The 53,597-nt window shown below is 57.4% G+C and carries 67 protein-coding genes and 2 pseudogenes (2 of these 69 only partly in view); 31 read left to right on the top strand and 38 right to left on the bottom strand.

Features of this window, described 5'->3' with window-relative positions; all coding sequences use genetic code 11:
- The 10 genes from MRBLMC3_RS00895 to MRBLMC3_RS00850 all read right to left on the bottom strand — a co-directional run.
- Positions 1–285: the beginning of an OmpA family protein gene (locus tag MRBLMC3_RS00895; RefSeq protein WP_363825177.1), read on the bottom strand. 798 nt of this gene lie to the left of the window's left edge; the window shows 285 of its 1,083 coding nt (coding positions 1–285); the start codon lies at positions 283–285; its stop codon lies off the left edge, out of view.
- Positions 286–475: 190 nt separating this feature from the next.
- Positions 476–979, bottom strand: a complete 504-nt coding sequence (locus MRBLMC3_RS00890) for a DUF2793 domain-containing protein (protein ID WP_363825174.1) — start codon at positions 977–979, stop codon at positions 476–478.
- A gap of 34 nt (positions 980–1,013) precedes the next feature.
- Positions 1,014–3,212, bottom strand: a complete 2,199-nt coding sequence (locus MRBLMC3_RS00885) for a phage tail protein (protein WP_363825171.1) — start codon at positions 3,210–3,212, stop codon at positions 1,014–1,016.
- Positions 3,213–3,224: 12 nt separating this feature from the next.
- Positions 3,225–3,584, bottom strand: coding sequence for a peptidoglycan endopeptidase (locus tag MRBLMC3_RS00880; RefSeq protein ID WP_363826572.1), 360 nt, complete (start codon positions 3,582–3,584; stop codon positions 3,225–3,227).
- Between the two features lie 8 nt (positions 3,585–3,592).
- Positions 3,593–4,411, bottom strand: a complete 819-nt coding sequence (locus MRBLMC3_RS00875) for a DUF2163 domain-containing protein (RefSeq protein ID WP_363825168.1) — start codon at positions 4,409–4,411, stop codon at positions 3,593–3,595.
- Positions 4,408–6,735, bottom strand: a complete 2,328-nt coding sequence (locus MRBLMC3_RS00870; protein WP_363825165.1) for a DUF2460 domain-containing protein — start codon at positions 6,733–6,735, stop codon at positions 4,408–4,410. The genes MRBLMC3_RS00875 and MRBLMC3_RS00870 overlap by 4 nt, the downstream gene beginning before the upstream one ends.
- Positions 6,732–7,295 (bottom strand): tail tape measure protein, encoded by a 564-nt coding sequence (locus MRBLMC3_RS00865; RefSeq protein WP_363825162.1) that lies wholly within the window; start codon positions 7,293–7,295, stop codon positions 6,732–6,734. The genes MRBLMC3_RS00870 and MRBLMC3_RS00865 overlap by 4 nt, the downstream gene beginning before the upstream one ends.
- Before the next feature lie 79 nt (positions 7,296–7,374).
- The gene (locus tag MRBLMC3_RS00860; RefSeq protein WP_363825159.1) at positions 7,375–7,629 is read right to left on the bottom strand and encodes a phage tail assembly chaperone; all 255 of its coding nucleotides are present in this window, start codon (positions 7,627–7,629) and stop codon (positions 7,375–7,377) included.
- Positions 7,626–7,937 (bottom strand): gene transfer agent family protein, encoded by a 312-nt coding sequence (locus tag MRBLMC3_RS00855; protein ID WP_363735283.1) that lies wholly within the window; start codon positions 7,935–7,937, stop codon positions 7,626–7,628. Before MRBLMC3_RS00855 ends, MRBLMC3_RS00860 begins: the two co-directional genes overlap by 4 nt.
- Entirely contained in the window at positions 7,934–8,341 is a 408-nt protein-coding gene (locus MRBLMC3_RS00850) for a phage tail tube protein (protein ID WP_133651687.1), read from the bottom strand. The genes MRBLMC3_RS00855 and MRBLMC3_RS00850 overlap by 4 nt, the downstream gene beginning before the upstream one ends.
- A 57-nt stretch (positions 8,342–8,398) precedes the next feature.
- Here MRBLMC3_RS00850 and MRBLMC3_RS00845 point away from each other — a divergent pair, with 57 nt between their 5' ends.
- A complete protein-coding gene (locus tag MRBLMC3_RS00845; protein WP_363735285.1) occupies positions 8,399–8,728 on the top strand; it encodes a hypothetical protein in 330 nt (109 codons plus the stop codon).
- A gap of 83 nt (positions 8,729–8,811) precedes the next feature.
- Here MRBLMC3_RS00845 and gp17 (MRBLMC3_RS00840) read toward each other — a convergent pair whose 3' ends face one another.
- From gp17 (MRBLMC3_RS00840) to MRBLMC3_RS00825, 4 genes and pseudogenes are all read right to left on the bottom strand, one after another.
- Positions 8,812–9,207, bottom strand: a complete 396-nt coding sequence (gp17, locus tag MRBLMC3_RS00840) for a tail completion protein gp17 (RefSeq protein ID WP_363825156.1) — start codon at positions 9,205–9,207, stop codon at positions 8,812–8,814.
- Positions 9,204–9,407, bottom strand: a complete 204-nt coding sequence (locus MRBLMC3_RS00835; RefSeq protein ID WP_363825154.1) for a hypothetical protein — start codon at positions 9,405–9,407, stop codon at positions 9,204–9,206. The genes gp17 (MRBLMC3_RS00840) and MRBLMC3_RS00835 overlap by 4 nt, the downstream gene beginning before the upstream one ends.
- A complete protein-coding gene (locus tag MRBLMC3_RS00830) occupies positions 9,404–9,889 on the bottom strand; it encodes a head-tail connector protein (protein ID WP_363825151.1) in 486 nt (161 codons plus the stop codon). The genes MRBLMC3_RS00835 and MRBLMC3_RS00830 overlap by 4 nt, the downstream gene beginning before the upstream one ends.
- 135 nt (positions 9,890–10,024) lie before the next feature.
- Positions 10,025–10,240 (bottom strand): annotated as a pseudogene (locus MRBLMC3_RS00825) (phage major capsid protein); the annotation flags it as partial.
- 58 nt (positions 10,241–10,298) lie between these two features.
- Here MRBLMC3_RS00825 and MRBLMC3_RS00820 point away from each other — a divergent pair.
- Positions 10,299–11,885, top strand: a complete 1,587-nt coding sequence (locus MRBLMC3_RS00820; protein WP_363825148.1) for a recombinase family protein — start codon at positions 10,299–10,301, stop codon at positions 11,883–11,885.
- A 276-nt stretch (positions 11,886–12,161) separates the two neighbouring features.
- Here MRBLMC3_RS00820 and MRBLMC3_RS00815 read toward each other — a convergent pair whose 3' ends face one another.
- A complete protein-coding gene (locus MRBLMC3_RS00815) occupies positions 12,162–12,362 on the bottom strand; it encodes a hypothetical protein (RefSeq protein WP_363825145.1) in 201 nt (66 codons plus the stop codon).
- A gap of 172 nt (positions 12,363–12,534) precedes the next feature.
- Here MRBLMC3_RS00815 and MRBLMC3_RS00810 point away from each other — a divergent pair, with 172 nt between their 5' ends.
- A complete protein-coding gene (locus MRBLMC3_RS00810; RefSeq protein WP_363825142.1) occupies positions 12,535–12,891 on the top strand; it encodes a DUF2958 domain-containing protein in 357 nt (118 codons plus the stop codon).
- An 87-nt stretch (positions 12,892–12,978) separates the two neighbouring features.
- Here MRBLMC3_RS00810 and MRBLMC3_RS00805 read toward each other — a convergent pair whose 3' ends face one another.
- The 4 genes from MRBLMC3_RS00805 to MRBLMC3_RS00790 all read right to left on the bottom strand — a co-directional run bounded on the left by MRBLMC3_RS00805 (position 12,979) and on the right by MRBLMC3_RS00790 (position 15,184).
- Complete coding sequence (locus MRBLMC3_RS00805; protein ID WP_363825139.1) at positions 12,979–13,605, bottom strand: hypothetical protein; 627 nt, start codon at positions 13,603–13,605, stop codon at positions 12,979–12,981.
- 31 nt (positions 13,606–13,636) lie between these two features.
- The gene (locus MRBLMC3_RS00800) at positions 13,637–14,059 is read right to left on the bottom strand and encodes a hypothetical protein (RefSeq protein ID WP_363825136.1); all 423 of its coding nucleotides are present in this window, start codon (positions 14,057–14,059) and stop codon (positions 13,637–13,639) included.
- A 123-nt stretch (positions 14,060–14,182) separates the two neighbouring features.
- Entirely contained in the window at positions 14,183–14,344 is a 162-nt protein-coding gene (locus MRBLMC3_RS00795) for a hypothetical protein (RefSeq protein ID WP_363825133.1), read from the bottom strand.
- 9 nt (positions 14,345–14,353) lie between these two features.
- On the bottom strand, positions 14,354–15,184 hold the full coding sequence (locus tag MRBLMC3_RS00790; RefSeq protein WP_363825130.1) for a hypothetical protein: 831 nt from the start codon (positions 15,182–15,184) through the stop codon (positions 14,354–14,356).
- A 71-nt stretch (positions 15,185–15,255) separates the two neighbouring features.
- Between MRBLMC3_RS00790 and MRBLMC3_RS00785 the strand changes: the two genes are divergently transcribed.
- Positions 15,256–15,549: an HNH endonuclease gene (locus MRBLMC3_RS00785; protein ID WP_363825127.1), complete on the top strand. Its 294-nt coding sequence runs from the start codon at positions 15,256–15,258 to the stop codon at positions 15,547–15,549.
- A 375-nt stretch (positions 15,550–15,924) separates the two neighbouring features.
- On the opposite strand, the gene MRBLMC3_RS00780 is transcribed toward MRBLMC3_RS00785, so the two are convergent.
- Positions 15,925–17,052: an FRG domain-containing protein gene (locus tag MRBLMC3_RS00780; RefSeq protein WP_363826570.1), complete on the bottom strand. Its 1,128-nt coding sequence runs from the start codon at positions 17,050–17,052 to the stop codon at positions 15,925–15,927.
- Between the two features lie 48 nt (positions 17,053–17,100).
- On the opposite strand from MRBLMC3_RS00780, the gene MRBLMC3_RS00775 reads away from it, so the two are divergent.
- From MRBLMC3_RS00775 to MRBLMC3_RS00670, 22 genes are all read left to right on the top strand, one after another.
- The gene (locus MRBLMC3_RS00775) at positions 17,101–17,508 is read left to right on the top strand and encodes a hypothetical protein (RefSeq protein WP_363825124.1); all 408 of its coding nucleotides are present in this window, start codon (positions 17,101–17,103) and stop codon (positions 17,506–17,508) included.
- Between the two features lie 3 nt (positions 17,509–17,511).
- Positions 17,512–19,182, top strand: coding sequence for a terminase large subunit (locus MRBLMC3_RS00770; RefSeq protein ID WP_363825121.1), 1,671 nt, complete (start codon positions 17,512–17,514; stop codon positions 19,180–19,182).
- 50 nt (positions 19,183–19,232) lie between these two features.
- Positions 19,233–20,495, top strand: a complete 1,263-nt coding sequence (locus tag MRBLMC3_RS00765; RefSeq protein WP_363825118.1) for a phage portal protein — start codon at positions 19,233–19,235, stop codon at positions 20,493–20,495.
- Positions 20,485–21,168: an HK97 family phage prohead protease gene (locus tag MRBLMC3_RS00760; RefSeq protein ID WP_363825115.1), complete on the top strand. Its 684-nt coding sequence runs from the start codon at positions 20,485–20,487 to the stop codon at positions 21,166–21,168. The genes MRBLMC3_RS00765 and MRBLMC3_RS00760 overlap by 11 nt, the downstream gene beginning before the upstream one ends.
- 103 nt (positions 21,169–21,271) lie before the next feature.
- The gene (locus tag MRBLMC3_RS00755; RefSeq protein WP_363825112.1) at positions 21,272–22,435 is read left to right on the top strand and encodes a phage major capsid protein; all 1,164 of its coding nucleotides are present in this window, start codon (positions 21,272–21,274) and stop codon (positions 22,433–22,435) included.
- A 77-nt stretch (positions 22,436–22,512) separates the two neighbouring features.
- Positions 22,513–23,049, top strand: coding sequence for a head-tail connector protein (locus tag MRBLMC3_RS00750; protein WP_363825110.1), 537 nt, complete (start codon positions 22,513–22,515; stop codon positions 23,047–23,049).
- Positions 23,046–23,366 (top strand): phage head closure protein, encoded by a 321-nt coding sequence (locus MRBLMC3_RS00745; RefSeq protein ID WP_363825108.1) that lies wholly within the window; start codon positions 23,046–23,048, stop codon positions 23,364–23,366. Before MRBLMC3_RS00750 ends, MRBLMC3_RS00745 begins: the two co-directional genes overlap by 4 nt.
- An 18-nt stretch (positions 23,367–23,384) precedes the next feature.
- The gene (locus MRBLMC3_RS00740) at positions 23,385–23,849 is read left to right on the top strand and encodes an HK97-gp10 family putative phage morphogenesis protein (protein WP_363825105.1); all 465 of its coding nucleotides are present in this window, start codon (positions 23,385–23,387) and stop codon (positions 23,847–23,849) included.
- A 2-nt stretch (positions 23,850–23,851) separates the two neighbouring features.
- Positions 23,852–24,217 (top strand): tail completion protein gp17, encoded by a 366-nt coding sequence (gene gp17 / locus MRBLMC3_RS00735; RefSeq protein ID WP_363825102.1) that lies wholly within the window; start codon positions 23,852–23,854, stop codon positions 24,215–24,217.
- Positions 24,218–24,302: 85 nt separating this feature from the next.
- Positions 24,303–24,719, top strand: a complete 417-nt coding sequence (locus MRBLMC3_RS00730; protein WP_363825099.1) for a phage tail tube protein — start codon at positions 24,303–24,305, stop codon at positions 24,717–24,719.
- Positions 24,719–25,117, top strand: coding sequence for a hypothetical protein (locus MRBLMC3_RS00725; protein WP_363825096.1), 399 nt, complete (start codon positions 24,719–24,721; stop codon positions 25,115–25,117). Before MRBLMC3_RS00730 ends, MRBLMC3_RS00725 begins: the two co-directional genes overlap by 1 nt.
- A complete protein-coding gene (locus MRBLMC3_RS00720) occupies positions 25,117–25,455 on the top strand; it encodes a phage tail assembly protein T (RefSeq protein WP_363825093.1) in 339 nt (112 codons plus the stop codon). Before MRBLMC3_RS00725 ends, MRBLMC3_RS00720 begins: the two co-directional genes overlap by 1 nt.
- Positions 25,456–25,553: 98 nt before the next feature.
- On the top strand, positions 25,554–27,854 hold the full coding sequence (locus MRBLMC3_RS00715) for a hypothetical protein (RefSeq protein ID WP_363825090.1): 2,301 nt from the start codon (positions 25,554–25,556) through the stop codon (positions 27,852–27,854).
- A gap of 51 nt (positions 27,855–27,905) precedes the next feature.
- The gene (locus tag MRBLMC3_RS00710; RefSeq protein ID WP_363825087.1) at positions 27,906–28,508 is read left to right on the top strand and encodes a hypothetical protein; all 603 of its coding nucleotides are present in this window, start codon (positions 27,906–27,908) and stop codon (positions 28,506–28,508) included.
- Positions 28,509–28,517: 9 nt separating this feature from the next.
- Positions 28,518–29,138 (top strand): hypothetical protein, encoded by a 621-nt coding sequence (locus MRBLMC3_RS00705; protein WP_363825084.1) that lies wholly within the window; start codon positions 28,518–28,520, stop codon positions 29,136–29,138.
- Positions 29,138–29,566: a DUF6950 family protein gene (locus tag MRBLMC3_RS00700; RefSeq protein WP_363825081.1), complete on the top strand. Its 429-nt coding sequence runs from the start codon at positions 29,138–29,140 to the stop codon at positions 29,564–29,566. Before MRBLMC3_RS00705 ends, MRBLMC3_RS00700 begins: the two co-directional genes overlap by 1 nt.
- 47 nt (positions 29,567–29,613) lie before the next feature.
- A complete protein-coding gene (locus MRBLMC3_RS00695; RefSeq protein ID WP_363825079.1) occupies positions 29,614–31,677 on the top strand; it encodes a hypothetical protein in 2,064 nt (687 codons plus the stop codon).
- A gap of 30 nt (positions 31,678–31,707) precedes the next feature.
- Entirely contained in the window at positions 31,708–33,348 is a 1,641-nt protein-coding gene (locus MRBLMC3_RS00690) for a hypothetical protein (RefSeq protein ID WP_363825076.1), read from the top strand.
- Between the two features lie 10 nt (positions 33,349–33,358).
- Positions 33,359–33,961: a hypothetical protein gene (locus MRBLMC3_RS00685; RefSeq protein WP_363825073.1), complete on the top strand. Its 603-nt coding sequence runs from the start codon at positions 33,359–33,361 to the stop codon at positions 33,959–33,961.
- Positions 33,958–36,816 carry a hypothetical protein gene (locus MRBLMC3_RS00680; protein WP_363825071.1) on the top strand — a complete coding sequence of 953 codons (2,859 nt, stop codon included), beginning with the start codon at positions 33,958–33,960 and terminating at the stop codon, positions 36,814–36,816. Before MRBLMC3_RS00685 ends, MRBLMC3_RS00680 begins: the two co-directional genes overlap by 4 nt.
- A 25-nt stretch (positions 36,817–36,841) precedes the next feature.
- On the top strand, positions 36,842–37,705 hold the full coding sequence (locus tag MRBLMC3_RS00675) for a hypothetical protein (RefSeq protein WP_363825068.1): 864 nt from the start codon (positions 36,842–36,844) through the stop codon (positions 37,703–37,705).
- Between the two features lie 231 nt (positions 37,706–37,936).
- Positions 37,937–38,110: a hypothetical protein gene (locus MRBLMC3_RS00670; RefSeq protein ID WP_363825065.1), complete on the top strand. Its 174-nt coding sequence runs from the start codon at positions 37,937–37,939 to the stop codon at positions 38,108–38,110.
- 15 nt (positions 38,111–38,125) lie between these two features.
- Here MRBLMC3_RS00670 and MRBLMC3_RS00665 read toward each other — a convergent pair whose 3' ends face one another.
- On the bottom strand, positions 38,126–39,628 hold the full coding sequence (locus tag MRBLMC3_RS00665; protein WP_363825062.1) for a hypothetical protein: 1,503 nt from the start codon (positions 39,626–39,628) through the stop codon (positions 38,126–38,128).
- A 16-nt stretch (positions 39,629–39,644) separates the two neighbouring features.
- Between MRBLMC3_RS00665 and MRBLMC3_RS00660 the strand changes: the two genes are divergently transcribed.
- A complete protein-coding gene (locus tag MRBLMC3_RS00660) occupies positions 39,645–39,857 on the top strand; it encodes a DUF5818 domain-containing protein (RefSeq protein WP_363825059.1) in 213 nt (70 codons plus the stop codon).
- Here MRBLMC3_RS00660 and MRBLMC3_RS00655 read toward each other — a convergent pair.
- The 10 genes from MRBLMC3_RS00655 to MRBLMC3_RS00610 all read right to left on the bottom strand — a co-directional run bounded on the left by MRBLMC3_RS00655 (position 39,854) and on the right by MRBLMC3_RS00610 (position 46,278).
- Entirely contained in the window at positions 39,854–40,117 is a 264-nt protein-coding gene (locus tag MRBLMC3_RS00655; protein WP_363825056.1) for a hypothetical protein, read from the bottom strand. The genes MRBLMC3_RS00660 and MRBLMC3_RS00655 overlap by 4 nt on opposite strands.
- A gap of 330 nt (positions 40,118–40,447) precedes the next feature.
- On the bottom strand, positions 40,448–40,687 hold the full coding sequence (locus MRBLMC3_RS00650) for a hypothetical protein (protein ID WP_363825053.1): 240 nt from the start codon (positions 40,685–40,687) through the stop codon (positions 40,448–40,450).
- The gene (locus MRBLMC3_RS00645) at positions 40,680–42,251 is read right to left on the bottom strand and encodes a VapE domain-containing protein (RefSeq protein WP_363825051.1); all 1,572 of its coding nucleotides are present in this window, start codon (positions 42,249–42,251) and stop codon (positions 40,680–40,682) included. Before MRBLMC3_RS00645 ends, MRBLMC3_RS00650 begins: the two co-directional genes overlap by 8 nt.
- 427 nt (positions 42,252–42,678) lie before the next feature.
- Entirely contained in the window at positions 42,679–43,173 is a 495-nt protein-coding gene (locus tag MRBLMC3_RS00640; RefSeq protein ID WP_363825048.1) for a hypothetical protein, read from the bottom strand.
- A gap of 89 nt (positions 43,174–43,262) precedes the next feature.
- Positions 43,263–44,015 carry a hypothetical protein gene (locus MRBLMC3_RS00635; RefSeq protein WP_363825045.1) on the bottom strand — a complete coding sequence of 251 codons (753 nt, stop codon included), beginning with the start codon at positions 44,013–44,015 and terminating at the stop codon, positions 43,263–43,265.
- 77 nt (positions 44,016–44,092) lie between these two features.
- Positions 44,093–44,347: a hypothetical protein gene (locus tag MRBLMC3_RS00630; protein WP_363825042.1), complete on the bottom strand. Its 255-nt coding sequence runs from the start codon at positions 44,345–44,347 to the stop codon at positions 44,093–44,095.
- A gap of 262 nt (positions 44,348–44,609) precedes the next feature.
- The gene (locus tag MRBLMC3_RS00625; RefSeq protein ID WP_363825039.1) at positions 44,610–44,951 is read right to left on the bottom strand and encodes a hypothetical protein; all 342 of its coding nucleotides are present in this window, start codon (positions 44,949–44,951) and stop codon (positions 44,610–44,612) included.
- Positions 44,951–45,385: a lysozyme gene (locus tag MRBLMC3_RS00620; RefSeq protein WP_363825036.1), complete on the bottom strand. Its 435-nt coding sequence runs from the start codon at positions 45,383–45,385 to the stop codon at positions 44,951–44,953. Before MRBLMC3_RS00620 ends, MRBLMC3_RS00625 begins: the two co-directional genes overlap by 1 nt.
- 112 nt (positions 45,386–45,497) lie before the next feature.
- Positions 45,498–46,085: an SOS response-associated peptidase family protein gene (locus MRBLMC3_RS00615; RefSeq protein ID WP_363825033.1), complete on the bottom strand. Its 588-nt coding sequence runs from the start codon at positions 46,083–46,085 to the stop codon at positions 45,498–45,500.
- A 7-nt stretch (positions 46,086–46,092) separates the two neighbouring features.
- Complete coding sequence (locus tag MRBLMC3_RS00610) at positions 46,093–46,278, bottom strand: hypothetical protein (protein WP_363825030.1); 186 nt, start codon at positions 46,276–46,278, stop codon at positions 46,093–46,095.
- A gap of 152 nt (positions 46,279–46,430) precedes the next feature.
- Between MRBLMC3_RS00610 and MRBLMC3_RS00605 the strand changes: the two genes are divergently transcribed.
- The 4 genes from MRBLMC3_RS00605 to MRBLMC3_RS00590 all read left to right on the top strand — a co-directional run bounded on the left by MRBLMC3_RS00605 (position 46,431) and on the right by MRBLMC3_RS00590 (position 48,645).
- Positions 46,431–46,769 (top strand): hypothetical protein, encoded by a 339-nt coding sequence (locus MRBLMC3_RS00605; protein ID WP_363825028.1) that lies wholly within the window; start codon positions 46,431–46,433, stop codon positions 46,767–46,769.
- 321 nt (positions 46,770–47,090) lie between these two features.
- The gene (locus MRBLMC3_RS00600; protein ID WP_363825025.1) at positions 47,091–47,915 is read left to right on the top strand and encodes a thermonuclease family protein; all 825 of its coding nucleotides are present in this window, start codon (positions 47,091–47,093) and stop codon (positions 47,913–47,915) included.
- A gap of 57 nt (positions 47,916–47,972) precedes the next feature.
- The gene (locus MRBLMC3_RS00595; RefSeq protein WP_363825022.1) at positions 47,973–48,230 is read left to right on the top strand and encodes a hypothetical protein; all 258 of its coding nucleotides are present in this window, start codon (positions 47,973–47,975) and stop codon (positions 48,228–48,230) included.
- 214 nt (positions 48,231–48,444) lie between these two features.
- On the top strand, positions 48,445–48,645 hold the full coding sequence (locus MRBLMC3_RS00590; protein ID WP_363825019.1) for a hypothetical protein: 201 nt from the start codon (positions 48,445–48,447) through the stop codon (positions 48,643–48,645).
- Positions 48,646–49,060: 415 nt separating this feature from the next.
- Here the strand turns inward: MRBLMC3_RS00590 and MRBLMC3_RS00585 are convergent.
- From MRBLMC3_RS00585 to MRBLMC3_RS00555, 7 genes and pseudogenes are all read right to left on the bottom strand, one after another.
- Positions 49,061–49,960, bottom strand: a pseudogene (locus MRBLMC3_RS00585) (phage major capsid protein); the annotation flags it as partial.
- Between the two features lie 125 nt (positions 49,961–50,085).
- Positions 50,086–50,595 (bottom strand): hypothetical protein, encoded by a 510-nt coding sequence (locus tag MRBLMC3_RS00580; protein ID WP_363825016.1) that lies wholly within the window; start codon positions 50,593–50,595, stop codon positions 50,086–50,088.
- Between the two features lie 51 nt (positions 50,596–50,646).
- Positions 50,647–51,039, bottom strand: a complete 393-nt coding sequence (locus tag MRBLMC3_RS00575; RefSeq protein ID WP_363825013.1) for an HK97 family phage prohead protease — start codon at positions 51,037–51,039, stop codon at positions 50,647–50,649.
- Entirely contained in the window at positions 51,032–51,352 is a 321-nt protein-coding gene (locus tag MRBLMC3_RS00570; RefSeq protein WP_363735292.1) for a DUF6127 family protein, read from the bottom strand. The genes MRBLMC3_RS00575 and MRBLMC3_RS00570 overlap by 8 nt, the downstream gene beginning before the upstream one ends.
- A gap of 23 nt (positions 51,353–51,375) precedes the next feature.
- Complete coding sequence (locus MRBLMC3_RS00565) at positions 51,376–52,506, bottom strand: phage portal protein (protein WP_363825010.1); 1,131 nt, start codon at positions 52,504–52,506, stop codon at positions 51,376–51,378.
- Positions 52,507–52,620: 114 nt separating this feature from the next.
- The gene (locus MRBLMC3_RS00560) at positions 52,621–52,959 is read right to left on the bottom strand and encodes a hypothetical protein (RefSeq protein WP_133651678.1); all 339 of its coding nucleotides are present in this window, start codon (positions 52,957–52,959) and stop codon (positions 52,621–52,623) included.
- 143 nt (positions 52,960–53,102) lie between these two features.
- Positions 53,103–53,597, bottom strand: the 3' portion of a protein-coding gene (locus tag MRBLMC3_RS00555; RefSeq protein WP_363825007.1) for a DNA-packaging protein. The gene runs 819 nt beyond the window's last position; 495 of the gene's 1,314 nt are visible here — the last part of the coding sequence; its start codon lies beyond the right edge, outside the window; it ends in the stop codon at positions 53,103–53,105.

Genomic DNA, 53,597 nt, shown 5'->3' with positions numbered 1-53,597 from the left:
CTTGTCGAGGTCGACCAGAGCGCGCTTGTACGCCGCTTCTGCTTCCAGACGGAAACCACCGAAGTCATAACCGATGTTGCCATCGACATCAAAACCCTTGTGGTAATCGACGCCGGCAACCGTGTTGCTGGCGGCACCACCATTACCGGGGGTGAAGGTAATGTCCTGATCTTCGACGAGGACAACACCGGCATCTGCACCAATATACCAGCTGTTGTCACGCGCCAGGGCCGGGGTGGCCAAGGCGCTTGTCGCAAGCACAGCCGCGAGGGCAAGCTTCCGCATCTGAATTCCCCTTTCAAAAGTGTCACGAAGGACTGCTTAAACCCTGTATCGGCTAGAAAGTTTCATGGCAAGTCCACAATTGGCAAAACTGTTGCAAATATAACGCAGTTAGCTCGCTTGACGACCCCTCAAATCTCATCTCGAACAGCAGTTGCGGCATCAGGCAGACACACTGAAAGTCGCCACCCGCTCACGTTGCGATCAGGCCATGTTCCCGCAACGCTCCCAATATTGCGATCAGCGCCGAGCGCGCCTCCGCATCGACCGTCGCGCCCCCTGTGGGACTGGCGATCGCCGCCCCGGCCGCGCCGACCACTTTTGTACCGCCAATATGGATCCCATCCGCCTGCACAGCGCTATCCCGCCAGTTCACGCCGTCATGCAGCATGACGTGCCCCCTATCCGCGACCCACAAGGACAGGCCAGCCCGCGGAGCGGCAAAACGCCAGCCCCCTTCGGTCCAGCCAGCCACGGCGCCGTCCTGGCCTTCCCAGGCGCCGACCGCGCCGACCGCCACGATCCAGCAGGCACCCGCCGTCGGCGCCACAGGCGGTTCGTCCAGGTCCGCGCTTTCCGCCGCCCCATGCAGCAGCATGTCGATCCGGGCCAAGGCCTCGTTGTGAAACAACTCCTTCTGCGCCTGCCCGGCAAAAAGTTGGGGCAAGGCCCAACGGCATGTCGAATCCATCGTCATGATATAATTGTCCTTTTCTTTCGGAAGGCCATGATCAGCCAGCCAGGACGATCCGCGCCGCCCTGCCCGGCGCATAGGTGCCGATCTGCCGGATCTCGCAGGCCAGCTCGCCGGGATGCGCCATATCCTCGGTCACCGCAGCGGCGTCATAGGCCCAGGGCGAGTGGTCGGTGATGATCCTGCGCACTTCCATCGCCCCTGCAAACAGCCGCAGTTCATAGCTTTCGCGATCCTCGCCCAGCGGGACGTCGGCGCCATTCGTCCAGCGCCATCCATTCCTGCTGCGCCTCGTCCAGCCGATGATCCAGCCTCCGGCCCCGTCGGCACGCGCCGTCACATGCACCGGAGAAGGCGGCATCACCGCCTCGCCTCTTATCGTCAACAGCGCCTCGGCCGGTTCGCTGTCGCCCACGCCGATCGCCGCCATGCGCAGGCTGCCGCCAATATCCGCCCCGGCGCCATGGGAGGCAAGGTCGACCAACCGGTCCTCCTCCAGCAACAGGAAAGCCTCACCCTCTTCATGCGATGCCATGGCCCATTCGGTGCCGAACAAGCCGCGCCGCAATCCTTCCAGCCGAAAGCTGGCCTCGCCGGTCTGCACCACATGGCTGAACTGGACCAGCTCCTGCCCGACCAGGCACAGATTGCGGCCCATCCCCAGCGCCACTTCGTCCGCTCCACTCAATTCCATGTCCCCCGACAACAGGGTCACCAAGAGAGCGTTGACCTGGTCGATCATCGTCGCGCTGCCCGCGGGCAAGCCATTGTCCGTCCACCCCATCACGGCACGACCCGCCGTCCGCCCGGCGGGCGAAGCCTCCCCGGTCGCACCCATCAGGAACAGCGCCGCGCCGCGCCAACCCTCTCCACCACTCGCCGCCGCCATGAGGAGGGGGGCCGTCGCCGCCCCTTCCCTGATCATGGGCAGGTCCGCCAGCATCAGCCTGGTCGGTCCATGTGGCCTGTCAGCCTGCCGCACCACCGCGCCCGACGATGCGCCCGCTGGAATTGCCGCCGCCGCGCCCGGCAAGCGTCGCAGCGCCAGACGCACTGCCATGCCTTCCCACTCCCGCTCCTCGATCTGCCAACGGCCCGCCACGCCCTCCACCGCAACGACGTCGCCCGGCGCATGGCACAGCGCGTCCCAGCCGCAGCGCAGCGTCATCGTCGATCGGCCGGCCCAGGCCGCTCCCAGCTTCCGCGCCGCCAGCAACCGCGCCTCCTCGCCGGACAGCACCATGGGCAGGTCCATTCCCTGCTCCAGCCGTCCCGGACCCGGCCTGCCGATGCGCTGGACGCCTGCCTGATAGTCGCGTGCCGGATCATGATAGCGGACCGACAGGGTCGCCGGCACGCTGTCGGCCGCGCCGCCCGAATGTTCGAAGCCGTCCAGCGCCCGTCCATTGACCGACCGGCACAGATCGTCGGACCCGATTGGCGCGGCGCCCTCGGCCGGTGCAGTCCGCAGGCGCAGTCCGGCCTCTTCTGCGAGCAGGGACAGGTCGAACGCCTCCACCAGCGGCGCCAGCGCGTCGCCCACGTCCGCGCCACTCGCCGCCATGCCGGCCACCGTACCCAGCCCCTCGCCCGTCAATATTCGCCCGCTCAGTTCGGCCGCCAGATCGGCAATTGCGACCGGACCCTCGTCCGCCTCCACCTCGAAGGTTAGGGAGGGGATGCGATTGCCATAATCCGCCAGCGCCAGATCCTCGAACACGGCATAGGCAATCCCCCGATGCCCCGGCGTCGCCGCCAATCCCTGCACCGCCGCGATCAGGGGGTCGACCGGCTGATCCTCTCCTCCCTCATGCAGCCGGAAAGCTCCCAGCTCCGTCTTGAAGTCCCCGGCCGCGCCGCGCAGCAGGTTGCCGTCCGCCCATATCCGTCGCACCGACCGGACCGACCGCGCCGACAGAGCCACGGCAAAGCTGGCCGAATAGCTGTAGTTCGTGACGCTGGGCCGCCCCTTGCCCCCGCCGCTCCTGTGCCGCGCCTCCTTGAGGTCGGTGGCCCAGATCACCGTTCCCGCCACCCGCAGCATTCCGAACAGCTTGGGCACCTGCGATCCATAGGTCGACGTCTGCACCTGGATCTCGTTCAGCCGCCGGCCCTCCACGCCCTTGGGCTTGAACAGCACGGCATGGTCGAACGCATTGCCGATCAGCCCGCCAATGGCACCGCCCAGCGGCCCGCCAATGGCCGTGCCAAGGGCGGTCAACACGATCGTCGCCATAGATAGATACTCCTATTCCGCCCGCCAGTAACCGATCACCGGCCAGGGTGAAGGCCCCGGCATCTCCACCACGCGCCCCACGCCCGCATGGGCATGGACATGCCCGCCCGGCACCACGATCATCAGATGCAGTTGCAGGGGCCCCGGCCGCACCAGCGCCAGATCGCCCTCGCGCGCCGCCTCGACCCGCCGCAATCCCGCCGCCCGCAACCATTCCGACGCCCGGCCCTCATCCCCCGATCGCAGCCCATATCCCTCCGGCGCCGCCCGCCGCAGGACCAGCGCCGCCAGCCCCACGCAATCCAGCCCGCGCTCGGGCGACCGCCCATGCAGCCGGAACGGCACGCCCACCAGCGCCCTGGCCTCCGCCACCGCGCCGCTCATGCGGCTCCCGGATAGCGGGTCAGCAAATCCGTCCCCGGCAGATAAGGCTCCCCGCGAAAATTCACCGCATTGCCGAACCGGCCGATGCACGTCGCAAGCTGCCGGTCGCACCCCTCGGTCAGCAAGGCCAGCGCCCCCGCCTCCACCGCAAATGGCGGCGGATCGGCCAGGCTCACATCGCCGGCGCCATTGTCGATCACCCCCTGCACTATCCCGCCATTGGCTCCGGTCAGCCAGCGCAACGTCCCGAAGGCATAGGCCCCCGGCTCCAGCCCGGCGACGCTCGCCACCGCATCCTCGACCGCGCCGACAATGACCACCCGCCGCCGCCCGGCCAGATCGACGCGACATTGCCTGTCTCCCAGCATTGCCCGGCAATCGGGCGATGTGGACGGCGCGACAGAGGCCTTCAGCGCCGCCATCGCGCCCACCAACTCCGCCGTAAAGGCCCCCGCCTTGCGCTTCACCGCGCCGATCTCGCCGCGCGCCAGCAGCAGCCAGACATCGCCCGGCTTCTCCCACTCGGTCAGCCGCAACTCCAGCCCGGCGCCGTCCCAGCGCCCGGCCGCCAGATCCGCCTCGCTGATCGCATCCGCGACCAGCGCGCCTTCGACATCGCTGTCCGCGCCATCGAAGCCAATCCCGCTCCGCACGGCGGACGGCGTCATCCCCGGCGCCGCCCGATAGAGCATATGCCCGATCTCCAGATCGCGATCATGGCTCGTCAATCCGATCGTCACCCCGTCCCGCCGCTCGATCCGCCAGCAAAAGGCCAATGTCGCCAGCGGTTTCTCCAAAGCCTCCGTTCCGCTCATTCCCTGATCTCCACCAACGGCACCGAAGGCGCCTCGCCCGCCGCGAAGGTCGCCCGATTGATGTCCAGCCGGTCCTCGGCAAAGCGCACCGGCACATCGAAGCGGAAACCGGCGGTCAGCACCGCACCCTCCGCAGGCGCAGCGTCAAAGGCGATCATTCCCAACCCGGCATGGCTCCAGCCGCCCACCATCTCGGCGCCATTCACCGCGACCCTGATGGTTCCCGCCACCGGCCGCGTGATCCGCCGCACCTGCGCCTCTTCGCCGGCGCCGTAGAAGCGCTGCAACGGGAACGCCGTCCGCACCCCGTCGCCCAGTCCAAGGCGCTGGTCCAACGGCCCCGGCGCTTCCCCCATGCCGCAACTGCGATCGTCATAGGGATCGGTGAAGCGGAACCCCCGCGCCGCCCCCCGCCGCGCCCGGAAGAAGGCGATCAGCGCCGCCATGTCCGCCTCCGACCGCACGCCCGGCCCGGCATCGAAGGACAATCGCGCATCGGCCCAGTCGCTGCTGCGCCGCTCATGCCCCGAAACGCTCTCCACGACCTGCGTCGAAAAGGCGGGCGCCACGCTCGCCTCCCGCCCGATCGCCAGAGGAAAAGACACATCATCAAAGGCTTGCATTTCTTTCTCCCCAGATAATCTGAAGCAGGTAAAGCCATCCCGCGCCGCCTGCGGCAGCGCCCAGATGAAGGTCGCCGCCGTCCCGCGCCGCACCGCCGCATCCGCCGCCGCCGCGATCTCGCGCCATTGCGCGACGTCCTCGCCGCGCAGCACGAAGCCTGAAAGATAATGCTGCGCCTCGACCGGATAGCCCAGCCGCTCCACCGCCAGTTCGACACCCCGCGCCGTCAGCCGCTCGCGCCCCTGCGTCACCCAGTCATAATCTTCCAGTTGCAACACATCGAAGGCGGGGGACGCCCAGCCCAAGGGCATGTTCGCCCGCTTGGCTTCCGGCGCCAGCGGATCGAGCACGGTCGGCAGATAGGCCAGCAGATGCGTCACCGCCCCCGGCGCCACTCCCTTCACCCAGGCGCAGAGCGCCGCCGTGGAGGCCGCCAGCACTTCGCCCGCCCGGTCAAGCAACGCCTTCTGCCCGCCGCTCAGCGCGCCCCGCACGTCCGGGATCGACACCAATGCCCCGCCAAAGGCCGTCCGCGCCGCATCGTCATACAGGCAGATGCGCCCATCCGCAGGCATCACCCACCACCAGGGCTCACCCACCTGAAAGCCGATCGGAATACCAGCCGCCAAGCCAATGGAAACAAAGGCCCCGGCTACCATCCGCAAATAGCTCATCGCGCCATCATGCGCCGGGGAGAGCAACGTCGAAGGCGGCGACCAGCCCGTCAGTGCGGGCGTGCCATCCTCCGCCCTCTGCTTCCAGTCATTCCAGCAATGCGCGTCGAACAGCTCATAGGAGAGCGACCAGATCATCCCCAGCCCGAATGCCTTCGCCTGCCGCGCGAAATCCGCATGCCAGGCCGCGCAGGGCGCATTCAGCACGCCCCCGGCCAGGCTGATATAAAGTCCGCCGCCCAGGGGTTCGAGCCGGAAATAATGGCTCATCCCGACATAATGGTTGATGTCCCCGCGATAACCCAATGCATGGATCGATGCGACGATCCGCTCCGGCGTCTGGTTGAAGCAGTCGTCATAGCCGGTCGCCATCGACAGCCCATGTTCGGGCAGCACCACGTCGCCCACGCGCAGCACCGATCCGGCGCCCTCGCAGCGCATGTCCGAAAGCTCGCACCATCCCTCGACCCCGGCCGCGAACGGCGTGCTCCCCGCATCATAGGTTGGCGCCGCGAGCGAGAGGAACATCCTGTCCACATCGCCCGCCCACACCTCTTCCCCCTCACTCGGCAGGAATCCGCTCCTGATCGCGGAAAAATCCAGCGTGACGACAGCATCTTCCGGCCCGCCGCTCGCATAGTTCCACAAGCGCACATACCAGGCCCGCGCATGGCCCGCCGCATCCCTCCCCTCGATCGTCAGCGTCGGCCCATGCGTCTGGTCCAGCCGCCGCAGCCCCCCACTGCGCCAGCGAAAGCACAACACGCAGTCGCGAAAATCCCGATCCGTGTCATAGGCGAGCAGAGCATGGCTCCACCTGTCCTCCGCTTCCCAGATCAGCCCGGCCAGATCGCCCGATCCGTAGAAGACCGCATCCACCCGCAGCGCATCGGGCGCGGTCGTCACCACGCTGGCCATCATCGGCCGGGGAAAATTGACGGTCCAGTGCGTCGGTGCAAAACGCTTCATGAACCGCGTTTCCTGCCCCCGCCGCGCATCCGCCAGCCAATAGCCCAAGGCATTCATCCGTTTATCGCTCCCCTCACCGCGCGCGCCACCTGCCGCGCGCTGCGCGCCAGCAATCGGGCGCTGTCGGCACCCTGCCCCTGAACCGCAATGGAAACCCGCACGTCCCGGACGCTTCCGCCGCCCTGCCCGCCATTTGGCCCGCCATTGGCAACGACCTGCCCGCTCATCGTCGGCACGAAGACCTCGGGTCCCCGCTCCCCCACGACATAGGCCCGCCCCGGCGCCACCGGCCCGCCGGTCGCCCGCCCCGGCAGACCCAGCGCCGACGCGGCCAGCCCGATCAGCCCGCCGTCGCCACCAATGCTGTTCACCCCGGCCCGCAGGGCGCCGGCGGCAATATCATCCAGCATGCGCAGCGCGACCGCCTTCAATTCCTGAAACCCGAACGCCCCGGTGCGCAGGGCCCGCAGCAAGCCCTGTTCGATCCGCCGTCCGGCTCGCTCCGCGCCCGTGGCCAAGGGCCCCTCCAGCGCCCCTCGCATGGCCTCCACATCCCGCGCAAAACCCTGCGTATCCGCCCGCACCCGCACGACCAGATTGTCGATTTCCTCGTCCATCCCACCCCCCAAATTCATCCTGAACCGCAATGCGCTCCTGCGCAGGCGGGAGCTCAGCCCGGCCGAGCTTCCCCTCGTTTCAAGCGGAAGGTCGGCTCCCCCTTTCCGGCGCTATGCTCCCGGCGCCCGACATGCCTTCGTCCGGCATCGCGGCCCGCAGCCTTTCCAGCTCCGCCCGGTCCATCCCGCCGCGCGCCTCCTCCTCATCTCCGCGCGCCGCGCGCAACACGCTCTCCAGCTCGGCCGGCGTCGCCCGCCAGAACTCGTCCGGCCGCCAGCCCAGCAACCACCCCGCGACACCTGCCAGTCGCGCCGCCATTTTGAAAAAGCTCATCGTCCCCCCAAAATCTGTGCCAATATTCCCCGCAGGACAGGCGTCAGCTTCGCCAGCCCGACCGCCACGATCGCCTCGCCCAGCGCATCGCGCGTCAGCCCCGCCGGCGGCTCCACCAGACAATGCCAGAACAGCCCCGCCATCTCGGCGAGCGACAGCTTCCCATCGGCGGCCCGCTCCACCAGCGCGAACAGCGGTCCCAATTCCTCCTCGGCCGCCACCAGGGCCGCGAAGCTGGGCCGCAGGACCAGGCGCTCCCCGCCCAGTTCCAGCGCGGCCTCGCCCCTTGCGCCATTGGGCGCGCTCACAGCGACACCACCGGCCCGGAACTCTCCAGGCCCAGCGCATAGTTGCGCTCCCCATTATAATCCCCGGCATAATCGAGCCGCGTCACCAGGAAGCGCCCGCGCATCTTCTCGCCGCTTTCGAAGCTCAGCTCATAATCCTCGATTGTCCCGGCCAGCGCATGGTTGCGCAGCCGCACCTCCGCCGCGGATCCTGTGAATATGCCCGCCGCCGACACGCTGACGGATCGCACGCCCGCGCCGGACAGCAGCTCGCGCCAGCCGCCCGATTCCTTGTGCGTGACATTCACCGCCTCGCCATTGACGGACAGTTGCGTGGTCCGCATCCCCGCCACGGTCGCATAGGCCGCAGGCGCGCCCCCATCCCCTATTTTCAACAGAAACGCGCTTCCTTTTTCCACGCCCATGGCGCATTCTCCTCTAAGATAAACCGTGCAAGATTCGGGATTTGGAGAGAGGCCCCTATGTTCGTCACTGCCCCCCTGATGCTGTTGCTGGCCGCCGCTCCGCAGGGCGGCGTCGATGTCGGCACCGGCCGCAAGGACTATTCCCAGTGCCTGTCGAAACAGATCCAGCCCGCCATCGACAAGAAGCTGTCGCTTGCCGATTTCCAGGCCACGCTGAAGAGCGAATGCGGCGCCAAGGAAACCGCCTTCCGCACCGCCATTGTCGCCGACGACAAATCCAGCGGCATGTCGGAAAAGGACGCCCAATCGGACGCCGACGACCAGATCAGCGAATATCGGGACAAGATCGTCGGAGAATATGAAGACTATTCGAAGCCGGGCGTCTAAGCCCGCGCTTCACCGTCGTCCCCGCGAAAGCGGGGACCCGTCGCCCGCCCGGTCCTCCCCCGCAACGCTGGCGGGCCTATCGGCTACAGCCGCACCACCCGCACCCGATAATCCACCAGGGCCTGCCACCCGTCCCGCCCGGCCGTCCGCCCCATGCGAGAGCGCAGCAGCCGCGCGGCGATGACCTGCCAGCCCTCCACCGGCCCCACTGCCCGCATCACCGCGTCGACCCGCCCCAGCAGGCCGCCCAGCCGCGACGGCGCCTCCCCCGCATCGAACAGGCTGACCGTCATCGTCAGTTCCCGTCCCTCCACATCCTTCGCGCCCCAATCCAGCGCGATGCAGTCCCCCACAACGCCATAGGGCGCGCTCGCCCGCGCCGGCGCGCCGTCGAACAGCCCGTTCAACCCCGCCATCAGCACTGCATCCCCGCGCAGGGCCGCCACCACGGCCGCACGCACCGCCACTTCCGCGCTCATCGCCGTCCCCCTCCCCAATGCCGGCCCGCTTCCCGCAGCGCCAGGTCGCCCATCCACCGATCCTTCAGCCCGCGCCCGGACAGGCGCACGGCCTCGCCCTCGACCCGCGCCTCGATCCCGGAGGCCGCGAGGGCGGCGGCAATCCCCTGACGCCGCGCCTCCAGCCGCACTTCGACCAGCGCCCTCAGCCCCGCCTTCATGCCAGCCGCATCCGTCGCCATGGCCGCCACAGCGCGCTCACCACGGCGGGCGGCGTCGCCACATCGCCGCCGCGCGCCGCGAAATGCTCCGCCGCCAGCCGGACGATCCCCTGGCGGATCGCTTCGGGCAGCGCCGCCTCATCGGCCGCCAGTCCCGCCCGATAGCGTATCGTGACCTTGCCCGGCCCATCGACCAGCCGCGCCCGCACCCATCCATCGCCCGACGCATCAATGTCGAAGGCATAGGCCTCCGGCGCCAAAGCCACGCCCGCCGCCTCCGCCCCCTCGATCGCCACCACCGGCCGCTCCAGCAGCCTCTGCCAACTCCCGTCGGCCGCGATCGTCTCCGCCGCCTCGCGCACCACCAGCCACTGCCCGATAAACTGCTCGCAAAGCCCGCAAGCCCCCGCCAGCAGCCGCTCCAGCACCTCATCCTCATCGTTCGACCCGATCCGCAACCAGGCCTTGAGATCCCCCAGCATCGCCCCTCCAAAGAAAAAGGGGACGCCCCGCAGGACGCCCCCAGTCTGCCCCTCTCCCCTGGCGGAAGAAGGACATGAAGCCTTACCCTCCTTCGACCGGCTCCGAACGGTCAGGCGAAGTCGGATGAGGGATGATCAGGACGCAGAAAACTTCATCAGCTTGATCGCTTCCGAATTGGCCACGGCGCCGCCGATCCGCTTCACCGCATAGAAATGCACGAACGGCTTGTTGCTGAACGGATCACGCAGGATGCTCGTCTCGCTGCGTTCGGAAATCACATAGCCCGCCTGGAAATTGCCGAACGCGATCGACAGCGAACCGGCCGCGATATCCGGCATGTCCTCCGCCTCCCTCAATGCCGAGATTGTAGAGAGCAATTTAACGGATGCAGCCTAACAGCAGGGGAACATGACAAAAAACGCCATAATATACGCTCGTTTTAGCTCGCTGGAGCAAAGCAAGGGTTACTCGCTCGAACGCCAGATGAAGAATGGCCGAGAATATGTCGAGCACAATGGCTGGCGCGTAGAAGCCGAAATTAAGGACGAGGGTAAAAGCGCGTTCAGCGGCAGCAACCGAGCCGAAGGGACCGCGCTGCATACCTTCGAAATTGAAGCCCGTTCCGGCCAGCACAGCGGCAAGGTCCTCTGTGTCGAAAACATAGACCGGCTATCCCGACAAGGCGCCAAGGCAGCAGCCCAGCTTGTGTGGGCGCTGAACGAGCAAGGCGTGGACGTAGCCACATGGCATGACGGCTTTATCTACAAAGCCGATGGCAGCGGCGACCTGATGGAACTGTTCAGCGTCATCATCAAGGCGCAGATGGCGTATGAGGAAAGCAAGAAGAAGAGCCAGCGCAGCCGGGATAACTGGAAAAAGAAATACAAGGAGATTCAGGAAGGCAAAGGCACCTTCGGCGGCAAGCCAGCGTGGATCGAAATTGAAGACGGCAAGCACGTTCTAAACGAGGAACGGGCGAAGGTCATCAACGACATATTCGACTGGTATATCGATGGGCTGGGTTACATGGCCATCGTCCAAAGATTGAACGACCGCAACGAGCCGGTCTGGCACACCAAGGAATATAAAAACCCGAAAGGTGGCTGGCAGTTCTCCTATGTCCATCGGCTCATCAACGGACGCACCGTTTTAGGCGAGTTCCAGAAAAACGGCACGGATACGATTTCCACAAACTTCTATCCGGCAGCGGTGACGCTTGAAAAATATAACCGCGCTCAATCGGTGATGATCGGCAAACCCAAGCTGGCCGGTCGGGACAGCAAGCGGAAGAACAACCTGCTATCAGGCTTGGTTCGCTGCGGCGCATGTGGGAAGGTCGCAGGCTACGAGAACAAGGGAAACTCCAAGCACCGCTATGTAACGAAAGGCGGCGAGGTTCGCTTTTATGGCGTCACCACCGGCAACCACGAATCACTGATATGCGACGCATACCGTCGCAAGCACGGATGCGATAACGCCCAAAGGCTATATTATCGCGTGGTCGAAAAGGCCGTCCTCGATACCGTCCTCTCCCTCACCATCGATGATGAGCAGGACAGCGCGGAGCAGCAGCAAGCTCGTGATCACGTCGCAACCATCGAGCGCGACATTGCAGCCAAGACCCTACAGATGAATAACCTTGTTGAGGCCCTTGCAGACGGTGGAGCCAAAGCCATTGTTAGCCGGGTTGCTGCATTGGAAAACGAGATTGAACACCTGCAATCGCAACTCAGGAACGCAAACGAGCATCTGCTGATCGTCTCGGCCTCACCTTCGGTGTTCGATGATGCTGAATTCATCAGAAACTTGCGGGACGAGCTAACCAGCGATGACCCCGACATTCGACTTTATGCCAGGACGAAAACCAACGCAGCACTCAAGCGGGTCATTGAGGAAGTGACCATCCTACCTGACGGCACGTTCTACGTTTATGCTGATATTGCTATTTGGCACTTCGACCGCGAAGGCAACTGCATAGGGGGGCAAGCGATTTAAGCACCTACAAACGCCAGACAGAAAGAGAGCGCCCCAACTACAAGTCGGGACGCTTTCGCGTTGTATGGGCTTCTCAGGGGATCAGCGGGGCAGTTCGTAAACCCTCTGTCCCTGTTCCAAACGGAAGTGCGAACGATGACGCTCTACGTAGAACCGAACCCCGCGAAATGTCAGCCCAAAGCAGTCTTCTTCATAGTCGGCTGAACAATCAACTTCTTCAATGAGGAAGTCTGCAAGCGCGCTAAGGTCGAGTGTCCGGACCATATCGCCTCTCCCTTACAGCGCAGCCATTACAGCTTCGGCGACGATCTGCTTTTCCGTGTCTCGCTCCATGACAACCAAGCTGTCATCAGCATCGTCGCCCTCGTAGAACATGCCCCAGCGATACCGACCAGATTTCATAGGGCGAACAATATACGTCGCCTTACCAGTTACCCGGTAAGCCCGAATGTCCAACTTCTCGATCTGCGTTGCCATGTTCTGCACTCCTTGCGTTGTGCCAGAACTAAAAGACATCGCCTGATCTAGAAGTCATCCAGTTTCTTGCCTACCGAACCAGAAAAAGGCCACAAAAAGGACCACTCTTTTCTTGCTCTTATATCCAGAAGGCTCTTGATGCTCTTGTGCCGCTAGAAAAGGAGAATGGCACATGGACTGGACAACGCATATCCGCCCCACTGATCTACAGCAGCTAATCATAAATTGGGAAGAACAGCAGCCGCTCAAGGGAACGCGCAACGAACAAGATTACAAGCCGGTCGTGAAGCTGTTTGCGCCAGCCGGTGCAATGACATGGCTTATCACGGAATGTAACGACGATGGGTTAGCGTTCGGGCTGGCCGATCTAGGCTTTGCAGCGCCGGAAATGGGCTATATCAGCCTGCCAGAGATATTCAGCGTCAGGATCGGCGGTCTGTATGTGGAACAGGACTTGTTCTTTCGGCCGGGAAAGACGCTAGGACAATATGCAGACGAAGCCAGACAAAAGGGTCGGATAGTCGCCTGATATAAATATGAGTGGAGGTTTGATCCCCTCCGCTCCTTAATTCGATCAATGGGAAGCCCTCCGCTTAAAGCAGAGGGCTTTTCCGTCTCACTTTTTCTTGGGCTTGGCCGAGCCAGCATAAGGCGCATTCGGCTTATCCCCGACCTCTGCGCGCAACGAGTGATCGGGATTTTTACCCTTGTTCCACAAGCTGCCGACAGACTTCCGCGCACCATTGTCGAGCGTGCTATAATAGGAACACTGCTCAACGGGGAACTTGTCTTTCGCCTTCCCCGACGATGGCTTAGCAGCATTACCGCTCTTTGCGGAACTGCTCAGCACAGCCTCAATTTCCTTGTCCAGCTTACCGGCTGCAACCTCGGCTTTAAGACTCTTGAGGAAGTCCTGAAAACGCTCAGCAGGGATAAAGTTTGTTTCCCGCTTGTTGATGCTTATGGCTTGGCCGTCCAGCGCTAGCGTGAAGCTGATAGCGTTGTTATTGCCGAGCTTCCATGCACGAATGGCAGGCGTCTTCCCTTCCCCATGTTGCTTAGCTGCTTTGTCGATAACGCCAATCGCCCGATTGCGACCCTTGGCCGGATCATAGACGGGCTTATTGAAATCCGCTTCCAAGCTGTTGTCGATAAGGTCGAGATAGTTCACTTGCGCCTCCTTCTTCATGCAGCCCACATGCCGCACATGGATTAACAGTTCAATAAAAAAGGTGACCGACAAGCGGCCCCCTTGGATTAGTAGGTTGTGCAGCTTACTTGGTCTTAGCTGCTTCTGGCTGAGCGGCCTTGTTGGCGGCGCGAGTAGTACGCAGCTTCTCCCTCCGAACATTCATGCCCTTATCGGCTTCTTCCAACTGCGTCCCAAAGCTGCCCTTCTCGACCTCAGCTTTGAAGTGGTCCATCGCTGCGCCAAACTGCTCAACCGGCACAACCACCTTCGTCTCATCACCGACGAGCTTGATGGGCTTGTTGTTCACCCGGAGCGTAAGGCATACTTCCTTCTGCCCCATCGTGAACCAACGCCGACCATCTTCCTTGGGGTTATCAAACAGCTTGATCTGCTTGGCGATGCCTTCGAGCAGTATGGTCTTCGCGCTGCGCTCGGTCTCGACCGCCGCCGCAAATTCGGTGGACTTGCTCGCTGGCTTAATCATCGAAGGGTTGAATGCAGTCATTTGTTTAACTCCGATCTAAGCAGTGCGGTATTGCTCTGCTGTCACGGACTAACGACATCGCCTGAACAAGAAGTCTTCCACTCTTTGGCGTTGACAATCAGAAAGAGTTAAGACGCCTCTATTTTAGAAAATGCCGTAAAGTGGGTGCTCCCGCATCTTAGCCCTCTGCCGTTCCACCTCGGCACGGTGTTCAGTACTATTCTTCTCAACGTATTCATCGGGGTCGTTCGCGCAGAACTGCTCCCAGTCTCTAATCGCCTTCTGAAAATCTACAACGTCGGTCATCTAACTCCATTATCCTACAAAAACTTTGAACGGCGCCACCCGAAGAAGGTATCGCGCTTCCCTGTGTATATCACACAACTTTGCATCATCGCTTAACACACCTCCAAAGTATGTCGCGATAGAAGCAATATGTGCGTCATTGACATCGTTGATCAGCTTGCTGATCTTAGTCTCCATTTGCTGCCCATGATGAACCCATCTTGTGTAGAGCAGCACGACACAAAGAGCGTAACGAAATACTAGAAAGTGGAATACTTCTGCGTTGACCCGTGGATAGTATGCAGGATCAATGCGAACAGACTTGAACATGCCTCGCGACATATCAAAAACTAAGTCAATCAACTTTCGTTGGGTGTCACTGCCATAGGGAACACGGAGGCGCAACTGCTCTAACTCACTCGACCTAAATCGACTGTTAATTTGCTTAAAGACTTCAGGTAGTAGCTTGGTCTCTTGTTCTAGCTCTTTCATACGAAGTTGAGCGTCGTGATGACCACTTTTTAGCGCCAGCTCGACAACCTCGCGATCCTCGTGATTTAGTATTTCAGCCACGAAGCGCGGAAATGCTCCGGTCTGCTTACCATCTATCATGCGCCGGACATCTGCCGTCGATCTGATTGGAAAATGGTACAGCTGAGGAAACTGCTTGATGACGATGACCTGCTTAGGGAACCTAGACAAATGAACCAAGGAGTTCGGAACCGTCACGTCCGGCCGCTTTTTGTGCATCTCCACAAGCACTGTATCGGTGAGACCGATGCGATTGGACCGTGAAGTAGAGAGATAAGCCAGCGCTCTATCATCGCGAAGGAAATTCGTATCAGCTATTTTGATGGGCATCGCAGTCCGGCCTAGACGTATAACTATATAGTAGCCGTCTATAAGGAGCGCTAAGCGAACGCCAGTCCATTATGCCCACCACGCCACGTAACTTCAGCCACGGTAGCAAGGGCTTTAAGCCCATAAGAGGCGATCAGTATGTCTATGACCACAACTGGCGTAAGCTGAGAGCCAGGCGGCTAACAGATGAACCGCTATGCCGCACCTGTCTCGAACACGGTAACATTACACCAGCAACGCAGGTGGACCACATCAAGCCAAGGGCGGATGGCGGCCAAGATGTATATGAGAATACGCAGAGCCTATGCGGCCCATGCCACTCAGCCAAGACAGCAGAAGAGAATAGAATGCGCTTTAGAATCTAATGCCGAGCAGTTCACTTTCATAAACCAAACCACTCTGATGCCAAAGCTGTTGAATGGACATGATGTTGAGAACGGCTTGCGGACCAAGCGCGACAATGAGAAACAAAGCAAGACAGATACGTTGGAACTTAGTCATTGTGAACCCCTTCCTTATGCACAACTAGGTCCACTACTTAGCGTCGTGCTGCACATCGCGTCTATCACTGACTGCGAAATCTGGTTGACAATGCGGAACAGTGTGGGTGCCAGTTTGCAACAAGGCCGAGGGTAGAATGGGTGCAGGCTCAAGGGGGCGTGTCTTTTTCTGCTGAGGGGCCTCTATAGCAACAACCCCCCAACACTCTTTCTGCCTGTGCAGATTAAACAGTTTGGTGATCAGACCTGCTCCGTGAACAGGCGATCCTTCATGTCACGACAAACGCCGTCCAGTCCCGGAAACACTGAGCCATATGTAATGCCCATAAGCTCTAGCTCCCGCATGATCTTAGGAGCCTCATCAGCAGCAAGATCGCAAATGGTCAGGTAGGTTCGATCATCCTCTTGTTCCTTGTGCCGGATGAAGGCTTCGATGTCCGCTATGTTCGATACCGTGGAAACCGACTGCTGTGGCACGGCTCTTGGATTTCCCGCTGGCATACTTTCCAAAACAATTAACTGTGGCGGCGCTACGTCAGCGAAGAATGCCAGCTTGCCGTATTTCTCGTTCCATGCGCTCGCATCAAAGATATAGATGCGCGGTGCGCGGGTATCGTTTGGCTTGATGTTGCAGAAGGCAAAGTAGGCAGCGACAAAGGGAGACAGCGTCCAATCAAGAAGCGGTGTCGGATAACCATGATGTTGTAAGATATTCCAGAACGCTGCATTGTGTTCCATGTTGCCCAATTGAAGAGGGAACGACAGGCGTTCTATGGTCACGCCGAACAACATTCTCACATCGTCAACGATCCAAGTGTTGAGGTCTTTGCGCCATGTACGATGAAATGTGGTCGCAAGCTTGTGAGGCTGTGATTGCCCACGAAAAATATAGTTCCTTGGCCGCTGGCTAACTGCCCACTGTCGAAATTGATCCCACGTTGTCAAATCAGGTCGTGCAACTAAGTCCGAAGTTGCTTTAATATCGGAATGAGTAAGGGTAAGGGTTTCCGGTTCATACTCATCGGACCACCACTTAACGATCAGATCCGCTCCCTCATTTACAAACTCGACGTTCAGCTTTGCAGGTATAGGTAGCTTATCAAACCGCCGTACAAGAACAGCTTCAATCCGATTACGATCCTCCTGAGACATGACGCCACCATCCGTAAACAAGTAGATGGTTTGCGTTTCAGTTACAAAAGGCGCAACCGCATTAAAGCTCAGCGGAAATCGGAAGCCTGGCAGTTGGTGTGACTGGTCGTAAAATAGATAGGCATTGCCGGATATACGATCCCCTCTCTTTTCCAACTCCACCCGCAGCGTGCCCTTATACTCGCCGTCGATATTGCCGATCCATTGCCCCTGCATCTGCACCCCGTCTCACCTGTAAGCGTTTGCTCTTCGCTAAATACCTGAATGCAGCGTGGACCCAAGAAGAAATCCATTGAAGAGAAAAAGGCAGTCGGTTCCTATCGTCCGTGCCGCGACGATCCTAACATCATCATCCCCGCAAATTCTGCACCGCCAGAGATGCCAGACTACCTCAGCGATGAGGCAAAGGCTGTCTGGTTTGAGGAACTGGATCGCGTCACGCAGAGCGGCACCAGCAATCTAGATAGCTCACTGTTCGCAGATTATTGCTGCCTCGCCGCGATTGTCCGCGCAACTTTCAAAGCTGGTGAAATGCCAAAGGGCAATCAGCTTGTCGAACTCAGGAAGCAGCGAGAACTTTTAGGCATCGGCGGCGCTCCATCGAGGGCGCAGCGCGGCAAGGTCGCCGAACCCGTTAACAAGAACGAGTTCGCCAAGCTATTCGGTGACTAACCGATGTGGCTCCAAGGCGAAGGTCCGTTCACAACCATAGCGGTTGACTATGCTGAGGGCGTAGTCGCTGGCAGTATCGTTGCCTGTGAGCAAATCCGGCAGTCCTGCCAACTTTTCCTAGACGACATTGACGGTGACGAATGGGAGTTCAAGCCGAAGGCTGTCGAGCGTGTCTGCAAATTCATCCAGCTACTGCCGCATAGCAAAGGCACATGGGCCAGCAAGCGCGAGACGATCAAGCTAGAGCCGTGGCAGGTATGGATACTCGCCGGGATATTCGGCTTTCTCGATCCTGAAACCGGGCTTCGCAAGGTCACAGAAGGCTTCCTGCTCATCCCACGTAAGAACGGCAAGTCAACTTTTGCTGCTGGCATCGGCCTTTATATGGCCTTCCTCGACGGAGAAGCGGGCGCGGAAGTCTGGATCGGCGCGAATAGCATGGATCAAGCAGACGCCTGTTTCCAGCCAGCTCGTCAAATGGCGTTGCGCTCCCCTGACCTCATCGAAGCAACCGGCATTGAGGTTCTTGCCAAGTCGATATTCAGCCCCGGTGATGGCTCCTTTGTCCGGTCGATGATCGGCAAGCCCGGCGACGGTTCCAACCCTCACTGCGCGATCTTGGACGAAGCCCATGAGAACGATAGCAGCGAACAATACGACACGATGAAGACCGGCATGGGCGCGCGAACGCAGCCCTTGCTTCTCACGATCACGACAGCTGGCTTCAACGTGGCCGGCCCATGTCGCCAGCTACAGGTCGATGCCGAAAACGTCCTGGCAGGCAATGTCAGAAAGCCAAACCTGTTCGCCGCGATCTTCACCATCGACAAGGACGACGACTGGACGGACTTTGAGGTTTGGAAAAAGGCCAATCCGAATTTCGGCGTAGCCCTAAGCGAACGGTACCTTCAGGACCAGTTTGCGGACGCGCTAAATCAGCCATCCAAGAAGGCCGCGCTGCTCACCAAGCATCTCAATGTCTGGGAAAACAGCACAAGCGGTTGGCTGGACATACGCGCATGGTCGGCATGCCGTTCTGACAAGTCGCTGGCCGATTTAACCGGCAAGCCTGCGTTCGTAGGTATCGACGTTTCCACACAGACTGACCTTTCCGCGCTCGTCCTGTGCGTCATGGACGGTAATTTGCCTCATTTCTTCCCCTTCTTCTTCCTGCCTGAGGGTGCAGTTCAGGGCAGCAAGAACGCAGATGCTTATCGTAGCTGGTCGAGCAGCGGCCATATCTTGCTGACACCCGGCAATGCGACCGACTTCTCTTCAATCAAAGAGCAGTTCGCAAAGCTAGTAGGGCAATTCCACATCAAGGGCGTGGCTTATGACCCATGGCAAGGGCATCAACTCGCACAAGAGATTCAAGACCAGTATCCAAACATCGACGTTCGTAAGTTCGCGCAGAACGTAGGTAACTACAATCCGGTCATGTTAGAGTTTGAGGCGTTAGTTGCGGATAACAAACTCCGTCATTCCGACAATCCCTGCATGAACTGGATGGCCGGGAACGTCAGCATTAAGGCGAACTCCGCAAATCACTTGTTCCCTAACAAGCCAGACAAGCAGCACCACTTGAAGATAGACGGCATTGTTGCTGCGTTGATGGCTTACGGCATGAAGATGAATGAAGCAGAACTGGTCGCACCAACTATCGACTGGGTCTAAAGTGCCGATGTCCTCCGACGGATAAATATCCAAAACGAGGACTATCAAACATGAACATTTTCAGTTCCTTCTTCGGCGGCGATACAGAAGCTAAAGCCGCTCGACCTTTCCAAGAGGTCATTCAAGAGATCGCAGCCGATCAAGATACAAGTGGCGACTTTAACGCATTGAATGAGGAGGCGCTAGACGCCACTGCTGTTCTGTGTGCCGTTCGCGTTATTGCACAGGGAATCGCGCAAGTCCCATTCAAGCTGTTACAGAAGCAGAAGAATGATCGCGGTTTAGAAGCTACTGCTCACCCGCTTTTCAAAGTGCTGCGTCATGAACCTAATGATTGGCAGACTTCATATGAACTAAGAGAACAGATTGCCTTTCATCTTATCTTGACTGGCAACGCCTTTGTGTTCCTCAACCGACACAATCGCACTGCCGAGATTCTAGAGCTATATGCCTATGAACCCGGTTGCGTAACAGTCACGCAGGATAGCGAATATAATCTCAGCTATCGCGTACAGACCGGCAAGCGCAAGACAATCGATTTCATCGACGTTCCCGCTGAGAATATGTGGCACATCAAAGGCCCGTCTTGGAATGGATGGATGGGCCTTAATGCAACCAAGTTAGCAAGGCAGGCAATCGGTCTGTCGCTAGCTGGCGAACAGTTCGGTGCGAACCTCTACAAGAACGGCGCTCGTCCCGGCGGCATCCTCAGCACAGACGCGAATCTAACAGCAGATCAGCGCGCAGAACTAAAGCGAGCGTGGAACGAGCAGCAATCGGGAACCAAGAACGCGCACAAGACAGCCGTACTTGGCGGCGGTATGAAGTTCCAGCCTATCGCTTCTACCGCAAATGAAGCCCAATGGACCGAAAGCCGCAAGTTCCAGATACAAGAAATCTGCCGTGCGTTCGGTGTTCAGCCCGTCATGTTAATGGCAGATGGCGCAACTTCCTACAATTCAGTTGAGCAGCTTCTTCTTGCTCACCTCACTCACACTCTCATGCCATGGTATGAACGAATTGAGCAATCGGCTTACAAAGCTCTGCTGTCCAAAGAGGACAAGGCAAAGGGCTTCTACATTAAGCTGGATAGCAAGGCCCTGCTTGAAAGCAGCAATGCTGATCGCCTCGCCTACTATAACGCAGGCCGCACTCAGGGCTGGCTCACCACCAACGAAATCCGCGCACTAGAGGATTTGCCACGCTCCGACGATCCAATGGCAGACCAACTAATGCCAGCAGCGAACCTCTTCGGCCAGACCGAAACTCCATTGCCAACAGAAAATAACAACGAGGCAACCGATGTTAATTGAGAAGAAGGCCATCACTGGCATTGAATGTAAGCTGGCTGTCGAAGTCAGCAGTGAGACCACAACTGCCATGGCCTTCACCGGCTACGGCTCGGTCTTCGACAATGTGGACTTTCACGGCGATATTGTTGAACCCGGCGCGTTCACGAACTCCCTAAACAAGCACAAAGGCGCGGGAACGTTCCCGCTCATGTGCCTCAACCACAATGTCTTTGACGCGCTGCCTATCGGTCGTTGGACTTCGATTGAAGAAGACGAATACGGCTTGAAGGTCACTGGCGAACTTTTGGACACAACCGCTGGGCGTGACACTTACACCGCGCTTAAAGCAGGAGCCATCAAGGGACTGTCCATCGGCTTCTATCCGGTCAAGTGGGCCATGGCTACCGGCGCAGATGATTACAGCCGCACCATATCGGAAGTTGACCTTCTCGAAATCAGCGTAGTCACCATTGCTGCAAACGAACTGGCACAGGTCAATGAGGTCAAGTCCTCACTTGCTGACATGAGCATCCGCGATCTTGAACGACTGCTGCGCGAACAAGGCTTGTCACGCAAGCAAGCTGAAACTGTCGCCAGCCAGTTTGAGAGTAAGAAGTATATAGCAGAGCAAAAGCGCAAGCAAGAGGACGACGCAGCTTTGCAGCTTCGCATTAAGAGGCTGTTGGCCAAGTAAGCCGACTAGCCAACTTTATAAATAGTGGGAGTGAGCCGCTACAGGGGCGATCCTGTCAATAGGTCACATAACAAAACATAAGACAGACAGGAGGACCATAATAATGGCCACTAATGAAGAACTAATGGGCGTTTGGGAGCAGTTCAAGTCCGCAAACGATGAGCGCCTAAAGGCTATTGAAGCTAACGTAACTGATCCAGTTGCAACCGACAAGCTGGACAAGCTCGAAGCTGAAATCCAGAAGCTTACTGGCGTCGTTGAAGAAGTTGCAGAAGAGCAGAAGTCGCTTGCAAAGAAGTCGGGCCGTCTCGGCACTTCGGCTGATACCGCAGAAGCAGAATACAAGAACGCGTTCGGCACTTGGTTCCGCTCCGGTCGCGGTGAAGAAGCTCTAGAAGCGAAGTCCGCTACTATCGGCGGCGACAGCGGCAACGATGGCGGCCACACCGTTCCGGTCGTTATCGACATGGCAATCCGCGAAAAGCTGATTGATTTCTCGCCACTGCGTCAGTTGGCCGAAGTTATCACCACCACCACCGGCAGCTACTCGGTTCTGCTTAGCGGTGCTGGCGCTGCTTCGGGTTGGGTCGCTGAGACCGCTGCTCGCCCTGAGACAACTTCGCCAAAGATCACCAAACTAGCCATCCCGCACGGCGAGATCTATGCCAATGTCGCGGCTTCCCAGCAGATGCTCGATGACAGCGCGATCAACATCGAGGCTTGGCTTGCTTCTAAGGTGGCCGACGCATTCGCAGTCGCAGAAGGCGCAGCTTTCATCACCGGCGATGGCACCGACAAGCCTAAGGGTCTGCTCGCAACCGGCAACGGTTACGGGACTGTAGTTAGTGGCGCAGCTTCAACCTTCACCAACCCAGACAAGCTTTTCGACCTCGTTTACGGTCTGAAGGCTGGTCATCGTCAGAACGCTAAGTTCCTGATGGCGTCGGCTACTGAGGCAGAAGTGCGCAAGCTGAAGGACACCACCGGCAACTATTTGTGGGCACCGGGTCTGAACGGCCAGCGTGGCACCCTGCTTGGCTACGACGTTTACAATGACGAAAATATGCCAGTCATCGCTGCTAACGCTTTCCCAATCGCCTTCGGTGATTTCAAGGCTGGTTACACAATCGCAGACCGCAAGAGCATCACTCTTGTCCGCGATCCATACACCAACAAGCCATATGTGATGTTCTACGTCACTGCGCGCGTTGGCGGTACTCCAACTAACACGGACGCTATCAAGCTGCTCAAGATCGCAGCTTCGTAAGCCAGCGATACAGAACAAGGAAGCCCGGTCAGCAATGGCCGGGCTTTCTTGTCTCATAAATATCGGGGAGGATGCCGATGAAAACAACAATAGAACGCGACCCTGATTATCTCGCCATTTCGGTTGAAGAGGCGAAGCAATGGTGCCGGATCGACAATGACGAGGACGACACTCTTGTTGAAGGATTGATTGCTGCCGCTCAGAGCGCAGCAGAAGCCTATACTGGCCGCACCATCGTTCCCGAAACCGCTGAATATGCGTTCGATGAGGGCAACAAACGTTATGTAATCCCCACCGCGCCCGTCATCGCTATTAGCGATGTCGAGCTGATGGACACAGAGGGCGTCAAAGAAGCCCTGCCGATCCCTGACAGCTATTGGGTGCTATTGCGGGACAGCGGGGCTGTGCTGACGCTCGCAGGGGGAATGCGGGGCTGTCGCACGCTCATCGTCACCTGTGAGGCGGGCTATACCGATCCAGCTGCTATCCCACAGCCCATTAGACAAGCGATCGCTGTCCATGTCGGCTCTGCCTATGCCGGTCGTGAAGGCCAGGACACCGCAGCAGTCACGTTCCAGAATCTACTCAATCCATATCGCGTCGGTGGCCTATGAAAGCAGGCGACCTAAAGCACCGCGTTACGATCCTCACGAGCAGCAGCACCACGAACGACATTGGCGAAGTGGTCGAAGGCACGCCGGTCACTGTCGCTACCGTTTGGGCAGCTAAGTGGCAACTTACCGTGAAGGACATCACTCGCGCCGCTGCTCAAGTAGCACAGGCAGAGGCTAAGTTCCTCATTCGCTACCGCGACGACATCACCACAAGCATGACAGTCCAGCACAAAGGCAAAACCTACGCCATCACTGGACTGGAGGAATATGAGGACGGCCAAGGCTTGTTCCTCATGGTCCGTAGCATGACTGCATAAGCCGAGAAAGAGAACATAATGGCTGACAAAGTAACATTTGAATTGAAGGGATGGGACGAACTCAAAAGAGGTTTGGAACAGCTAGGCCCGGAGCTTGCTACTAAAGCAGGTAAGTCAGCCGCTCGCGCTGGTGCGAAGACCCTTGCCGATGAATTGAAGATAGCTGCTCCGGTTGGTGACGAAGATACCTCGCGAAGCTACCGCACAAAGAGCGGTGAAAGCGTAACAGTCGATTACGGCCACTTGCGCGACAACATCAAAGTACGAATGGCCCGACCAAAGAATGCGCACAATGTCGTGGCTTTGGTGACATTTGGTGCAGCGTTCTGGGCGCGCTTTCTAGAATATGGAACGTCGAAGATGAAAGCAAGGCCATTTGCTAAGCCGACATTCGACAATGCCAGTGTTCTAATGCTGGAAAAGATCAAGACACAGCTTAGCACTGCGATGGAACGCCTCGCACGTAAGTACGGGAGGCGCTGAACATGGATAGCGCATTCTACTCAGCATTAAGCGGATTAACCGGATCAACGAAAGTCTATCCTGTTCTTGCTCCTGACACTGCTGTTGCACCCTACATTGTCTATCAGCGCACCAGCACCCAGCGAGGCGCAGCCATTGACGGACTAATCGGACTGGTCGCAGCTTCATATCGCATCGACATCTACACAACCACGTTGAAGGCAGCGCAAACACTAGCTGAAACGATTGTAACCGGACTGGCTCAGCATAGTGCAGTACCAATCAACTACATTGGTATCGACAATGAACATGATGCTTCGGACTTGTCTGGCGATCCGAAGTTGTTCCGTATGATTGTAGAAGTGACAGCCCGCTTCACTACTGCCTGAACAATCGAACAAGCCTCCCACCAATAAATAGTCGGAAGCAAGCCCTGAGTGGCGAGCTACCTACTATTTGGAGGCTATAATAACAATGTCAACTGCCATCGAAACTCAGGGCACCGTCCTTTCAATCAAAGTCGGCGCTACTTTCACTGCAATCGCACAGATTACCGACTTCTCCGCGTTCAGCGGTTCTGCATCGGTGATTGACACTACCAATCTCGACAGCGTTGCCAAAGAAAAGTTGATGGGCCTACAGGACTTCGGTCAGGTAACGATCAACTTCAACGTAATTCCAAGCGATGCCGGTCAGGTTGCTCTTGAAGCTGCTAAGGCTTCTCGCGCTCTCACCGAGTTTGAACTTGTTCTAAACGATACCGCAAGCACCACTTTCGAGTTCTCAGGCTTCGTTCTGAGCAAGTCGCTGAACGGTGGCGTTGAAACGGCTGTTACTGGCTCGGCTACTATCGAAATCTCTGGCAACGTAACTGTTGCAGCAGGTGCCTAATGGCTCAGTTGGCTTCTAAGTCGTTCTTGCTTTCGCAGAAGCCACGTTCCGTCGATCTGTTCATTCCTGAGTGGGATGCAACAGTTCGACTGGAAGCGTTCAATGTGGAACGTCGCGTAGCTTTCACCTCGCTTCTTCAAGAGAATGCGAAGGCAGTGGCAAACCACAAGGCTGATCCCGAAAAATATCCCGCTGTTCAGGAGTTAGATGAGGCAATGGTAGGCATTGTCTTCACTATCGTTGACGAGAATGGCGAGCTTATGTTCACCGTAGATGACATTCCTGAATTGAGGAAACTGCCATACACACAGATTCAGCACATCTATCTGCACGTTATGTCACTGTCCTATTCAGCAGGTGACATTGTGAAGGAGGTTGAGGCCGAAAAAAAAGGCTGATGGATAACCCGGAGCAGATTTTCATGTGTCGATTGGCAATGGCTCTGGGAAAGACACTTGGCGAGATTGCTGCAATGCCAGTCTCCGAGTTCGCTACATGGTGTGCATTCTACCAGTTAGAACCTTGGGGCTGTCATGTTGAAGATCAACGCTCGGCCTATATGTTGAGCTTGTTCTATCAAGCCAACAGCAAACCGGGAACGCCACTACCAACATTCTACCAGCGTTGGCCCGAAGAAGAGAAGGTAGAGAAGCAACCAGAAGGCAATCTGCATACCAAAATCAAGGGGTTCTTTGCAGCTTACACAGAGCGCCAGAACAGGAAGAAGCAAGTCTAATCATAAATACTCCGTAAGCCCCACGGAGTATTTTTATGGCACAATTCGGCAGTCTATACGCAAGCCTCTCACTTAACAGCGCATCATTCATAAGTGGAATGAAGCAAGCTGCTAATGAGACTAGCAAAACATCGAACATCATCAAGGGGTCGATGGATAAAGCCACCTTTGCAATAAAGGGATTGGCTGCTGCCGTTGGCGTGGACATGCTCGCGGGGCTTACACAAAGCGCGCTCGACTACACCGATGCAATTGCCGACATGGCAGATCGAACCGGCGCTTCACTGAGGTTCATTCAGGAGTTTGGTTACGCTGCACAGTTGCAGGGATCGGATGTTGATACTGCTCGCGCTGGTTTGGAAAAGTACGCGAAGACCGTTGGTGACGCTGCAAACGGCAATGAAGCTGCTCAGAAGAAGCTAAAGGAATATGGCGTCACTGCGCTCGATGTTGACACGGCAGTCAAGCAAGCTGCTGACGGCATCAAGAAGATGGATAATCCGACCAAGCAGATGGCCGCAACGATGGACCTGTTTGGTAAGAAGGCAGGAACATTGACCCAGACACTTGCTGCTGGTTCCGAAGGTCTGGAACTCCAAGCGAGGGCTGCTCGCGATCTAGGGATCGTACTTGAAGACGGCATTATCCGTAACGCGGGTCAGGCGAACGATCAGCTTGATACTATGAAGATGATCCTGAACGCGCAAATGGCTGCGAATATCTCCGCTAACGCAGGCGCGATCACTGGACTCGTATCGGCAATTTCCAATGTGACAAGCGCACTCGCCAAGTTTTGGGGGCAAAATCCCGAAGTTGCGATGGGGATTTTGGGTGCAATGGCCGGTGGGTTGGTTGCGGGACCATACGGTGCGGCGGCAGGTGCAGCAGGTGGTGCATACGTCGGTCATAACATGCGCCAGTCCATGGAAGATAGCAGCATGGACGTTCGCTATCGCCAGAAGAAAATGCACGAGGCGAAAGCAAAGTATTACAATGCGAAGAACGGTCCCATCGTAGATGGTGGTCCGCTTCTGACTGTCAGGCACGACACACAGGCTTTGCTCAAAGAGTGGCAGCGACAGGTCGGGCTTCTTAATCAAGCTGTAGCCGCATCCAAGGCGCGAAATGCCCCACGCGATGCTACTCTGCCAACTCCAAAGGATGCTGGATCAAAGCCCAGTGGTTCTAGCGGCCCAACGGCTGCTGAACTTGCTCAGAAGGAAGCTGAGCGGAAGTACGCATATGAAACAGACGTTATGCGCGCCAATGCTGACTTGGCTCGTGCATCGTACATTGATCGCGGCAACTACGCAGAAGGCTATGCCAATGAACTAGCTGCTATCGATCAGGAACTAGCTGAGCGCAAGCGCGACATTTTGAACGATATTAAGACGCAGCAGAACACCAACGGCAAATACACAGAGGAAGAGGCTAAGAACCTTGTCCAGATTCAAGAGAGGATCGCTCTCGCTGAGAAGGACCAAATCAACAATGAGAAAGCCGCTCGTATTGAAGAGGAAATGCTCAAGAGCAAGGAAGCTGAACTGTCCGATCAGTTGGACATGCTCGGCCTATCCGGTGAATTGGCGAAGACAGCCCGCGAACGTAGGGCTATCGAACTACGCAGGCTGGAACTTGAGAAGAAGCGCGAGAAGCTAGAACTTGAAGCCGTTTTGTCAGCCACGAGCAAGGCATCGCCGGAAGAACGCGCCACAGCGCAGCGCAGGCTTGACGGACTAGACTCCAAATATGGCGCGATGTCCGACAGCGCGATCAAAAACACGATGGGGCCGCTCGAAAGCTATCTCGACAGCCTACCTGATAGCGCAGCAGAAGTTCAGGAGTCCCTTGAGGCAATCGGTGCCGAGGGATTGCAGTCAATCAGCAGCGGCCTTGCCGACGCGATTGTGAACGCGAAAAGCTTTGGTGATGTGTTCGAGGCTGTAGCCAAGAAAATCCTCGCCAGCATCGCGGAAATCATCATCCAGCAAGCTTTCATACAGCCGCTGGGCGGCGTTCTGAGCGGCGCTCTATCCGGCATTGGCATCGGCGGCGGCTCCGCTGGCGGCGGCGACATCGTGATGGGCGGGGCCTACAACAACTACATGGGTGCTCACGCGAACGGTGGTCTTGTGTCCTCATCTGGTTGGAAGCTGGTCGGTGAGCGCGGGCCGGAAGTTGTAAAGCTGAGTGGGGGTAGCAAGGTCATCCCCAACAACGTGCTGTCAGGACTTAGCGGTGGCGGTGGTGGGCCAACTATCAATGTCACAGTCAACGGCAGCGATAACGACGCTCGCACGAAAGAGATGGTTATGGAAGGCATCTTACAGTCACTTCCAATGGTGGTAAAAAAGGCTAACAACTACACGATGGAACAACTCAGCCGACCAAGGCTGTGAGCAAGAACCTCTCGCCCAATAAATATCTAAAATGGGCGAGAGGCTACTATAATGACAACATATCCGATCAGCGGACCCCCAATCACTCCATCGACCGAAGATATTAAGCTGGTCAATAATCAGGGTGTCGCTCAGTCACCCTTTTCCGGTCACGCTTCTATTGTGAACAACTTCTCACAGTGGCAAGTTCAGCTATCATTCCCGAACCAGAAGCGCGGAAGCAGCATTGCCAAAGAGCATGTTGCTTGGGTCATGTCGTTAAACGGCACAATGGGTAGCTTTCTTTATCAGCCTCATGGCAGCGGCAAAGCGATCGTCGGCAAGTCGCTCTACAACGGCGCTTATGCCGAAAGCAACGTCATCGCGGTAAAGGGCTGGACTGGAAGCGAGGCAACCGGGCTAGAAGTTGGCGACTATTTCAGCATCAACAACTCGCTCCATCAAATTACGGTGGTTCCGACGAACGCAACCAGCGGTCGCGCAAACATTGAGTTTCAGCCACCGCTCAGGAAGGACTATGCAGCGGATGCGATTGTCGAATTCGCAAATCCCAAGACAGAACTCCGCTTAGCAAGTGGTGACGAGTTCAACGGCTACAGTCAGGACGCGGAGGTCATGCACCTACGATCCCTTAGCTGCGTCCAGAAGCTGTAAGGAGCAAACATGCGCGACGGAATTACTGGCGAATGGCTAGACGCACTAGAAGCGCAAGGCATCCGAACTGCCATCATGGGCTATCTCGATTTCAAATCTGATCCAACCCGCTTGTGGACAGGTTGGACGACGATCCAGCCCATGGGTAGCGGCGACATTTATCTCGACAATTATGTATTCGACCCGATTGCCGAGGGCGTCCCGATCCAGATTGGCGAGAATACATTTTCGTATCAGGGGTCCGATCAGCTTGAACTGGCGCTCGCAGTGCCCCAAACTGCCCCTGACGCGCTCATAGCGGCCTCACTGGATAGCAGCGAATATAAGGGCCGTAGAGCTATCCTCTGGCGCGCTCTAATGATTACACCGCCCAACGCTGTAGCACCCGCAACATGGGCGTTCAGGCGCATCCGCAGCGGGATTATGGACAAGCTATCGCTGTCCTATGACGGACAGCAGCGCCTTTTCACGCTCACCATCGAAAGCCACGCGGCCTCGATCACGAACGCAACCGCCAGCACATATCTCGATCAGCCGCTATTCGATCCCGACGATACCAGCCAAGCCTATGCCGTCAGCATCGCTAACGATCCCCGCGTACCTGGCCGCCTTGCTACGGGAGAGAAGTGATGTTCCAGCGCACGAAATACTGGCCAGACGCGCTTTCAACCTATCTCGACCGCGTGAGCGAATATCGCTTTGATTGGGGCGCGACCAAGCCTGATACCCACGACTGTGCCACCTTCATTTGCGGCGCGATCAAGGCTCAGACGGGCGTGGACATTACCGAGGACTTTGCAGGCAAATATACGAGCTGGAAGGAAGCCGGGAAATGGCTGATCCAGAACGGCTACAGGTCGTTCTATGACTGCGCCAACCAGCGTCTAGGCGAGAGCGTACATGCTTCTCAAGCAAGGCGCGGTGACATTGTAGGCCGGCAAGCCAATGGGCGATTCTATCTCGGCGTCTGCGTTGGAAAGTTCAGCTACTTCCTAGACGAAAATGGCCTAGTACCATGGCCGTCTGTGGACTGCGATGCTTGTTGGCGCATCGGCTAACTAGGAAACCCAAGCGGTAAATACCTTACAACAAGTAGGGTATTTCGATGGGAAAAATCATTAAGTTCGTAGCAGTTGTGGCGCTTGCCGTAGTTGCTATGGTTGCTTTCAGTTATCTAGCACCAGCACTGTTTAGCGCGTTTGGCGGAACTGGCGCGCTGGCAGCAGCAGGAACTAGCTTTACTGCGATAGCAGCTAAAGTAACGGCAGGGTTGATTGTTGGTCTGGGTATGTCGCTGGCGTCCAGACTGATTATGGGTAAGCCCAAGTCATTCGGCTCTGGCCTCAGCTTCAACATAACAACAGACCCTACCGCACCTCGCAAGATCGTCTTCGGACGGACAGCAGCAGGCACGGACGAACGTTTCCATGAAAAGGTGAAGCGCGACAGTTGGGACTATCTGTCGGAACTAATTGCCAGCAATCCAAAGAGCGGCTTCTGGGGCCAAGTGCCCAAAGTGACCGTCTTAAAGAAAGGCGATTATCTTCACAGGGTCATCGCTCTCGCAAGCCATCGCGTTCACAAAATTTCGAAGGTCTATCTAGAGGACGAACTGTCCTATCTCAATGGCAGCACCACCGGCAAATATGATGACAAGAGCGGCCTTGTAATCGGTGCAGTTGCAGAAGGTGATACTGAAAACGCTGAAAAGTTCGGAAGCGGCGATTATTGGAAGAACACCGCGACGTTTACCGGCTGCGCCTATCTCAAAATGATCTTCCGTCTCAGCACGGACAATTACCCAGACGGCCTGCCAACCCGCATTACCACAATCGTTGATGGTTGCCCGGTTTACGACCCTCGCCTCGATAGCACAGTCGGTGGCGTCGGCTCTCACCGCGCCGACAATCAGGATACATGGTCCTTTATCAGCGGCTCGGAGGATATTGGCCGCAATCCGGCCCTAGCTCTGCTCACTTACCTCATTGGCTGGCGGATCAATGGTCGCCTTGCTTGGGGCATGGGCGTTCCTGTGGATCGCATAGACCTCGGCAATTTCATGACCTACGCCAATATGTGCGAGGAACCCGTCACCACGAATGATGGAGCAACGACCAATCGGTATTTCTGCGATGTGCTGCTCTCGACAGCCGATACCCACGAAACCAACATCAACATCATCGCTGCGGCAATGGGTACAGCTAAGCTGGTCGATACTGCTGGCATGTATCAGCTTATCGGCGGCTATGATGACCTAGACGGCCCATCGATCACGTTCACGCCGGACGATTTGATTGGGCAATACTCGCACACCGCTGATAATACGTCGCTCAAAGACACATTCAACATCGCTCGTGGTCGTTTTCCTGATCCTGAAAACCTGTACCAGTTGAACGATTGGGGACAGATCGAGATTGCGCCGCTGGACGACAACATACCGCGTCCAGTTGTCCTCGATTTTGCGGCCATCACCCGATTTGAGCAAGCGCAGCGCATTGCTAAGCAGAATCTAGTAAGGAACAAATATACCGGCACATTCAGTGGTATCTTCGGTCCCAAAGCATTCGCAGTACAGGTCGGCTCGCTTGTCCGCATGGTCGTCCCTGAATTAGGCTGGGTCACGAACGGAAAGCTGTTCCGCGTCATCAGCCAAAGCGAGACTGTGGACCTCGCGTTCAACATGACGCTTCAAGAGGAAGCTGCACAAATCTACGCATGGGACGACGACGAGACGAAAGAGCTTCCCCCGTACGTCAAAGTTCCTGCTTATGATCCGTATGAGAGCATTGGCGTTGAAGGGTTGGTGGCTTCAACGCGAACCATCACCAACAGCAACGGCGCACAAGTAGGCCAGATTGATGTTAGCTGGATCGCTCCCGATGCTGGCGTTCAAGCTATCCAGATTGAGTTCCGTGAACAGAATGGCGACACTTGGCAAACTGCAACTGACAGGTTCAGTCATGAAGCGGAGATGTTCTCGTTCTCTGCAATCGCTGGCGGCGTGAACCACATCATTAGAGCGCGCTTCCTCATGTTCAGCGGCATGTGGGGTAGCTGGACAGAGACGCAAGTTGAAAGCCTCAGAGACAGTTACGCTTCAAGCGTTGTCGGCTACTTAACCAATGAGAACGTCTCCTTCCCATCCGACGCAACCGGCAACATCACATAAATATCGGGAGTTCCAATATCAGGTGACAGCATGACCTCCCTCGATACATTTAGCGGTCAGTTCAAAATCTACGACAATGCGGTTGATGTGACGACCGGCAATGGCGCAATCTATGAAGTAGCATTTCAAGAAGGCTGCACTGTCACCATTGATAGCACGACCGGCGCCTACGGGGTTACGGCTGTTGAAGATGACAACGCCAATGCGACGTTCCGCGCCTACTATAATGGCTATGACATCTACAAGACGTTCACCATCGCAAAGGCCCGCGAGACTGACGGGACGAGCAAGTATGTTGAACTAGCAACCAGCCACTTCTTCTACGCCTATGACGCCAATAATGCGCCATTGCCCCAGACCACCACCCTTACGCTGACAAAGTTTAATCTTTCTTCGACAACGCAGTGGCGTTTGAAAAGGGTTGATAACACGGTTGTCGCAGAAGGCACGGCATCGGCCCTGCTAACTGCGGGAAAAATCAGCAGTTCAGCCAATGCCAACAGCATCGCTATCGACGCCCCTCTCTTTGACGACCTTTGCAGATCGAACGGCGTCTCTGCACTTGTGGTGGAGGCCGTAGTTCCCAATGGCAGCGAGTTCAGCACCGATAGGGTTACGCTCTATCAGATGCTCCAGCGTTCGCGCATCGCATGGGATAGCGTAACCGACCCCAACGGAACGAAGCCGGAAGACAACGCCACTGTTGGCGCACCAGAGGGGACATTTGTTGGCGCTCGCCCTGTCAGCGAGGTTCTTGCCGATTTGGAGTTCAACGCGGACTCCATGCTTGAGCAGACATTCCGCGTCGATAACATGGAAACTGTCTATGATGCCCGCACCTTTGTTGAAGGACAAGCGGTCGGAACTTTTGTCCTGAACGAACGCACGCAGCGCGAGACGGATATTGCAGCCATCAATACAACGCTCAATCTCATTGGCGCAAAAAGTTCAGATGGAACGGCGTTCGTTCTGGATGCGGCAACAGTTCAAAGCCAACCCGGCAAGACCCTAGCATCGACGCTAGAAGAAATCGGCGCGGCCAACAGTGAGCATGAAGCATCAATTATCAACCTCAACGAGATTCTGCTGAGCAGCGACGGCGTAACCGCAAAGTCCGTTCTTCAAACCAATGTCGATGGTCACATTACCGGAACGGTAAACACCAATGATGGGACAGTCGGTGAGTTCGCGATTGTCGCTGACGTATTGAGATTGATCGATCCCAACGATGGAACGCCAATTCAGCCATTCATTTATGCCGATGGCGTAATCAAGATGACCAACGTGGAAGTCGATACACTAAAGGTAGGAACTGGCGGCACCGTCGGCGCTCCGTCATTCAGTTCTGCAACATCGGCGGTTGCCGGAACTGGCACAAGCAACTGGCACACCATTCTTTCGCAGTCGATCACGCTTGCTAGTGCCGGTTCGATCTTTGCTCAAACTAGCGTGGGCCAAGGCTTCCCTGATGGCGATAAGACGTGGAATTTACGCCTCCGCATCAATGGTCAGAACGTTTTTGCCATTGGTGGTGAGAAGACCGCTGACAGCGTTTCGATGAGCGGCGGCGCGTCACTTGCGGCAGGGACATATTCGGTTGAGGTCCAGTTTGCGGCTGAAACCAGCGTTACAGCCAATAGCCGAACGCTCTTCTCTCTGCCGATCTACTGATAAGTAGGGTATGTCCAGAACACTCGATCAGCTTGATACCGATCTAGCGGCGCTTGAAACGACCGTTGGCGCGGAGTTGTCGCCTAGCCGTGCCGAACTCACCAATCAAATGTCGGAACTGCTCGACAAATGGCAGGCGCGGGAAACCGAATTTCGTACATGGATGACCGGCACGATCAACGGCGGCCCCAATGGTGACGGCTATTACCCACTGTCCGATTCCACCGGCTACACCCAGCTCGCAGCCTGCCCAGCAAAGCTGAGGGATATTTCACAGGTCATTATCCAGCGCATCACCCCTGCGTCCTCAAGCCTGTTCGTGGACGCACTTGCGGGGCCGGTCGCGCATATCACGCTGAACACGGCCAGCCTGACCCTCACAGTGGGCGTTACCACCGTCGATACAGCCCATGAGCATCGACTGCGCCTGTATCTCACTCAGGACGGATCGGGCGGCCGGGACATTAGCTGGCCGTCGAATATCGTCTGGAACCAGCAGCGCGAGCCGATCCTTTCGGTGACGCCGGGTTACACCGATATTATCGACCTATCGAGCATCGACGGCGGGCTGACTTGGTTCGGCATCTTTGCCGGGGTGGCGTTCACCTCATGACCGGCACCTTCTCAAACGACATAATCAGCATGATTATCAGCCTCCACAATTTCGTGGAGCGATATACCGGCGATGCTGCCGTGGGCGAGGACGCCAATTACCTCGTCAACAATGCCGGGGTGGTCAACAACTCGCTGCACTATGAAAGCGGTCGCGGTAGCTATCTGCCATCAAATGCGGCTACCAGCGAAAGCCAAGTGCTGCTCGCGCTGGGTTATATCCGTGCCTATGAAGCAACGGGAATCCCCATGTTCAGAGAGCGCGCCGTCAAGTTCACGGACGCCTATCTCGAAAACTACTTTCCGGCATATTCGCTGCCAATCTCCGTGGGCGAATGGCGGCATCATTGGGTAATCAACGGGAAATACCCGTTCAAGGTGCTTGGGCCGGTCGAGACGCGGGACTATCAGCAGTCTGGTTCGTTCGATCTTGTTGTAGATTTTGATGATGGGATTGGCTTCATCCCGCATGGCTCCCCGAACTTTGGCGAGCAAACCGCTCGCGTCTATTTTGCATACGGCCCTGTCGCTACTGCCAAGCTGATCTGGAAAAATGTCTTCGCCGATGTACTGGCCGATACCGGCGAGAAATATGCGGTGGATTATTTCATCGACAGCCGCCTGATGAAGATGGATGCAAACGGTGTTGAACTCGGTATCCAAGCGGGCGAAACGGCAGGCAAAATCAAGTTGGTTGAGCCATTCACCGGACAACTCAAAGTTGTCTCTGCTGCTCGCACAGGTGCCGTCATTGCGCGCAACAATGGCTTCGATGCTTGGCCTATGTGGCGCAAGCTGGGCTATGGCGAGTGCGCGAGCGCAATGGACGTTGAACTCTGGCACATCGAATTATTCAAAGCGATGTATGACAATACCGGCAACACCGACTATCTGCGCGCCTTCAACTCCGCTGCCTACTCGCTCGACTCCGCAACGCGACTGGACCCAGACGCCTACTACTTCAAAAAGAATCCAACCACTTCCAAATCCTTCAAACATGGCATCTCCTATTGGTCGCTCAGTAACACCACTAGAACCGCATTCGTTGGAGTTGATCGGGGCTACAGCACGATCACTAAATATGCGGAAACTGGTTCTGACGTTGCGGAACTGGAAGTGGCGCAAACCGGCGTTATCAACCGCGTCACCCCGGAGACCGTTCTTAACTGCGAAATGCTGCTGAACAGCCCCAACACCTTCTGCGATCTGACCATCACTGTTAGCGCCGAACTAGGAGCAGAGCCGCAAACGTTTAGCCAAGTGCTGCTTGCGAACGACAGCCTGAGTTCAGTGCCAGCCCGCGCCTTCAAGTTGAAGACGTTTCGCAGCAAGAAGAAAAGCGATGGCACCAGCTATCTGACCGCCGATCAGGCCGAGATCATGCCCAATTCGGGCGCGGTGGCGACCAAAGAGATAGGCTATTTCAATGATCGCCTCGTCGGCTTCGCCGGTATTTCCCTGCCATCCCCGGAAGCATATTGTGTCGTAGGGTTCTGGACCGTCGCATCGGGATCGATCGGCCTCGACACCCTTACATATCGCCTCAAGTCCGGTCGCTGCGCTATCACTATTCAGGACGCCGATGGATGGATTTGGGGCAAGGAATTAGCCGCAGGGACAGGTAGCTGGAGCCAATATACGCTCAGCGCCGGGGATCTCACGCCATGGCCCTACCAGAACAATACAGGGACGCCACCGAGCGCGTTTCCCACAGGGGACAGCTTCAACAGCTTCAGCTTCGCGCCGGTCCCTGAAACCGGGCCGGCCTCCATCGACGTATATTGCTATGGCGACGAGCCGACGAACTTTGATCTTCCCGAAGCGATGCTGACGGAAGTGAAGCTGAAAATGAAAAGCCGAGCCGCGATCACCGCGAGGTTCGGGGATATGTACGTCTCGAACAGCTTGCCGATCAGCTACCGTTACAGCCCCGGCGTCGTACCATTCACGACCGACAAAAACGGCAAGGAAGGCACCAAATTCTGGCGCGGGACGCCTTACGTCGCTTACCAATATCCTTCTGTCTGGGCGATGCTAGGCAAGCTGGATCATGTTAGCCAGGTCATAGAATTCTATGTGGACAGCCAGGACGATTACGAGGCCAAAAGTGGCCTGCGGGGTCCCTTCTCGCAGGTCTATATCTGGCCCAAATGGGATAACGTCGCATATGGACAGGCCGAAGGCTTCTCAGCAACCGGCCCTGACCCGAACACATATTGGGGCGGCTTCCAAGCGCGCTCTTTCAACGGCGCTGCCAACCTCATGTTGCAACTCGCCAAGGACGGAAATGCGATCCCGACCGCGCTTTATGAGGTGGTCGATGATTACGCGGGGTTCCTTGTCGAATTTCTGCGCGACAATGCGAACCAACCCCCGACGCTATTTGCTCAGGATGGATCATCACTACCCCTTGGCACTTACGACGAGCCGCATATTGCGGCGCTCCATATCAATGCCCTATCCGCGCTGATCGAGGCTGGTCATTCAACAGCCGACATTATTGAGGCGCGCGAACGCAGCCTTGGCTACCTCTACGCGCTATTCCGCAAGAGCGGGGATATGTCGGGTAGCTTTTCCCCAAGCCCCTCCACACGACTGTTCTACGGGTTCTGGGTAGGCGAAATTCTCAGGGCGCTTTCCTCGTCAATCATACTGGAAGATCAGCAGTTGCGAGCGCCGTCATCTGTCATCGCAGAACCGGAACAGATGGTATTTGAAGAGGAAACCTTTGTCACCCTCGAAACCGGCGAGATTCTAGCTTTCGACAAGCCAGTTGTCATGCCGCCGATTGAGATGGAATTTGCCGGACAAGTTACGATCACAACAGAAGCAGGAGACATCTTGGTGTTCGATTAAATAAAAACAAAAGACAGGAGACGCCATGGCGACAAAGAAGATTTCCGAACTCAGTAGCGCACCAAGCGTTGACGGGACAGAGACGTTCCCGATCTTAAAGTCCGGTTTCAATTACAAGATGACAGTTGCCCAAGTGCTGGCCTTGATTAGCAATGCGACCACCACTGTTGCGGGCTTCCTGTCTGCCTCCGACAAATCCAAGCTAGATGCCATTGAGGCTGGCGCTACCGCAAATGCGAGTAACGCGGCGCTTCGTGACCGATCCACGCATACCGGAACACAGAACGTCAGCACGATCACCGGCCTGTCCGATGTTGCAACCAGCGGGGATTATGCCGACCTGACCGGCCAGCCAACGGCGGCTACTACATCGGCTGATGGTCTTATGTCAGCTTCGGACAAAACGAAGCTGAATGGCATTGCTACAGGCGCGACAGCGAACGCAACGAATGCTGATTTAAGGGACCGTACCACACATACTGGAACGCAAGCAGCCAGCACGATTACCGGCCTTGCTACAGTAGCGACCAGCGGCAGCTATAACGATCTCTCGAACAGACCCATTGACGCCAACTATTCGCGCTTGCCAACTGTCGCCTTCCAAGCCGCGACCGGCACGACCGCAGGCACCGCCGCATTGGTCACAAAGGCAGTATTCCATGTTGGTAGTTCCGACGCTTCCAATACTGGCATCATCTTGCCGGGAAGCATGACCCTCGGAACTGAGTTCATCATCTTCAATGGCACGGGAACTGGCCTCAATGTTTATCCGCCGACAGGTGGACAGATCAACTATGCCGGTGTGAATACGCCTTATGCTCTTGGTGCCTATACGCCATTGCGACTGGTCCTGATCGACGTATCAGGCGGCGTCTATCAACAAATCTAAACAAGGCGATCCTGAGTAAATAGTTGACAACAACTATATTACGGGGTCGCCCACCATGAAAGCCAAAACCAAAGCCTTGCTAAAGAAGACTCTACCTATCTTCCAGAAGAAAGCTACTTGGGCGATCCTGATCGCTATTCCAAGCGCATTTCTAGGCTTAGACCCACATGCGAGAGAGAGCACAGCGGAACTTCTGTCATTGGCCGCTACTATCGTGTCTGCGGTGGTCAAATGATCGACAATCCCGTCAAGTTCGCAATCGACATTGCCAATGCAGCGCTTTCTTTCGGCGCAGCCCTCACTCTGAACGAATGGGCTGCTATCCTAGCTATCTGTTGGTGGGTCTATCGGTTCGCAGATGACTTCTACGGTAAATGGAAGAAAGGCAGGCACAAGCAGGTCTAGGTGGAAGTGTGAAACTCACCGCTGCTTAATGTTAGCAAGAAAAGTCGATCGTTCTTCCGGGAATAGCGGCACAACCTTTTCAAGCGAGTTAGGGAATGCAGAACGCAGATGGCCTCCAAAAAGCCACCCAACTTTATCGCCAGTGGTCATATCCTTCATGACAGCATTAATGCCTACTTCATGCATGACCTGAATTGCCATTTCAAAATCATTGGCACAACAAACCACGTATCGATTAGTCTGAAGGATAGTTCGTTCGATACCCCTCCGGTCCAGTTCTTTACCTACCAGATCATCGAGAAGCCCTTGCACAGTGTGAGTAAACAGGTTCCAGTTATCCATTGTTACAATCACCGGATGCACGGGCTTACCGTTTGGCTTCCAAGAGGGGTATTGCCCTTCCGTCGCGTCACGCAATGTCGCGTACACTTGGCCGATCGCTTTTGCCAGCTTCTTAAACTGATTTGTCACAGCATCTTGCGGAGCCAGATACACCTTCGCGGCGTTGCCCATTTTGAGCAACTTCACCTCAACGAACAGTGACGCGGTATCATCCTCTATAATCCAATCAACCGTATCCTTTGGCGCACCTTTCTTACCGTATCGCTCTTCGGGATAGACGCGAAATTTGCCCTTGTTCGCTCGACCAAAAACATCGCCCATATATGTTTGAAACGCTGGGCCAAGATATGCACTGAGCGCATCCACATCGTGACCCGCGATGTCGAAATATAGGCCGTCTGTAATTCGGCGAGCCAACAGGCCCGGTATCGGGCAAATGATGCGACTTCCATCTTCAATGCGGATCAATGGGTGAAGCCAGAGCGGACTGAACGTGTAGCTCCAATTCTCATCCAAGGAACGCGCATTCAATGTCGCTTGCCTGAGAGGTACGAGGTCGGTTGTAAGGTTCTCTATCAGGGAACGGCAATTGAATTGCAGCAAATTAGACGCGTTTTCTGGCCAATCTGGCGTGATGGCAAAATGTTGCATATAGGTCGCCAACGCCGCGAAGCCACCGAGCGCCACCTGTTCAGTCGTTAGACCGTAAACATCTTGCACGACCCCATCCATGCCGGGATACCGATACATTCTTCGCAGCCGGGTAAACGAAGTGTGGCCAACGCCGTTCTGCCAATGGAATTGGCGGTGCGCGATGCGGGACATTTCCGCAAAGATGTTCTCAGTGGTCGCCTCATGTGCCTGCTCTTCGGTCCATTTTAACTTGTTCAGAAGAGCAGCGACCTCCTTCCAAGCGGTGACTTGATCCCCGCGAACCGCATCGCAGTGCAGGATCGCCTCACGCGCAAGCGTATCCAACTCCCATTGGAAAAAACCCAATCTGGTCCAATCTTTTTGCGGATACGGATTAGCCGCGTCGAGATAGGGTGGAAGACGATTGCCGAACTCGATGTGATTTGACAGATACCAAATCGCTTGAAGCATCGACGTGAGATTATATTTCCGCAGGGAATTTCGCAGAGGTTTGAAGCATTCCATAACCGGCTGATAAGCCAAGCGAGTTACAACGCCAATGCCTATGGGATCGCGCCATGACGAAACAGGGTGGCTGAACGAACGTGACGGCCAATGGATATTGCGCCGGGACGAAGGGGGCCGCTGGCGTCTGGACGTAGGGTTCTGGACTGCATGGCGATCCCGCAAGCTGATAGGCAAGCGGGTTCGCATTGTCGGGAGGCGGGGCGAGTTCGACCTGCTGAACGTTGATCGGATTGAAGCGCTTTAGGCGGTGCCGCCGAATGTCAGTTTGAAGAGCGCTGCATTAGCGCGCCCGATGATGTCGATTGTAAGGTCCGCGAATTGCCCGCAGGGCGTCAGGGAAGCCCACAAGGGCGCCCGATACTCTACGCCCGTCTCGCGCAACCACGGCCCTAGCTGACGCTCTATGAGCGGTTCCCAGCCATGTTCCTCGACCTCGTTGCCGATGCTGTGGCCGCATGGGTTTGGGAGCCGGATCGCCATGGGGAAGAATTTGCGAGCAGGCATCACATTGCCTCCCTTGCTGCACGGCGTATCTGCGCCAAGACATTAGAGTAGCTGCGCCCAGCCTCTGACCCTGTGCCTCCGGGGAATATGCCGACCTTTCGGCCTGCTATGATTATGACGTAGTGGCGACGCTTCCGTATAATCTCCCATACGACGCCTAGCTTATCTAGGTCGCCCTCTAACTTGCGTAACAGTTTCACTTCATGTTCCTCAATCGGCGGAATTGCCGATCTGCTTGCCGGTCGAGGAACGGACCCCCGCACCGTCTTATCGACCTCCCTTTGAAATGAGAGGTCGATAGCGACGGCGAAGAGTCCGCTTGTCAGCTTATCAATGTGCTTCCGGTGGATTGTCATCATATGGGCGGATGAAGCGCGAGCCGTGGTAGTAGCCGCCGTTCATCAAGGCCGAGCTGCCTTCCCATTCAGCTATCTTGGCGCGAAGTCTTCGCACTTCATTGTCGAAACCTCCAATCTGCATCTGTCGCTTTTGAATTTCGACGGTGGTGCGGAGTAGCTGGTTTTCATCCTCTAGAATCTTGATACGCGCTTTCAGTTGATCCTCAGTCATTGGTCTTATCCTTAAAGCGATATTGCACCCCCTTACTTCCGCGACCTTTCTCCATAGGGAAGTCTGCGCGGTTCTGAATCAAGTCATTCATGATCCTGCCGAACATGATCTGGTTGGTGTTGTCCTTCGGGAATGCCACTTGCTCCCACAGACGATATGTCTCATGCAGAGAACTTGCGGTTTCCCACTTAGGAAAGTTCTTTGCATTGTCGCGCATCCATACTTCAACGGGATGCTGATTGCGGTTCTCTTCCTGCTGCTGGCCTAGTAGGTCGATGAAGTCGGCGGTAACAATCGGGTCTTTCGCTGTCTCATCAACGCTCTGCCATAGAAGGGTCCAATCAACAGCATTCAGCGCGTCCCAATCTGGGTTCAGTGTCCATGCTAGTTCAGCGAAGCGGCGACCGCCGGTTTCGTCCCTGAATAGCTGTCCGAGGCTCTTGTTAGAGCAGCCGATTAGGGTTGACTGGTTCTGCACTGGCGCACTGTGGTTCTGTCGCATCGCACGGATGGAACGCGCTTCGGCAGTGATAGCGTTCTTTACAATGTCAACGTCTGCCTTTTTGGCAAAGCCCATCTCGTCAATGAACAGGATCAGGGAGTTCCAAATGTCGGCGGTCTTGCCGTCCGTGATTAGCTGAAAGTCCACCTCGCGCTTAAAATGCTCCAGCGGTCGCGTCATGGCTAACACGAACTGCGTCTTACCCTTACCCTGTGGGCCGGTCAGCACAGGCATTAGGTGGTTCGTGACCTCCATGCCGCGAGCCTTACGCTTCACCTGCCACATGAATTTTTTAATGACCGCTGTAGGGAAGCCCGGAGCCGTGTCTGTTACATCGAAGCAGGCTGCTTCCATCGCCGCCCACATTGCCTGTCCAGCTTCGCCTGTAGCGCGACCCTTCTGGTACTGGATGAGCAACATGGCCTCCACCTTCAGCTTGCGGGTCGTTTCCTCCTGCCATGATGCAATCGCATCGCTGATAACGCTGTCTCGAAAGCCCAGGTCGTATTTGTCGGCGAGCAGGCGCAGTTCACGGCCAAAGCTGTCGATATTTGCGCCCTCCGCGTTCGCAACATCATATGCCAGACGCGTTTCGGTGCTGGTGTCGCAGTTGTATCGGTTAATCTCTTCCGTGCCGACCTTGTAGGATCGACTACGCTTGATGACGCCTGATGGCGTTAGGGTGATCTTCTCGCGCTCTGCATAGCCACGCACATAGTCTTCTGCATCCTTGGGAACGAACCCGATAGCGGCCTTCACGCGGGCGTCACGCGCAATGCGCTTCATCAGCTTGTCGAAGTGGGCCTTCGTCATGATGCTGTTCGCGGTCAGCCAATCGCGGATCGCGCTGTTATCTTCGTTGATGTCGAGAAGGGTCAGCGTTGCATAAGCGTCGAACGGCTGCTTAGCAATGTGCCGCTTTGTTAGGCAGGTAATCATGTCGCTCAGCATGTCTGCATAGCTTGCATGATCTTGCTGTAGTTCCGGAAGAACGCCGGTCTTGGTGCTGTCAGTTCCGACGATTGTTAGTTGGGGCTTTGCACCCTCTTCTGTCTTTTGCATTTGTTACCTCATAAAAAAGTCCACTGCATGTGGACCGCCAAGAACACATACAGTGGACGAAACTCTTTTATGGGTATCGAGTAAGCAGACCACTGCCGAAGGTGGCAGCATTTGGCGGTCTGCTTCCTTCGCCTTTATTTATACATGAAGCCCCGTTTGGGCGTCAAAATTGAAATAGCCGGTGCAAAGTGTGTAGGATGATCGGGTATCCTACACCCATCCTACACACCTTTTTTGGATGGTTGATGTTCTAGAACCCCCGTGTTTGTTGGGTTTAGTAGTGGAGAGTGTAGGAGTGTAGGATATGTAGGATGATTTATTAGAAAAAAATAAGACGAAATAATTTTTATAATTGGTAAGAAGAAATACCCATTTATGTTACATCATCCTACACTCCTACACACCTGACGCCCCACAAGGCGCGCGATCAATCCTCCGGCTCATCATCCTCAAAGAACCAGTTGAACGCCTCGTCACCGAAGCTCTTGCGGAGATAGGTCGGGAAGCAGTCCAATGACAGTATGCCGCCTTGATAGCTCCAACTATCTGCTGTCCCGTCGATATAGTATCCGCCGAAGACCATCCCACATTCGAAGTAGTAGGCTTCAACGGCCCAGCCACTCTCGTTCAGATATTCGTAGAAGGTGATTGGCGGTTGCCATGCGCTGTCGAACTCGATGTAGATATAGCCACCTTTCCTCTCGATATAACCGCTCGACGGATCGATGTCCCACTTCACTCCCCACTGGCTCATGCGGTCAACATACCATGTTGGGAGGCCGTTAGGACTTGGGGTATTGTCCACCACGACAGGCAGATATGCGTTCATCATATTGCCAGCCCTGAACGCAGATTCAAATTCAACAGCAGCATCTACAGTAGGCGCGACAAGGCGCACCCGGTTTTCACACCAGTTAGGCATTAGTCCTCAACAAGTCACCGGAACGCCGGTTCGCGAAGCCACTCTTTGGTTCGATCTTGACCGGCGACATTGCGCCGCCGGTCATCATGTTAGAGAATTGGCCCGTCAGGCTCGTTAGGAACTTTATACAGGTCTCGGAATGCGGTGTTCTGCATTTGAACCCACCATTCACGCGCCCATTTTTGTCCCTGCCACTCTACCGGCAGGGAGAAGGCATCCTTAGTGTAGGTGAAAAGATCGGTTATGATCTTTCCGCACTCGGGTAGATACGTCACTTCATTTGAGGCAGGCAACTGCTCGATAACGATGGCAGCGTCCCCCCACTGGCCAGCCTTGTGCCATACAAGCGAACGCGCCCAATTCATCGGCAGTCCTTTACAATGGTCGGCTACCGTCGCCAGCGTCGGTCCAAAGGGCAATCCTGCGCCGCGGAATGATTCGAACGCTTCCAGGCCCTTGTGATGGCTGAAGCGCAGGTGGTTAGGCGCACCGGCGTCCCGTTCCATACCCGCGATATGAAGGTTGCCCCAAATCTCGCCAGTCGGATCGGCTACCAGTCTGGTGTTCTCGCCATTGTCGAAGCGCAGCCTGAATTTCATAGCCTGTTGCTTATTCAGCCGCAGAAATGTGTTAGGATACTCCGGGAAACGCTTCAACGCGCCGCGCTTCAACGTGACCCTCTTATGGTCCTCGTAAGCGACGTAACTCCCTAGCAGTTCCTTGATTGCGTTCCTCCACGCTCTCTCGGTCCGCATCAAAGCAACATGACTATACTGAGCAGCAGTAGATGTTGCAGTGTCCATGACAGACTGCTGTTCGTCGTCTAACCAAAAATGTTTCATCTTATACTCCATGCGGCGACATTGCCGATCTCATGCCGATGGAGTTGTTTGGCCCGGAATTTCACCGGGCCTAGATGTCAGCGATTTATGTAGTCGAATAGCTGCTTGAGCCCATCATTGAACTTCTCGGCCATTTCAGGCTCCATCGCCATTCCGACTTGGAAGTAGATCACCACTTGTTCGCCGTCGCGCTTTTGCAAAAGTTCAAACTCGTCGCCTTGGTCTATCATGCCTGCGACAAGACCCTTGAGCGCCCTAACAGCCAGTTCAGGGCTTAGAGTCTCTTCCGGCTCTGGTTCGGCCGATTTTTGCGGAAATTGAATTACGTTCACCACTTGTTCCTATCACACGATCGCTCGCGCAGAAAACTGCGCCGACTACTTGAGCCTGATAAAAGAGTCGATCTGAGCCCGGAACGTGGGGCTGGTCGAGGCGCGCTCGCCGTCGATGGACTTCCTATAGCCATGCTCCTGCTCTGCTGGCAATATCTTTCGAAAGCATAAAAAATGCCCCCAGCGTCCCAAAATGGGAATCTGGAGGCATCCTTATAATATAGCGGGATTGAGCAGCCCGGTCGAGCGCATCTCGACGCAGTTATTTAAGCAGCGCCATGAAGTCCTCTAGCGACAGCACGACCAGCGGCTCCTTCCGGTCGGCTTTAATGACGGCAACCGGCGTTAGATCATTCTGAGAAGCAGCCTGCGCGAGCGCGTCATATACTAGCGCGATCTTCGCCCTGGCCTTACATTCCACGCTATAGGGAAATGCTGCCTTGGCCGCCGTCGATAGCTGAATATCCTCCCCATTGCTGCCCATTGGACAGCTACGAACGTCATCCTCTGTCAGCGCCGGATACTTTGCCAGCACGGCGTCACGAACTTTATGCTGTAGCTTGCGGCCCTTCGCCTTCGCGGCTGAAGTTGAAATCCGGGCCATTATTCGGCCCTCACGAACAGCAGCGCCTCAGCGGCTCGACGACGCACTAGGCCAGCTAGGATCACGCCCCCGGCTTTATTCCACTTTGGGAACTGTCCAGCCGCGCTCGCATAGTCACCTGCGTTCAACTTCTTCAAAAGGGTTGAACTAGCGAGATTGCCAACTCCGACATTGTAGGCGAACGATACTAGCGCACCTAGTTGGTTGTCGGACACAGGAACTTTTACAAGTGCGCGCACCTTCTTTTCAAAAGCGTCATACTCTTCAACAAGCCAAGCGTCGGCTTGTGCCTGCGTGCAAGTATCACCCTTCTTGACGTTGGTAGTGCGCCCATAGCCAATGGTCCAAACTTTGGCGGGACATTGGTAGGCAGTGAGTTTGCAGCCTTCAAACTGCTTGATTAGGTCTAAGCCATTACGGGATGAGTTTGTCATCCCCTACTTAGCGGTATCTATATCGCTCCGCTTTCTGACCTTCTCCAACAAGCAGTTCTTGCAGCAATGCTGAGGAGAGAAGCGACCCGTTATACAACGGGCTTCGCCATGATTACTGCACGGTCATCCTCGCAGACGGGAACGGCTTAGCCATTGCACAGGCTCCCGCAAAGTCCGTGGACAGCCATTCCTCATACTGACCGGGATCGAGGATCACCGGCATAGCCTTCGGATGCAACGGCGCTACCAACTCGTTCGGCTCACTCGTCAGGAAAGCGAAGACCGGGCCGTGTTGGCAGTTGCGCCATATCCCCGCGAATGCGGCTATCGGCCGGTCCACTATATTGAACCACCATTCCTCACGCCCCTGCCCTATCTTCGGTTCTGCAAAGGTCGAGAACGGGACAAGGCAACGCTGCGTCGGATTGGCCAGCATGGACTTCCAAAAGTTGCTTGAGAGATTGCGGACGTTGGTGACGCGCTTCTCCAGCATCTTGCCGCTGGCACCCCTGACCTGACATGGAACGCCCCAGGCCATGACATCGCTCAAAACCAAGCCATCAACTTTGCGAACGATCATCGCTGAACGTTTGGGGTAAACGTCGCTGGCATATTCTGCGTTGGGCTGGCGAATGTCATAGCCCGCATATTCACGCCAAAGCGGTATCTGGTCTGGATTGTTGCGGTAGTGATTGCACATCGTCGGATCAGCAACCGGCCTGTTTTTCGGGGTTCATCACCTCCGCCACAGCATCGTAGCTATCCACGAGTTCCAGCGTCCGACCATCGGAAAATACGACAAGCGTACCGTCATCGCTGGGCTGGAAATAGTCGATCTGATCCAGATTGATCGTCACCGGATTGCCGTCCAGCAGGTTAAATTCCGCTACCATCGACGCCTCCTATGCTGCGCAATTATGCACGATAGCCAAATAACCACCAGCCGCCAGATTGGATCACCTCGCTATCGCTTGGTCGCAACCCTCTTGCAGAATCGTTCTTCATTTGTTCTCATGGAACATAACGCGACTCAGAGGAACGAACGATGGACAGGCTTGAAGAAGCATTCAGCGCGCTCGTGGCGCATATCGAAAAGCACGGCCATAAAGGCCCGATGAATGGTTATGATGTGATCGCCATCGAACTCGGCATGAACATGGAAGACCAATCGGACGGCTCCGACATCGACCAGTCATTCGAGATGAGCGATGACGCTGGTTCGATTGCCTTCTCCTATTTCCTGCTACCGGCCTTCTCCGACGACCAAGCAGTTGAGGAAACCTATCGGCTTGTGCTGACCCGCACCGATGCTGTTAGCCAAGAACGGGTATGGCGCTATCTCGACGGGAAGCTAGATCAAGAGCCGCTCCAGAAGGCTGCTTGAGCGCAGATAGAATGCAGTGGGCCATAATCTCAGGTGGGACACCCTAAACGACTTCACCAGTCGTGACGCGAATATCTACGCCCACTGCTTTCTCTGCAATCGGACAGGCACATTCGATAGCCACGCACTCGCGAGGTATTTCCGGCGCAAGGGCTGGCACCTCGGTCTGACCATCGTTTACCAGAAGCTGGTCTGTAAGAATTGCGGACGACCGGCCGGGAAAATCGGCCCAACGCGCAGGCTGGCCGACAGGGAACTTCCGAGACTTAGGCGTTTAGAATAGGCGCTTACATTCGCTACGGATGCGTTATAGAAATCGGCATGAGACGGTCCACGATACACGGCTTGTTGATGATAGGCGCGATTGCCGCCGGTCAGTGGGTCGAAAAGAATACCAGCATATCTGGCCTCTTTGTCATCGTGGCCGCGTTGGTCATTCTGATCCCCCTATCCTTCTACAGTTATATGCGGCCATGGGGCCGTCGCCGGAAATGGCGCCCGCGCGTAGTTGGTCAACAGCGGCGCCCATACGATAAACGGGTAAGATCGAATGGCTGGCACCAGCCAAAGGAACGCCAATTTCCGGCATGGTCCGTTTACGCCGTTGCCGCTGTCCTCATGGTCAGCACCTTCTGCGTGGTGTTCTTTTGGCCAAGCGATCAACCTACCCAAGCTGCCGCTAACACAAACCCGTCATCACCACCGACCACCCTGCTTGATGCCCCGGCGACGAAAGTTGAGAGCAAGCCCGCGCCAGCCATTAGATCGGAGGTAGCTTACCCGAACGCAAGCGAACCGGCATATGGCCGCTTCCTGTGCGATGTAAGCAGCATCACGGATGGCGACACACTGCGCTGCGCCGATGGCACACGCATTCGCCTACATGCTGTGGCAGCGCGTGAGAGCGACGAAACTTGCAAGCCCGGCCACCCCTGCCCTTCGGCATCGGCAGCGTCGGCAACCGCTATGCTATCGCAACTTGCATCGGGCCAAACTCTGCAATGCGAGCAGACCGGCACCAGCTATAACCGCGTGACCGCCGTTTGCTGGAACCAGCAGAACACCGAAATCAACTGCGCGATGGTCAACAGCGGCACGACCGTTGTTTGGCCGAAGTTCAACGCGCAACGCCCTATCTGCAATTGAATCTGAGCGATTGAGGCCCGTCTTGACAATAATCGTTCCGCTTCCGATCTATCCGGCATGACAAGTCCGATCTTCATCAACTCCGAACAGCAAGGCATCATCGAAGAGATCAAGGCGCTCGACGCCCGCTTCGGTGCTGACCGGACGCTATTTCATTCTCTCAATGCCATCGAGGCGGCTAAGGCGCTGATTGATAAGGCAATCGCGGTTAAACTGGATTCCCGGTTTTACCACCCGCTGCAAATCTGGATTTCGCTTCACGATGCGGAGGCGAGGTTGCCCGAACACTTGCGATCGTGGCAGCCCAAGGCATAACGAAAGCCTGCTGAAATCCGCGTTCTTTCGCGGATTTTTGTCCTCTACAATCTATGCGGCTTGCTCGAACGAAACACAGGATTTTCAGCCGACATTATGCCTAGGAGAAAATAGCCTAGGAAAATGGAAGGTGCCCTGTCACTTTGAGTGAGTTAGGCACCGACATACACGAAATGATGCTGCCCGCAGCAGAATGACGGTGCAAGAGGACGACATGGCGACTTACGAAGAGATTGCAAAGGCTGTTTTTGGTCGTGAGGTTATGGATGAAATCTATGACATCTATAATGCAAGGAAAGGCGGCTACGAGAATGTCGATCGTGCAGCGATAAAGAGGGTTTTTGACCGATTTCCTAACGCGACCGATAAAGAGAAAAACAGCGTCGAAATGTGGGCGGCTGTTCAGACTAGGTAGTATCACCGCTTATATGAGAAGCAGCCTCCTTGCCTTCGGGCTTATCCTCACATCATGTTCCAATCCTCCGGCACATGACTTCGCGGTGCTGGCCGAACGATGCGAATGCCTCAACGGAGGAATGTGTATCAGGGTCGAGCCAACCCCCGAAATAAAGGATGTGAGCAATCAACAATGTCGCAAGATGGGTTGGCTTGATAAGCGAACATACTGCTCCTTCGACCTGAAGACATATGACACGGAAGACCACCTAAAAGCGCGCCCTCTTTCGACCACCCATGCCTTCTCCATCATGGGAACCAGCAAACGGGGGCAAGAGTGCGTTGACCAGTCATCCATTGGCCCACTTTAGCAGCAGCGCCTAGAAATTCCGCAGTTTTGCGTTATTTTTGTCCTCTACAATTTATGCGGCTTGCTCGACCACCGGATAGCCCAGCAGGGTCGCCGGTTGTCCCACAGCCAGGGAAGGCTGCCAGATGAACGCGCCGTCACTGGTCTTCATCTTGCGAATGACCGACAGCGTCGCCGAATTCATCACGAAACAGGCCCCCTGGCGATAGGGCGCGCGCAACGCCTGCACCAGGTCGATCAGCTTGTCCTGCCCCGACGCGGCAAAGGCGCCCGACGCGCCCGACGCCACATATTGCAGCGACCCGAAGGCCCGCACGCTGTCCACCTCATTGGTGGTCGTATAGGTCAGGAAGCCCTTGGGCTTGTTCGTCCCATTGCCGTTGACGAAGGCCGCGCCCTCCGCCGCCGCGAACTCGCGGGCGATCTCGCCCGCCAGCCAGCTTTCGACATCGAACTGCGCATCGTCCAGCATCGCCTGGCTCGCCGCCGGATTGGCGTAAAGCTCGCCCGAAGGGGGCACGATCTCGTTGAAGCTCGGCGTCGCCGTCTCCGCCCGCGCGCCCGTCTCGCTGGCCCAGCCCGACACGATGCCGCCGGCCGTCACCAGCTTGCGATAGCCCGCCGTCCCGGTCCGCACGACATTGGCGATCGAACGAATGGGCGAAATCGCCTTCAGCGTCGCCCCGATGATCTGGTCGATCTCCCGCGGCACCGCATAGCCGCCCGCCGCGCCCGACGCCCCGGAAAAGCTCTTCAGCTCGACTCCGGCCTCCAGCCCCTGCCGCACATATCTCTCGACAAAGGCGCCGCGCTGCGGATCGACCGCCCCGCCCTTGACGCCATCCAGCGCCGGCCGCTGCTGCATCAGCAGGGCCCCCTTCAGCGCCGCCACCTCGCTCTCCAGTCCCGCAATGCGTTCACCCTGCACCACCGCGTCAAAGCTCGCTTCCAACTGATCCGTCATCCACCACTCCCACGAAAAAGGGCGGCCCAACCGGACCGCCCGAACACTTCCTTCTCCCAGCGGGAAAAGGATACGAAACCTTGGCGACCCAGCCGCCTAGGCGAAGTTGGATGAGGGCGACTGCCTCACCCGAAATTCAAATACCAAATCAACCCCCGCCGGGGCGCGACCAGCACCAGCGCCTCGCCACCATTGATTATTCGGACCCAGTTGCCCTTTTCCCGCATCGCGTCCTCATACCCTTCCACCAGGCGAAAGCGGCGTGCCGTGTCTGACGCGCAAGTCACCGCGCTATCGGCATGCAAGGTGATCTGTCTGCCCAAAGGCGCCAGAGCGGCATGCTGGTCATCAATAAGGGCGAGCGGGCTAGGCCGCCAGCCTCCGGGCAATTTACCGCCGCGCAACAATGCAAAACGGGCGTTGTCGGACAAGCGATAGACGCCGAAGGAGCAGCCTTCCCGCAAGCCGAAGGTGGAGTTGAACGCCAGCACCTCCGACCATTGGACCTCGGCCGGCAGCATGCTTCGCGGCTCGCGCCACTTCACATAACCACAAAAGCCAAGCGGCAATACCAATAGCGAGGCAAAGAAGACGGCCAGCCATCTACCACCGCGTTTTGCCCCACCCTTGTCCATGCCGATCTCCTTTTCTGCCGGAACAAGGCCTAGTCTCAATCTCTTAACGCCTCACTCCACCGCGATCACCCTCGCCCGATCCTGCATCGGATGGGTCACGACACTGACCTCCACCACCTCCAGTTCCAGCAGTTCACGCGGCGCTTTCCCCCGCGCCTCCCGCACCCGATAGCCAAAGGACAAGCCGTCCACCGCCTTCTCCCGCAACGCCCGCGCCGCCTCCCGCCCAGCGGCGGTCCGTGCCGACACCCGACCGATCACGCGCAATCCGTGGCGGTCCTCCTCGACCTTCTCCACCGTCCCGATCACCTCGCCCGGCCGGTGCTGCCACAGCAGCGGCATCCCTGCCGCCACCCCGGCAAAGGCCCCCGCCCTCACCACGTCACCGCCCCGATCCACCCGGTCGAACACCGCCGCATAGCCAGCAAACCGGACGTCACTCATGCCCCAGCCCCAGCAATCCCATCTTCACCGCCATCCCCAGCAGCATCAGCGCCGTCACGATCCGCACGACCCATGCGACCACGGCGCCGCGCGCCGCCTTCTTCGCGTCGCGCCAGGCACCCAGCAGTTCGCGCAATTCCCGCACATCCGCCTCGGCCCCGCGATCCGCCAGCCCCAGCCGCGCCAGCGCCCGCCCGGCGCCCAATTCGCTCGCCTCCTCGATCAGCGCCCGGATCATCAGCATGTCCATCCCCACCGGCTGCACCTCGGCCTGCGCCACCAGCCGCGCCAGCATCTCTCCATCATGTTTCATCCCTTGACTCCACACCCGCCGCCTCAACCCATGCCCAGCATCGCCTTCTTCTCCTCCGCCGACAGGAAGTCCGCCGCCGCCACCCGGTCCCACAGCGCGCCGCGCTCCTCGTACAGCGCGGGCACCGCATCCAGGTCGGCGCTCAGGCACAGCGCCGGCCACCAGCCCTGCAACCCCTGCGCCAGCCCGCCCCAGATCTTCGCCAGCAGCGGCAGGATCGTCTGCCGCCACAGCGCCCGGTTGGCCTCGCGATAATTGGCGTAGCTATTGTCCCCCGGCAGTCCCATCAGCATCGGCGGCACGCCAAAGGCGAGCGCGATCTCCCGCGCCGCCGCCGCCTTCAGCCCGACGAAATCCATCTCGGCGGGCGTCAGGCTCATCGCCTTCCAGTCCAGCCCGCCCTCCAGCAGCATCGGCCGCCCGGCATTGGCCGCGCCGGAAAAGGCCATCTCCATCTCCCGCTTGACCCGCTCGAACTGTTCGGGGCTCATCACCGATCCGTCACCCGGATCATAGACCATCGCTCCCGAAGGCCGCGCCGCATTGTCCAGCAGCGCCTTGTTCCACACCGTCGCCGCATTGTGGATCGCCACCGCCCCGGCCGCCGCGCCGACGCAGCCCAGCCCGTAATGATCGTCCAGCGGATGCAGCGCCTTCAGATGCACGATCCCGGTCCGTCCGGCGCTATCCTCCGGCGACAGGCGCGTCACGCTTTCGCCGACGCGATACAGATAGGCCGCCGGCCAGCCCCGCGCATCCGCCTCCACGCTCACCCGTTCGGGCCGCAGTGCATAGAGTTCGCTCGGCATCCCGTCCGCGCCCAGGATGATCTGGACATAGGCGTTGCCGTGCAGCAGCAGGTGGCTCGCCACCGTCTCGACCAGCGACTGGCCGGAGGAACAGCGCGTCACCAGCGCCTTCACCCGCCCCCGGACATCCTCCGCGACGCCGCCGACGACCGGCACTGTCCCGCCCGCCCCCTCCGCCACCAGCCGCAGGGCGCGCTGCGCCACCGGATTGCCGACCACCCCGGCGCGCACCTGCTGCTCATAGCTGGCCGGCCATTCGCCCAGCGCGACCCCGCCCGAACCCCAGGCACGCGCCAACACCGGCCGCGCCCCGCCGCGCGCCGCCTTCACTCCGAAAAATTTCATTAGATGCACCCACAAAAAATCCTCCCTCCGGAACCCGGGGGGAGGATAGTGAAGGTCGACGACGCCCAGCCGCCTACCGAAAGCTATATGGGGGCTGTCCCGCCCCCGACATCCTCAGGGATTACGCGCCAGGACCCGGTCGCAGGCCGAATTCGTCCCTTCGCTCTTGCCGATCACGCGGCCCGCCACGGCGCCCGCCGCACCGGCCAGCAGGGACTCGCCCAGGCTGCCACCGGCCAGCGCGCCCACGCCCGCGCCACCCGCCGCGCCGATCACCGTGCCCTTGTCCCGCCCCTTCTTGGCCTGGAGCAGGCAATAGCGCACATCATCCCGGTCCCGCGGCGCGGCCCGCGCCACCCGCGCCCGCTCCTTGCTGTTCAGCGAAGCCGCCAGCACCGGCGAGCCCACCAGCGCCAGCCCCGCGGCAGCCATCGTCCATTTGGCCAATCTCATGACCCGATCTCCTTGCAAATCACACGAAAGGACTACGCAGACCCCCGCACTCTTGTTCCCTCATTCCGCCACCGCAACAGAGCCTGTCCCCGCGCCGTTCCGTGCTCCTGCGAAGGCAGGAACAGGAAGGAACCCGGCTTCCCCTAAATCCCCCGCACCCGCGCATCCCCGCGCCGCCCCAGCATCAACTCCGTCAGGCCCCAGACCAGTGCATCCGCGCGATCCGGCGATCGCCCCGGCCCCTCATATCCACCGCCCAGCATCATCCCGCACATCTGGTCCTCCAGCTCCGGAAAGCTCCCGCGATGCGCCACCCGCCCGGCCTCGTACAACGCCGCCACCGGCTCTGCCCGCGCCACCTTGCCCCGACTCGCATGCACCAGCCGCACGGGCAGCCCGGCCTCGGCCGCGCGCAGCACGCTCTCCACCATCGCGCCGCCATTATTGGCCTCGGCCACCACCCGGTCCGCGCCATGCAACAGCGCCGCCGCCGCCGCCGCTCGCGCCCAGCCCTCGGGCGTCGCCCCCTCCACGGTCGCATCGGCAATCACATAGGCCCGCCGGTCCTCGCCCAGCCCGACCACCACGATCCCGCAGGCATCTCCATGGGCGGAGGCGGGCGGATCGACCGCCACCAC

Origin of the sequence: Sphingobium sp. LMC3-1-1.1, from assembly GCF_040676285.1 — a bacterium.
Lineage (GTDB): Bacteria > Pseudomonadota > Alphaproteobacteria > Sphingomonadales > Sphingomonadaceae > Sphingobium.
Note: the sequence above shows the minus strand (reverse complement) of the source record. Positions and strands in the feature narration are given on the sequence as shown.

Coding starts and splice junctions, on each gene's coding strand:
- MRBLMC3_RS00605 (WP_363825028.1), top strand. CDS start 46,431: ATGGACAGGCTTGAAGAAGCATTCAGCGCGCTCGTGGCGCATATCGAA.
- gp17 (WP_363825156.1), bottom strand. CDS start 9,207: ATGAGCGCGGAAGTGGCGGTGCGTGCGGCCGTGGTGGCGGCCCTGCGC.
- MRBLMC3_RS00790 (WP_363825130.1), bottom strand. CDS start 15,184: ATGCCCATCAAAATAGCTGATACGAATTTCCTTCGCGATGATAGAGCG.
- MRBLMC3_RS00650 (WP_363825053.1), bottom strand. CDS start 40,687: ATGACTGAGGATCAACTGAAAGCGCGTATCAAGATTCTAGAGGATGAA.
- MRBLMC3_RS00570 (WP_363735292.1), bottom strand. CDS start 51,352: ATGAAACATGATGGAGAGATGCTGGCGCGGCTGGTGGCGCAGGCCGAG.
- MRBLMC3_RS00645 (WP_363825051.1), bottom strand. CDS start 42,251: ATGCAAAAGACAGAAGAGGGTGCAAAGCCCCAACTAACAATCGTCGGA.
- MRBLMC3_RS00705 (WP_363825084.1), top strand. CDS start 28,518: ATGCGCGACGGAATTACTGGCGAATGGCTAGACGCACTAGAAGCGCAA.
- MRBLMC3_RS00700 (WP_363825081.1), top strand. CDS start 29,138: ATGTTCCAGCGCACGAAATACTGGCCAGACGCGCTTTCAACCTATCTC.
- MRBLMC3_RS00770 (WP_363825121.1), top strand. CDS start 17,512: ATGTGGCTCCAAGGCGAAGGTCCGTTCACAACCATAGCGGTTGACTAT.
- MRBLMC3_RS00580 (WP_363825016.1), bottom strand. CDS start 50,595: ATGGACAAGGGTGGGGCAAAACGCGGTGGTAGATGGCTGGCCGTCTTC.
- MRBLMC3_RS00845 (WP_363735285.1), top strand. CDS start 8,399: ATGTTCGTCACTGCCCCCCTGATGCTGTTGCTGGCCGCCGCTCCGCAG.
- MRBLMC3_RS00750 (WP_363825110.1), top strand. CDS start 22,513: ATGAAAACAACAATAGAACGCGACCCTGATTATCTCGCCATTTCGGTT.
- MRBLMC3_RS00775 (WP_363825124.1), top strand. CDS start 17,101: ATGCAGCGTGGACCCAAGAAGAAATCCATTGAAGAGAAAAAGGCAGTC.
- MRBLMC3_RS00745 (WP_363825108.1), top strand. CDS start 23,046: ATGAAAGCAGGCGACCTAAAGCACCGCGTTACGATCCTCACGAGCAGC.
- MRBLMC3_RS00850 (WP_133651687.1), bottom strand. CDS start 8,341: ATGGGCGTGGAAAAAGGAAGCGCGTTTCTGTTGAAAATAGGGGATGGG.
- MRBLMC3_RS00690 (WP_363825076.1), top strand. CDS start 31,708: ATGACCTCCCTCGATACATTTAGCGGTCAGTTCAAAATCTACGACAAT.
- MRBLMC3_RS00680 (WP_363825071.1), top strand. CDS start 33,958: ATGACCGGCACCTTCTCAAACGACATAATCAGCATGATTATCAGCCTC.
- MRBLMC3_RS00660 (WP_363825059.1), top strand. CDS start 39,645: ATGCCTATGGGATCGCGCCATGACGAAACAGGGTGGCTGAACGAACGT.
- MRBLMC3_RS00740 (WP_363825105.1), top strand. CDS start 23,385: ATGGCTGACAAAGTAACATTTGAATTGAAGGGATGGGACGAACTCAAA.
- MRBLMC3_RS00655 (WP_363825056.1), bottom strand. CDS start 40,117: ATGCCTGCTCGCAAATTCTTCCCCATGGCGATCCGGCTCCCAAACCCA.
- MRBLMC3_RS00835 (WP_363825154.1), bottom strand. CDS start 9,407: ATGAAGGCGGGGCTGAGGGCGCTGGTCGAAGTGCGGCTGGAGGCGCGG.
- MRBLMC3_RS00860 (WP_363825159.1), bottom strand. CDS start 7,629: ATGAGCTTTTTCAAAATGGCGGCGCGACTGGCAGGTGTCGCGGGGTGG.
- MRBLMC3_RS00820 (WP_363825148.1), top strand. CDS start 10,299: ATGACAAAAAACGCCATAATATACGCTCGTTTTAGCTCGCTGGAGCAA.
- MRBLMC3_RS00765 (WP_363825118.1), top strand. CDS start 19,233: ATGAACATTTTCAGTTCCTTCTTCGGCGGCGATACAGAAGCTAAAGCC.
- MRBLMC3_RS00635 (WP_363825045.1), bottom strand. CDS start 44,015: ATGAAACATTTTTGGTTAGACGACGAACAGCAGTCTGTCATGGACACT.
- gp17 (WP_363825102.1), top strand. CDS start 23,852: ATGGATAGCGCATTCTACTCAGCATTAAGCGGATTAACCGGATCAACG.
- MRBLMC3_RS00575 (WP_363825013.1), bottom strand. CDS start 51,039: ATGAGTGACGTCCGGTTTGCTGGCTATGCGGCGGTGTTCGACCGGGTG.
- MRBLMC3_RS00620 (WP_363825036.1), bottom strand. CDS start 45,385: ATGACAAACTCATCCCGTAATGGCTTAGACCTAATCAAGCAGTTTGAA.
- MRBLMC3_RS00870 (WP_363825165.1), bottom strand. CDS start 6,735: ATGAATGCCTTGGGCTATTGGCTGGCGGATGCGCGGCGGGGGCAGGAA.
- MRBLMC3_RS00725 (WP_363825096.1), top strand. CDS start 24,719: ATGGCTCAGTTGGCTTCTAAGTCGTTCTTGCTTTCGCAGAAGCCACGT.
- MRBLMC3_RS00890 (WP_363825174.1), bottom strand. CDS start 979: ATGACGATGGATTCGACATGCCGTTGGGCCTTGCCCCAACTTTTTGCC.
- MRBLMC3_RS00780 (WP_363826570.1), bottom strand. CDS start 17,052: ATGCAGGGGCAATGGATCGGCAATATCGACGGCGAGTATAAGGGCACG.
- MRBLMC3_RS00670 (WP_363825065.1), top strand. CDS start 37,937: ATGATCGACAATCCCGTCAAGTTCGCAATCGACATTGCCAATGCAGCG.
- MRBLMC3_RS00590 (WP_363825019.1), top strand. CDS start 48,445: ATGGCGACTTACGAAGAGATTGCAAAGGCTGTTTTTGGTCGTGAGGTT.
- MRBLMC3_RS00830 (WP_363825151.1), bottom strand. CDS start 9,889: ATGCTGGGGGATCTCAAGGCCTGGTTGCGGATCGGGTCGAACGATGAG.
- MRBLMC3_RS00875 (WP_363825168.1), bottom strand. CDS start 4,411: ATGAGCGGAACGGAGGCTTTGGAGAAACCGCTGGCGACATTGGCCTTT.
- MRBLMC3_RS00610 (WP_363825030.1), bottom strand. CDS start 46,278: ATGGTAGCGGAATTTAACCTGCTGGACGGCAATCCGGTGACGATCAAT.
- MRBLMC3_RS00795 (WP_363825133.1), bottom strand. CDS start 14,344: ATGACCGACGTTGTAGATTTTCAGAAGGCGATTAGAGACTGGGAGCAG.
- MRBLMC3_RS00715 (WP_363825090.1), top strand. CDS start 25,554: ATGAAGCAAGCTGCTAATGAGACTAGCAAAACATCGAACATCATCAAG.
- MRBLMC3_RS00885 (WP_363825171.1), bottom strand. CDS start 3,212: ATGGCGACGATCGTGTTGACCGCCCTTGGCACGGCCATTGGCGGGCCG.
- MRBLMC3_RS00810 (WP_363825142.1), top strand. CDS start 12,535: ATGGACTGGACAACGCATATCCGCCCCACTGATCTACAGCAGCTAATC.
- MRBLMC3_RS00615 (WP_363825033.1), bottom strand. CDS start 46,085: ATGTGCAATCACTACCGCAACAATCCAGACCAGATACCGCTTTGGCGT.
- MRBLMC3_RS00785 (WP_363825127.1), top strand. CDS start 15,256: ATGCCCACCACGCCACGTAACTTCAGCCACGGTAGCAAGGGCTTTAAG.
- MRBLMC3_RS00760 (WP_363825115.1), top strand. CDS start 20,485: ATGTTAATTGAGAAGAAGGCCATCACTGGCATTGAATGTAAGCTGGCT.
- MRBLMC3_RS00565 (WP_363825010.1), bottom strand. CDS start 52,506: ATGAAATTTTTCGGAGTGAAGGCGGCGCGCGGCGGGGCGCGGCCGGTG.
- MRBLMC3_RS00865 (WP_363825162.1), bottom strand. CDS start 7,295: ATGGACGAGGAAATCGACAATCTGGTCGTGCGGGTGCGGGCGGATACG.
- MRBLMC3_RS00625 (WP_363825039.1), bottom strand. CDS start 44,951: ATGGCCCGGATTTCAACTTCAGCCGCGAAGGCGAAGGGCCGCAAGCTA.
- MRBLMC3_RS00710 (WP_363825087.1), top strand. CDS start 27,906: ATGACAACATATCCGATCAGCGGACCCCCAATCACTCCATCGACCGAA.
- MRBLMC3_RS00595 (WP_363825022.1), top strand. CDS start 47,973: ATGACAAGTCCGATCTTCATCAACTCCGAACAGCAAGGCATCATCGAA.
- MRBLMC3_RS00560 (WP_133651678.1), bottom strand. CDS start 52,959: ATGAGATTGGCCAAATGGACGATGGCTGCCGCGGGGCTGGCGCTGGTG.
- MRBLMC3_RS00800 (WP_363825136.1), bottom strand. CDS start 14,059: ATGACTGCATTCAACCCTTCGATGATTAAGCCAGCGAGCAAGTCCACC.
- MRBLMC3_RS00675 (WP_363825068.1), top strand. CDS start 36,842: ATGGCGACAAAGAAGATTTCCGAACTCAGTAGCGCACCAAGCGTTGAC.
- MRBLMC3_RS00695 (WP_363825079.1), top strand. CDS start 29,614: ATGGGAAAAATCATTAAGTTCGTAGCAGTTGTGGCGCTTGCCGTAGTT.
- MRBLMC3_RS00640 (WP_363825048.1), bottom strand. CDS start 43,173: ATGCCTAACTGGTGTGAAAACCGGGTGCGCCTTGTCGCGCCTACTGTA.
- MRBLMC3_RS00600 (WP_363825025.1), top strand. CDS start 47,091: ATGAGACGGTCCACGATACACGGCTTGTTGATGATAGGCGCGATTGCC.
- MRBLMC3_RS00720 (WP_363825093.1), top strand. CDS start 25,117: ATGGATAACCCGGAGCAGATTTTCATGTGTCGATTGGCAATGGCTCTG.
- MRBLMC3_RS00685 (WP_363825073.1), top strand. CDS start 33,359: ATGTCCAGAACACTCGATCAGCTTGATACCGATCTAGCGGCGCTTGAA.
- MRBLMC3_RS00730 (WP_363825099.1), top strand. CDS start 24,303: ATGTCAACTGCCATCGAAACTCAGGGCACCGTCCTTTCAATCAAAGTC.
- MRBLMC3_RS00815 (WP_363825145.1), bottom strand. CDS start 12,362: ATGGCAACGCAGATCGAGAAGTTGGACATTCGGGCTTACCGGGTAACT.
- MRBLMC3_RS00755 (WP_363825112.1), top strand. CDS start 21,272: ATGGCCACTAATGAAGAACTAATGGGCGTTTGGGAGCAGTTCAAGTCC.